The 49624-nt window shown below is 72.7% G+C and carries 38 protein-coding genes; 14 read left to right on the top strand and 24 right to left on the bottom strand.

Features of this window, described 5'->3' with window-relative positions:
* Positions 1-99 precede the first annotated feature (99 nt).
* From ACFXG1_RS13600 to ACFXG1_RS13590, 3 genes are all read right to left on the bottom strand, one after another.
* Positions 100-1854 carry an NAD+ synthase gene (locus ACFXG1_RS13600; RefSeq protein ID WP_384718403.1) on the bottom strand — a complete coding sequence of 585 codons (1755 nt, stop codon included), beginning with the start codon at positions 1852-1854 and terminating at the stop codon, positions 100-102.
* Between the two features lie 136 nt (positions 1855-1990).
* Positions 1991-3619, bottom strand: a complete 1629-nt coding sequence (locus ACFXG1_RS13595; protein WP_384718401.1) for a multicopper oxidase family protein — start codon at positions 3617-3619, stop codon at positions 1991-1993.
* 100 nt (positions 3620-3719) lie between these two features.
* Positions 3720-4169, bottom strand: a complete 450-nt coding sequence (locus tag ACFXG1_RS13590) for a DUF6153 family protein (protein ID WP_384718399.1) — start codon at positions 4167-4169, stop codon at positions 3720-3722.
* An 80-nt stretch (positions 4170-4249) separates the two neighbouring features.
* Here ACFXG1_RS13590 and ACFXG1_RS13585 point away from each other — a divergent pair, with 80 nt between their 5' ends.
* Positions 4250-4981: a DUF998 domain-containing protein gene (locus ACFXG1_RS13585; protein WP_384718397.1), complete on the top strand. Its 732-nt coding sequence runs from the start codon at positions 4250-4252 to the stop codon at positions 4979-4981.
* Positions 4978-5826 (top strand): alpha/beta fold hydrolase, encoded by an 849-nt coding sequence (locus ACFXG1_RS13580; RefSeq protein ID WP_384742433.1) that lies wholly within the window; start codon positions 4978-4980, stop codon positions 5824-5826. The genes ACFXG1_RS13585 and ACFXG1_RS13580 overlap by 4 nt, the downstream gene beginning before the upstream one ends.
* 70 nt (positions 5827-5896) lie before the next feature.
* Here the strand turns inward: ACFXG1_RS13580 and ACFXG1_RS13575 are convergent, their stop codons facing one another.
* The gene (locus ACFXG1_RS13575) at positions 5897-6316 is read right to left on the bottom strand and encodes a CBS domain-containing protein (protein ID WP_384723312.1); all 420 of its coding nucleotides are present in this window, start codon (positions 6314-6316) and stop codon (positions 5897-5899) included.
* 98 nt (positions 6317-6414) lie between these two features.
* On the opposite strand from ACFXG1_RS13575, the gene ACFXG1_RS13570 reads away from it, so the two are divergent.
* Positions 6415-6948, top strand: a complete 534-nt coding sequence (locus ACFXG1_RS13570) for a DUF5990 family protein (RefSeq protein ID WP_384723315.1) — start codon at positions 6415-6417, stop codon at positions 6946-6948.
* A 93-nt stretch (positions 6949-7041) separates the two neighbouring features.
* Here the strand turns inward: ACFXG1_RS13570 and ACFXG1_RS13565 are convergent, their stop codons facing one another.
* The 3 genes from ACFXG1_RS13565 to ACFXG1_RS13555 all read right to left on the bottom strand — a co-directional run bounded on the left by ACFXG1_RS13565 (position 7042) and on the right by ACFXG1_RS13555 (position 8904).
* Positions 7042-7683 (bottom strand): DUF305 domain-containing protein, encoded by a 642-nt coding sequence (locus tag ACFXG1_RS13565; protein ID WP_384742430.1) that lies wholly within the window; start codon positions 7681-7683, stop codon positions 7042-7044.
* A gap of 5 nt (positions 7684-7688) precedes the next feature.
* Entirely contained in the window at positions 7689-8363 is a 675-nt protein-coding gene (locus ACFXG1_RS13560) for a DUF3105 domain-containing protein (RefSeq protein WP_384720789.1), read from the bottom strand.
* A gap of 142 nt (positions 8364-8505) precedes the next feature.
* On the bottom strand, positions 8506-8904 hold the full coding sequence (locus tag ACFXG1_RS13555) for a hypothetical protein (RefSeq protein WP_384720786.1): 399 nt from the start codon (positions 8902-8904) through the stop codon (positions 8506-8508).
* A gap of 336 nt (positions 8905-9240) precedes the next feature.
* Between ACFXG1_RS13555 and glnA the strand changes: the two genes are divergently transcribed.
* Positions 9241-10602, top strand: a complete 1362-nt coding sequence (gene glnA, locus ACFXG1_RS13550) for a type I glutamate--ammonia ligase (protein WP_384720783.1) — start codon at positions 9241-9243, stop codon at positions 10600-10602.
* Positions 10603-10766: 164 nt separating this feature from the next.
* On the top strand, positions 10767-11000 hold the full coding sequence (locus ACFXG1_RS13545) for an antitoxin (RefSeq protein ID WP_384720780.1): 234 nt from the start codon (positions 10767-10769) through the stop codon (positions 10998-11000).
* A gap of 77 nt (positions 11001-11077) precedes the next feature.
* Here the strand turns inward: ACFXG1_RS13545 and ACFXG1_RS13540 are convergent, their stop codons facing one another.
* Positions 11078-11509: a VOC family protein gene (locus ACFXG1_RS13540; protein ID WP_384742427.1), complete on the bottom strand. Its 432-nt coding sequence runs from the start codon at positions 11507-11509 to the stop codon at positions 11078-11080.
* A 46-nt stretch (positions 11510-11555) separates the two neighbouring features.
* The gene (locus tag ACFXG1_RS13535; protein WP_384723743.1) at positions 11556-12077 is read right to left on the bottom strand and encodes a pyridoxamine 5'-phosphate oxidase family protein; all 522 of its coding nucleotides are present in this window, start codon (positions 12075-12077) and stop codon (positions 11556-11558) included.
* A gap of 288 nt (positions 12078-12365) precedes the next feature.
* Here ACFXG1_RS13535 and ACFXG1_RS13530 point away from each other — a divergent pair, with 288 nt between their 5' ends.
* Positions 12366-15362, top strand: coding sequence for a bifunctional [glutamine synthetase] adenylyltransferase/[glutamine synthetase]-adenylyl-L-tyrosine phosphorylase (locus ACFXG1_RS13530; protein WP_384742425.1), 2997 nt, complete (start codon positions 12366-12368; stop codon positions 15360-15362).
* A gap of 68 nt (positions 15363-15430) precedes the next feature.
* Complete coding sequence (locus tag ACFXG1_RS13525; protein ID WP_384714700.1) at positions 15431-16051, top strand: DJ-1/PfpI family protein; 621 nt, start codon at positions 15431-15433, stop codon at positions 16049-16051.
* Positions 16052-16312: 261 nt separating this feature from the next.
* Here the strand turns inward: ACFXG1_RS13525 and ACFXG1_RS13520 are convergent, their stop codons facing one another.
* Both ACFXG1_RS13520 and ACFXG1_RS13515 read right to left on the bottom strand, forming a co-directional pair.
* Complete coding sequence (locus ACFXG1_RS13520) at positions 16313-17389, bottom strand: winged helix DNA-binding domain-containing protein (protein WP_384714697.1); 1077 nt, start codon at positions 17387-17389, stop codon at positions 16313-16315.
* 26 nt (positions 17390-17415) lie between these two features.
* Complete coding sequence (locus tag ACFXG1_RS13515) at positions 17416-18150, bottom strand: alpha/beta fold hydrolase (RefSeq protein WP_384714694.1); 735 nt, start codon at positions 18148-18150, stop codon at positions 17416-17418.
* Between the two features lie 80 nt (positions 18151-18230).
* Here ACFXG1_RS13515 and ACFXG1_RS13510 point away from each other — a divergent pair, with 80 nt between their 5' ends.
* On the top strand, positions 18231-19205 hold the full coding sequence (locus ACFXG1_RS13510) for a helix-turn-helix transcriptional regulator (protein ID WP_384742422.1): 975 nt from the start codon (positions 18231-18233) through the stop codon (positions 19203-19205).
* A gap of 236 nt (positions 19206-19441) precedes the next feature.
* Here the strand turns inward: ACFXG1_RS13510 and ACFXG1_RS13505 are convergent, their stop codons facing one another.
* Positions 19442-20053, bottom strand: coding sequence for a TetR/AcrR family transcriptional regulator (locus tag ACFXG1_RS13505; protein WP_384714688.1), 612 nt, complete (start codon positions 20051-20053; stop codon positions 19442-19444).
* 101 nt (positions 20054-20154) lie between these two features.
* Between ACFXG1_RS13505 and ACFXG1_RS13500 the strand changes: the two genes are divergently transcribed.
* Together ACFXG1_RS13500 and erm are read left to right on the top strand one after the other, a co-directional pair.
* On the top strand, positions 20155-21732 hold the full coding sequence (locus ACFXG1_RS13500; RefSeq protein ID WP_384742420.1) for an amidohydrolase: 1578 nt from the start codon (positions 20155-20157) through the stop codon (positions 21730-21732).
* A gap of 314 nt (positions 21733-22046) precedes the next feature.
* Entirely contained in the window at positions 22047-22820 is a 774-nt protein-coding gene (gene erm / locus ACFXG1_RS13495) for a 23S ribosomal RNA methyltransferase Erm (protein WP_384714706.1), read from the top strand.
* 179 nt (positions 22821-22999) lie between these two features.
* Here erm and ACFXG1_RS13490 read toward each other — a convergent pair whose 3' ends face one another.
* Positions 23000-23524 (bottom strand): beta-class carbonic anhydrase, encoded by a 525-nt coding sequence (locus ACFXG1_RS13490; RefSeq protein ID WP_384714703.1) that lies wholly within the window; start codon positions 23522-23524, stop codon positions 23000-23002.
* A gap of 285 nt (positions 23525-23809) precedes the next feature.
* On the opposite strand from ACFXG1_RS13490, the gene ACFXG1_RS13485 reads away from it, so the two are divergent.
* Entirely contained in the window at positions 23810-24043 is a 234-nt protein-coding gene (locus tag ACFXG1_RS13485) for a hypothetical protein (protein ID WP_384724518.1), read from the top strand.
* A gap of 132 nt (positions 24044-24175) precedes the next feature.
* Here ACFXG1_RS13485 and ACFXG1_RS13480 read toward each other — a convergent pair whose 3' ends face one another.
* Positions 24176-27448: a BTAD domain-containing putative transcriptional regulator gene (locus ACFXG1_RS13480; protein ID WP_384742417.1), complete on the bottom strand. Its 3273-nt coding sequence runs from the start codon at positions 27446-27448 to the stop codon at positions 24176-24178.
* Between the two features lie 203 nt (positions 27449-27651).
* On the opposite strand from ACFXG1_RS13480, the gene ACFXG1_RS13475 reads away from it, so the two are divergent.
* Entirely contained in the window at positions 27652-28230 is a 579-nt protein-coding gene (locus ACFXG1_RS13475; protein ID WP_384708582.1) for an NADPH-dependent FMN reductase, read from the top strand.
* A gap of 44 nt (positions 28231-28274) precedes the next feature.
* A complete protein-coding gene (locus tag ACFXG1_RS13470) occupies positions 28275-29900 on the top strand; it encodes an MFS transporter (RefSeq protein ID WP_384708585.1) in 1626 nt (541 codons plus the stop codon).
* A 124-nt stretch (positions 29901-30024) separates the two neighbouring features.
* Here the strand turns inward: ACFXG1_RS13470 and ACFXG1_RS13465 are convergent, their stop codons facing one another.
* The 6 genes from ACFXG1_RS13465 to ACFXG1_RS13440 all read right to left on the bottom strand — a co-directional run bounded on the left by ACFXG1_RS13465 (position 30025) and on the right by ACFXG1_RS13440 (position 37302).
* Positions 30025-30945 carry a phosphatase PAP2 family protein gene (locus ACFXG1_RS13465; protein ID WP_384711661.1) on the bottom strand — a complete coding sequence of 307 codons (921 nt, stop codon included), beginning with the start codon at positions 30943-30945 and terminating at the stop codon, positions 30025-30027.
* A gap of 119 nt (positions 30946-31064) precedes the next feature.
* Positions 31065-32156 carry a LacI family DNA-binding transcriptional regulator gene (locus ACFXG1_RS13460; protein ID WP_384711658.1) on the bottom strand — a complete coding sequence of 364 codons (1092 nt, stop codon included), beginning with the start codon at positions 32154-32156 and terminating at the stop codon, positions 31065-31067.
* Position 32157: 1 nt separating this feature from the next.
* Complete coding sequence (locus ACFXG1_RS13455; protein ID WP_384711655.1) at positions 32158-33768, bottom strand: glycoside hydrolase family 13 protein; 1611 nt, start codon at positions 33766-33768, stop codon at positions 32158-32160.
* Positions 33769-34070: 302 nt separating this feature from the next.
* Positions 34071-34982 carry a sugar ABC transporter permease gene (locus tag ACFXG1_RS13450; protein ID WP_384711652.1) on the bottom strand — a complete coding sequence of 304 codons (912 nt, stop codon included), beginning with the start codon at positions 34980-34982 and terminating at the stop codon, positions 34071-34073.
* Complete coding sequence (locus ACFXG1_RS13445) at positions 34979-35920, bottom strand: carbohydrate ABC transporter permease (protein WP_384711649.1); 942 nt, start codon at positions 35918-35920, stop codon at positions 34979-34981. The genes ACFXG1_RS13450 and ACFXG1_RS13445 overlap by 4 nt, the downstream gene beginning before the upstream one ends.
* A gap of 80 nt (positions 35921-36000) precedes the next feature.
* Positions 36001-37302, bottom strand: coding sequence for an extracellular solute-binding protein (locus tag ACFXG1_RS13440; RefSeq protein WP_384711664.1), 1302 nt, complete (start codon positions 37300-37302; stop codon positions 36001-36003).
* Between the two features lie 459 nt (positions 37303-37761).
* Between ACFXG1_RS13440 and pulA the strand changes: the two genes are divergently transcribed.
* Entirely contained in the window at positions 37762-43119 is a 5358-nt protein-coding gene (pulA, locus tag ACFXG1_RS13435; RefSeq protein ID WP_384742413.1) for a pullulanase-type alpha-1,6-glucosidase, read from the top strand.
* A gap of 50 nt (positions 43120-43169) precedes the next feature.
* Here pulA and ACFXG1_RS13430 read toward each other — a convergent pair whose 3' ends face one another.
* The 4 genes from ACFXG1_RS13430 to ACFXG1_RS13415 form a co-directional block, all read right to left on the bottom strand.
* On the bottom strand, positions 43170-43892 hold the full coding sequence (locus ACFXG1_RS13430) for a TetR/AcrR family transcriptional regulator (RefSeq protein WP_384724251.1): 723 nt from the start codon (positions 43890-43892) through the stop codon (positions 43170-43172).
* Positions 43893-43929: 37 nt separating this feature from the next.
* A complete protein-coding gene (locus tag ACFXG1_RS13425; RefSeq protein ID WP_384742439.1) occupies positions 43930-44964 on the bottom strand; it encodes a PDR/VanB family oxidoreductase in 1035 nt (344 codons plus the stop codon).
* A gap of 62 nt (positions 44965-45026) precedes the next feature.
* Positions 45027-45944 carry a metal-dependent hydrolase gene (locus tag ACFXG1_RS13420; RefSeq protein ID WP_384742411.1) on the bottom strand — a complete coding sequence of 306 codons (918 nt, stop codon included), beginning with the start codon at positions 45942-45944 and terminating at the stop codon, positions 45027-45029.
* Between the two features lie 77 nt (positions 45945-46021).
* Positions 46022-49111: an alpha-N-acetylglucosaminidase TIM-barrel domain-containing protein gene (locus ACFXG1_RS13415; protein WP_384742409.1), complete on the bottom strand. Its 3090-nt coding sequence runs from the start codon at positions 49109-49111 to the stop codon at positions 46022-46024.
* Positions 49112-49624 lie beyond the last annotated feature (513 nt).

Raw genomic sequence — 49624 nt, 5'->3', positions numbered from 1 at the left:
GGCGGGCGGGCCCGTGGGCCCCTCCGGGTGTGGGCCCCTCCCGCTCCCGTTCGCTTCCGGGCCCCACACGCACCGCGGCACACCGCGGCCGTTCGTGGCTCAGGCGTGTTCGCGCCAGCGGTTGGTGATGGGCAGCCGCCGGTCCTTGCCGAAGCCCTTGGCGGAGATCTTGGTGCCCGGCGGGTACTGCCGCCGCTTGTACTCGGCGGTGTCCACCAGCCGCAGCACCCGGTTCACCAGCTCCTCGTCGAACCCGGCCGCGACGATCTCGTCCCGGCCCCGGTCCCGGTCCACGTACAGCTCCAGCAGCCGGTCGAGGACGTCGTAGTCGGGCAGCGAGTCGGTGTCGACCTGGTCGGGGCGGAGTTCGGCGCTGGGCGGCTTGGTGATCGAGGACTCCGGGATCGGCGGGGTCTCGCCGCGTTCGGCCGCGACCCGGTTGCGCCACAGCGCCAGCCGGAACACCGTCGACTTGTAGACGTCCTTGATGGGCCCGTACGCGCCCACGGAGTCGCCGTAGAGCGTGGAGTACCCCACCGCCAGCTCGGACTTGTTGCCCGGCGCCAGGACGATATGGCCCTCCTCGTTGGAGACCGCCATCAGCAGGGTGCCGCGCAGCCGGGACTGGAGGTTCTCCTCGGCGAGCCCGGTGAGGCCGAGCGCCCCCATATAGGCGTCGAACATCGGCTCGATGGAGACGGTACGGAAGTGGAGGCCGGTGCGGCGCGCGAGGTCGGCGGCGTCGTCCCGGGAGTGCCCCGACGAGTACTTGGACGGCATCGAGATCCCGTACACGTGCTCCGCGCCCAGCGCGTCGCAGGCCAGCGCCGCGACCAGCGCCGAGTCGATCCCGCCGGAGAGCCCGATCACCACCGACCGGAACCCGTTCTTCAGGGTGTAGGCGCGCAGGCCCGTGACGAGGGCCGCGTAGACCTCGGCGTCGTCGTCGAGCCGCTCCGCGCGCGCCTCGGCGGCCGGCTCCGGCGCGTACGGCTCCACCGGCTCGGCGGAGACCGTGACATGGTCGATCCGCAGCCCGTCGTCGACCACGCCGGACGGGACACCGCCGGCCGCCGGGAGGTCGAGGTCCACGATCATCGTGGTCTCGGCGAACTGCGGAGCCCGCGCGATCACCTCGCCCGCCGCGTCCACGACGATGGAGTCCCCGTCGAAGACGAGTTCGTCCTGGCCGCCGACCATGGCGCAGTACGCGACCGGGCACCCGGCCTCCTGGGCGCGCTTGCGCACCAGATCGAGCCGGGTGTCGTCCTTGTCGCGCTCGTACGGCGACGCGTTGATCGACAGCAGCAGCCCGGCCCCGGCGGAGCGGGCGGCGGGCACCCGGCCGCCGTCCTGCCAGAGGTCCTCGCAGATCGCCAGCGCCACGTCCACACCCCGGACCCGGACCACCGGCAGGGTGTCGCCGGGCACGAAGTACCGGAACTCGTCGAAGACGCCGTAGTTCGGCAGATGGTGCTTGGCGAGGACGAGCACCACATCGCCGCCGTGGAGGACGGCCGCCGCGTTGCGGGGCGCGCCCGCGGGCTGGCCGTACCGCGGCTGCGCGGCCTCGGAACGGTCGAGATAGCCGACGACCACCGGCACATCGTCCAGGCCCTCGTCCGCCAGCCGGGCCGCCAGGGCGCGCAGGGCGGCACGGGACGCGGAGACGAAGGACGACCGCAGGGCGAGGTCCTCGACGGGGTAGCCGGTGAGCGTCATCTCCGGGAAGGCCACGAGATGGGCGCCCCGCTCGGCCGCCTGCCGGGTGCGGCGCACGACCGCGTCGGCGTTGCCGCCGAGGTCGCCGACCGTGGAGTCGATCTGATTCAGGGCGAGACGTAGTTGAGGCACGGGCCCAGTGTAATCGTCTTTCTGACGCGATGTCCCGGGCGGGCGGTGTGGGGCGCCCCACGCGGAGCCCGCCGAGGAGCCCCCCGAGGAGCCCGCGAGGGGCTGCCCCACACCATCCCTCGACTGGTCCGCCGGTCTACTTCCGGTAGCCCAGGACCGTCATCATCCCCGCCTCCGCGTGGTAGACGTTATGGCAGTGGATCATCCACAGGCCCGGGTTGTCGGCGTCGAAGTCCGCGGTCAGGGTGCCGTTCGGCAGGATGACCGCGGTGTCCTTGCGGGCCCCGCCCACTGTGTTCGCCACGGCGAAGGTGTGGCCGTGCAGATGCAGCGGGTGCCACATCTCCGTCGGATTGCGGAACACCAGCCGCACCCGCTCGCCCGCGCGGACCTCGTGCCGCTGGTCGGGGGAGTACGGCCGCTTGTCGAACGCCCAGTCGTACATCGCCATCCCGCCGGTCAGCTCGATCCGGATCTCCCGGTCCGGCTTGCGGGCGGGCAGCGCCACCGAGGCGTGCGCGCGCAGCTTGTCCCCGGTGAGCACCCGCCGGGTCAGCTCCGCGGGCCGTACGTTCGCCGCCGGGGCGGCCCCGCCGCCGGTCCGCAGCAGGGCCAGCGCCGTGGTGTTCTTGCCTTCGGCCAGTGCCACCAGGGGGAACACCCCGTCGCCCGCCGTCACCAGGACGTCGTACCGCTCGCCCATGCCCAGCAGCAGCGCGTCCGTCTCCCGCTGGACGACCGGGAAGCCGTCCGAGTGGGTCACCGTCATCCGGTGGCCGCCGAGGGCGATCCGGAAGGCGGTGTCCCCGCCCGCGTTGATGATCCGCAGCCGGATCCGGTCGCCCGGCTTCGCGGTGAACGACGTGGGCGCCTGCGGTGTCCGCCCGTTGATCAGATAGTGGGGGTACGCGACGTCTCCCGCGTCCCCGCCGAGCAGATCGCTCTTGGCGCCCATCATCATCCGCGAAGGGCCGTCGCCGGGGCCCGGCGTCCTCGCCGCCGCCTTCCGGCCGCCCATACCGGTCATGCCGTGGCCCTCGTGCCCGCCGCCGCCCATGCCCTTGCTCAGTTCGGCGAGTACCGCGTCGGGGGTGGAGCCCTCGACCCCGTCGACCCAGTCGTCGAGGACGATCACCCACTCCTGGTCGTACTTCAGCGGCTCCCTCGGGTCCTCCACGATCAGCGGCGCGTACAGCCCCCGGTCCTGCTGGACGCCCGAGTGGGGGTGGAACCAGTAGGTGCCGGGGTGCGGGACGGCGAACCGGTAGTCGAAGGCGGCGCCCGCCTTGACCGGCGCCTGGGTCAGTCCCGGCACGCCGTCCATGTCGTTGCGCAGGGCGAGGCCGTGCCAGTGGAGGGACGTCGTGTCGGGGAGGTTGTTGGCGAGGGTGAGGGCCAGGGTGTCCCCGGCGGTGACCCGCACCTCCTGCCCGGGCAGCCGGTCGCCGTAGGCCCAGGTCCGTACGGACCGGCCGCCGATGTCGATCGTGGCGGCCGTGGCCGTCAGCCGGACCTTGCGCTCGGGGCCCTTGCCCCGCTTAGCCTCGGCCGCCCTGACCTCCGGTCCGCCGGGCTCCACGAACCCGCCGGAGCCGGTGCCCGCGCCCTGCTTCGCCGCGCCGCCGCCCTGGCCGCCGCCGTTGTGCCCGGCGTGGCCGCCGCCCTTGCCGTCCGAGCCGGAGCAGGCCGCCAGCGCGGCCGTACCGGCCACCGCGAGCGACGCGCCCAGCAGGGAACGGCGATTGATGAACGAACTCGTGCTCATGTGAAAACACCTCGTGCTGTCGGGTACTGACCGGGTTCGGCCCGGTCGGGGCCGTACGGATCCGTCACACGGGCCGCCCCTCATGGGCGGCCACGCGCTTCTAGATCCGCAGCACCGACAGCTGTGCGAGACGTATCCGAGGTGGTGGGGTCGGCGGACCGGCCCGGATCGCGGCGGCGACACCCGCGCGCGGTGTCCGGCCGGCCGCGCCGCGCCGCCCGAGCCACGCCCCGGCGGCGACGAGGAGAAGGGCGCAGCCGAAGACCCCCAGCACGGCGAGACAGACCGACGTCGGGTCCATCGTCCCGTGCTCGGGGACGGCGCCCCGGACGACCGGGAGCACCACAGGGCCCCGCGCGGCGGCTTCGGCGGCGTGTACGGCTCCGGCTCCCGCTTCGGCCCGCGCGATGTGCGCGGCTTGCGCGCCCTGCGTCGTACCTCCGCCGTGTCCCGACGAAGGGTGGCCCACGGTGTGCATGGTGACCACGCCGAACAGCAGCGCGAGGAACAGCGTCAGCCGTCCCGCGTGTGTCCCGTGGCCCTTCAGCATGATCCGCATACTACCCCCACCGGGTATACGGTCGCGGTCCGTCGGGCCCGAATCGGTCACCTGTGCGGGATCATGGGCGGATGATCCCCGCACTCATAGCCGTCGGCGCCCTCGTCTACACCGCCTGGCTCCTCGAAGTCGCCCTGGCGACGGGGCTGGACCCGGTGCAGACGTACGTCAGTGAACTGGCCGCCGAGGACCAGCCGTTCGGCGGCCTCTTCCGGGCCACCGACCTGGCCGCCGGCTCCCTGGTGTTCGCGGGCGCCGTCTGGGCCCTCACCCGGGCGGTACGCGGCCCCCGCAGACCCTGGGCCCTGATCGGCTGGGCGGGTGTCACGCTCTTCGGCGCCGCCACCGCCGTCGACTCCCGGCTGCCGCTGAGCTGCGCCCCCACCGACGACCCGGAGTGCGCGGCCCGGGAGACCGCGGGACTGGTGCCCGCCACCCACACCGCGCACGCCGTGAGCAGCTCCCTCGCCATGACCGGCGCCCTCATAGGGATCGTCGGCCTCACCATCGCCGCCCGCCGCTACGGATGGTGGCCCGAGGTGGCCGCGTTCGGCCCGGTCCTCGTGGTGCTCGAACTGGCGGCCACCGGCTGGACCCTGGGCTCCATCGCCGCCTTCGAGGCCGGGAACGGGACCTGGGCCCTCGGCGCCGGGCAGCGGCTCCAGGTGCTCTTCGTGGCAGTCTGGCTGGGCGTGCTCGCGTTGTCGCTCGCCCGGGAGGCGGCGCGCCGACCGGGGACGCCGGAGGACGCGACCCGGGACGGCGACCCGGGCACGGGACGGCCGGAGGCGGTGGCACGGTGACGTTCGTACGGGTCGGAGGCGTACCGCACCATGTGGTGGTGGCGGGCGAAGGGCCGGTCGTCGTCCTCAGCGCCGGGCTCGGGCTCGGCTGGTTCGACTGGGACCCCGTGGTCCCCCTGCTCACCCCGCACCGCACCGTCGTCCGCTTCGACCGGCCGGGCCACGGGCTCAGCGCCCCCGCCACCACCGCGCCCACCGCCGCCGGCGAGGCCGGGCGGATCACCGGGATCCTCGAAGCGCTGGGGCTCGGCGACCGCCCCGCGACCGTCGTGGGGCACTCCGTCGCCGGGTTCCACGCCGAGGCCTTCGCCCGGCTCCACCCCGGCCGGACCACCGGTGTCGTCCTCGTCGACTCCAGCGTCGAGGAACGGGCCGCCGCCCCGGCCGCGCCCGCCGTACGCACCGCCGTCGCCCGGGTGACGGGCGGAACGCTGGGCGCCCTGGGCGTTCCGGCCGCCCTCGGGCCACCCGTACGGCGGATCGCGGTCCGCGTCTCCCGTACCGGCGGCGGCGACCCCGCCCCCGCGTCGCTCGTACGCGCCGTCTACGGCACCACCCGGGTGCTGCGCGGCGCCCTGCTGGAGAACGCCCACTACACGGCCGTCGCCGCCGAACTCCTCGCCCTGCGCGAACGCCGCCCGCTGCCGCCGGGTGCGCCTGTCACCGTCCTCGCCGCGACCTCCGGCGGACGGCGCTGGACGGCCCGGCAGCGGGGCCTCGCCCTGGCGCTGGACGCCAGGTTCCGGGAGATCGGCCCGTCCGGGCATCTGATGATGCTGGACCGCCCGGACGCCGTCGCCCGAGCGGTCCTGGAGACGGGTCCGCCGCCGCGTTCCGCCGCGTAGCTTTCGCCGTACGGCCCCGGGCCGTAACGCGAAGTCCCGCCCGGGCGCTGCCTCGCGGAGGCGACCCGGGTCAGCCCCTGGCGTACACCCGCTCCACCCAGCCCGCCAGCTGCTCCTCCGACAGATGCCGTGCCAGATCCGCCTCACTGATCATTCCGACCAGCCGCTTCTCCTCGATGACCGGCAGCCGCCGGATCTGGTGGGACTCCATCTCCGTCAGCACGTCGTCCACGCCCGCGTCCGCCGCGATCCAGCGGGGTGTGCCCCGGGCCATCTCCCCGGCCGTCACCTTCGCCGGGTCGTGCCCCTGGGCCACACAGCCCACGACGATGTCCCGGTCGGTGAGGATGCCGCAGAGCCGCTCGTCGGCGTCGGCGATCGGCAGCGCGCCCACATCCAGCCGGGCCATCAGCTGGGCCGCCCGGTCGAGGGTCTCGTGGGCCGGGATCCACTGGGCCCCGGGGTGCATGATGTCCTTGGCTGTGGTCATGACGTTCGGGTCTCCTCACGGTCGGCGGGCGGCGCCGTCCCCCGGGTCGGCACGCCGGTACGCCTCCATGGTCGTTCCGCCGTTCGGGTGAGGCGACCGTGCTGAGCCGAATGGGTGACGCCGGGTTTGTCCACACCGGGTTCGTCGACACCGGCGCCGTACGACGGGACGAGGAGAGGGGGCCGAGGCCGATGCCCCGGCTGACACTGCGCATCATCGGGGAGGACCTGCCCGGTACCGACCGCGGCGGCTTCCACCACATCCATGTCGGGACCCAGCGCGGCCGGGAACCCGACCAGGTGGTGCGGGCCGACGTGGCGACGGCGGTCTTCGAGATCCCGGTGGAGACCGTGCCGGGACCCGACGGCGCCACCGACTTCCGGGGGCCGTACGTCCAGGGCCCGCGCGGTGCCCGGTTCGCCTATCTCACCTGGGGCGAACTGCCGCCGGGCGGGGAGTTCGCGATGTTCCGCCGGGCCAAGATCTTCCTGGCCGATCTGCCCGCAGGAGCGGCGGGCGGGGGCGTCGCCGAGACCCGGATCGGCCTCACCGACGAGCAGGGGATGCCCCGGTGCGCGGGCCTGAGGCCGCCGCTGATCACCTGGTCGCTGACCGCGCCGCGGGCGGCCTGACACCGGCGCCGGGCCCGGAGTGGCCCGGCCGGTACCCGGGGCCGTACGCCCTCCGCCGAGGAAGGAGTCGTACGGCTCCGGGTCCCGTACCCGCTAAGGACGCGGCGCGGTGCCCCGTTCCTTCAGGAGATCGGCCATCAGCTCCAGCTCCGACTGCTGACCGGTCACCATGCCGTCGGCGAGCTGCCGCTGGGCCCCGGGGGAGCACAGGTCCACGCAGGCCTCGGCCATGTCGACGCCGCCCTTGTGGTGGGCGGTCATCAGCCGGAGGTACTCGATCTCGGCCGCCTCGCCGTTCAGCTCGCCCAGCTTCTCCAGTTGCGCGGGTGTGGCCATGCCCGGCATCCGGGCGTCGCCCGTGCTCGCGGTGTGCCCGTCGTGGGCGCCGCTGCCGGCCATCCACGCCATCGGCTCCCGGTCCGCCGCGACCGGCGAAAGGCCCCACTGGTCGAGCCAGCCCAGCATCATGCCCCGCTGGTTGGCCTGGGTGTTGATGATGTCGTACGCCAGCCGGCGGATCTCCTCGTTCCGGGTCCGGTCGCGGACGATGAACGACATCTCCACCGCCTGCTGGTGGTGGACGGACATGTCCCGGGCGAACCCGGCGTCCGCCGAGTCCGACGCCGGATTCCCCGGCTGCCCGCCGCCGCCACCCGCCGACGCCACCGTGGCCGCCCCGGCGAAGACGAGCGCCGCGACCACCGCGGTGACCGCCGTCCAGTGCGTCCGCGTCATCCCGGTCACTTCCCGGTCACCCCGCCGGAGCAGGTGGCGCCCTTCTCGGGGGTCTGCTCGCCGAGGACGTACTTCGTGAAGAACTTGTTCACCCGCGGGTCGTCCGCCGACTCCACCGTGAGCTGCTTGCCCCACGCCGTCAGCATGATGGCGCCCGCCTGGTCCTTGTAGGGGCTCATCAGGGAGTAGGCCGTCTTCCCGACCTTCTTCTCCAGCTTGGCGACATCGGCCTTGGACGCCTTGTCCGTGTAGGTGACCCAGACCGCGCCGTGCTCCATCGAGTGGACGGCGTTCTCGTTGGGGATCGGCTCCTGGTAGACCTTGGCGTCGCAGTTCATCCAGTTGGTGTGGTGGTCACCGCCGACCGGGGGCTTCTCCTTGTAGCTGACGGCGCCCTTCACATGGGTGCTGCCGAGCTTCTTCGCGTCCCACACCTTCTCGCCCGAGATGGGCTCCTTGCGGTCCGCGACGGCCTGCTTCTCCTCCTTGTCCTCCTCGTTGATCACATAGAGACCGAAGCCGACGAGCCCGGCGACGACCAGACCGCTGAGACCGATCGTCAGGATCCGGTTGCGCCGCTCGCGGGCGGCCTCCAGCTTCCGCGCCGCCTCTATTCGGGCTCTCCGGTCGTGCGCCGCGTTGTTCTTCGAGTAGCTGGGGGAGTTCTTACGGGAAGCCATGGGTGTGCGTCCTTCGTCAAGGGGGGATCCGCTGCCACAAGAGGCTGCGAGCAACGGGGGGAAGAGGCAAGAGGGCGACCGGAACCGGCGGATCCGACAGGGCGCCGGATTCCGTTCTCGGCCGGATCGGGCCCGTTCCTTCCTAGATCCGCAGCACTTGGAGGACATGGAGGCCGGGCGCGCGCGGCCGGGCGTCGGTACCGGCGGGGCCGACGGGACCGGCCGGGCCCGCGGGGCCCGCGGGAAGCTCCCCGGCGACCGGCGGGGTGTCCGGCGGCGGCGTCGTGAGCACCGCGGCGCCCATGACGGGATGGAGCCCGCACGGGCCGCCGTCGTTAGGGCAGACGAAGGAGGGCAGATCACTCGGCGGCGCCGAGCCGGTGACGGCGACGATGCCGCGGGCCCGGTCCGGGGCCCGGCCGTGGCTGTCGGCGGCCACGCTCAGACAGAGCACGAGCGCGCCGACGAGCGTCGCGGCGGCACTCAGCAGTGCCACGGGACGCGTGGAGCGCTTGAGGCGGCCGAGCCGGAGACCCCTCATAGCCGCAGATCGTATCGACGGCGGCGGCCGGGCACCTCACACGGGGCGGATATCGCGGCCTCCGGGGCGCCCCGGGGCACTTCCGAGGCCGTTCCACGGCGTTCCCGCCGCCCTCTCGGGGCACTCCCGGCCCGGCCCGCGCGTCCGCCACGGGGGCCTCGGGGTCGTCTCGGGCCGGACCCTGACACACAATGGGGTCTCGGCCCGGGTACGCAACCTGCCGGAAACCCGTGGATGCGATGCTCCTCGTGGTGTTCAGGTGCTTCGGGCGCGCTCCCGGGAAGCGCGCCGGGCTCGACCGACCGGCAAAACGATTGGGTGGAAGAGGAAGCCGCAATGGACAAGCAGCAGGAATTTGTGCTCCGGACGCTGGAGGAGCGCGACATCCGCTTCGTACGTCTGTGGTTCACCGATGTGCTGGGCTTCCTGAAGTCCGTCGCCGTCGCCCCCGCCGAACTCGAACAGGCGTTCGACGAAGGGATCGGGTTCGACGGCTCCGCGATCGAGGGGTTCGCCCGGGTCTACGAGTCCGACATGATCGCCAAGCCGGACCCCGCGACCTTCCAGATCCTGCCCTGGCGCGCCGAGGCCCCCGGGACGGCCCGGATGTTCTGCGACATCCTGATGCCGGACGGTTCACCGTCCTTCGCGGACCCCCGCTATGTCCTCAAGCGCATGCTGGCGAAGGCGTCCGACCTCGGGTTCACCTTCTACACCCACCCCGAGATCGAGTTCTTCCTGCTGAAGGACAAGCCGGTCGACGGCAGCCGTCCCGTACCGGCCGACAGCTCCGGCTACTTCGACCACACCCCGCAGAACGTCGGGATGGACTTCCGCCGCCAGGCGATCACCATGCTGGAGTCCATGGGCATCTCGGTCGAGTTCAGCCACCACGAGGGCGCGCCCGGCCAGCAGGAGATCGATCTGCGGTACGCGGACGCCCTCTCCACGGCCGACAACATCATGACCTTCCGGCTGGTGATGAAGCAGGTCGCCCTGGAGCAGGGGGTTCAGGCGACCTTTATGCCGAAACCGTTCAGCGAGTACCCCGGCTCCGGGATGCACACCCATCTCTCCCTCTTCGAAGGCGACCGGAACGCCTTCTACGAGTCCGGCGCCGAGTACCAGCTCTCCAAGGTCGGCCGCTCCTTCATCGCCGGGCTCCTCCGGCACGCCGCCGAGATCTCCGCCGTCACCAACCAGTGGGTGAACTCCTACAAGCGGATCTGGGGCGGCTCGACCCGCAGCGCCGGCGCGGGCGGCGAGGCCCCCTCGTACATCTGCTGGGGCCACAACAACCGCTCGGCGCTGATCCGGGTGCCGATGTACAAGCCGGGCAAGACCGGCTCGTCCCGGGTCGAGGTGCGCTCCATCGACTCCGGCGCCAACCCCTATCTGACCTACGCCGTCCTGCTCGCGGCCGGGCTGCGCGGTATCGAGCAGGGTTACGAGCTGCCGCCGGGCGCCGACGACGACGTCTGGGCGCTCTCCGACGCCGAACGCCGCGCGATGGGCATCGAGCCGCTGCCGCAGAACCTGGGCGAGGCGATCTCCCTGATGGAGCGGAGCGAGCTGGTCGCCGAGACGCTCGGTGAGCACGTCTTCGACTTCTTCCTGCGCAACAAGAAGCAGGAGTGGGAGGAGTACCGCTCCGAGGTCACCGCCTTCGAGCTGCGGAAGAACCTGCCGGTGCTGTGAGGCGTCCGGAGGCGGCGCGGGAGCCCTCCCGGGCCGCCTCGGGGCCGTCTCCGGGCCCGGCTCCGGATGGCCTCCGGGGCGTCTCCGGGCCGTCGACATGCGGAACCGGCCGGGCGCTGTGACCCTGGAACTGCGGGGGAGCAGTGCGGCGAAAGGGTGACCCCATGTCCGTGTTGGACAAGCTCAAGCAGATGCTGAAGGGCCACGAGTCAAAGGCGGACACGGCCGTCGACAAGGCGGGCGACGCCTTCGACGCGAAGACCCAGGGCAAGTACAGCGGTCATGTCGACAAGGCGCAGGACCACCTCAAGGGCCGGTACGGCACGGGGAACCAGGGCGGCGGCACCGGTGGCACCGGCGGTGGGGCCGGGCCGGGCGACCCGCCGCCGCAGAGCTGACGTACACACTTTCCGTACACCGGGCGGGCGGGCGGCCCGGGACCCGTGGGATACGGGATCCCGGGCCGCCCGCGCGCTCAGCGCTCGGAGAGCGGCGACGGGGCCTCCTGGACCGCCCAGCTGTTGCCGTCCGGGTCGGAGAAGAAGAGGAAGGAGTTCCACTCCCCGCCCTTCCCCTCCACCCAGCCGTTCTCCCCCAGATGCGTCACCTCGGAGACCTCCACGCCCCCGGCCAGCAGGGACTCCCGGGCCGCCTCGATGTCCGTGACACAGAGCTGGAGCCCGCCGACGCTCCCGGGCTCGCCCTGCTTCTGGGCCGCATGGGGCGGGAAACCGCTGCTCAAGGCGATCGAACAGCGCGAACCCGGCGGTGTCAGCTGGATCACCCGGATCCCCTGGACGACCTCCTGGTCGAGATCGGCCCGGAAGCCGCACCCCTCGACGTAGAACCGCTTGGCGCGGTCGAGATCGGTCACCGGCAGATTGACGACTTCCAGGGTGAGTTCCACAGGCGGACTCCCTCTTTCCTCGGGTCGGGCTGGTCGGGTCGGTCGGTCAGGGGGCGGTGGGGAAGCGGAAGCGGGTCTGGGCGTACGGATCCCGGGCGAAGCCGAAGACGGTACGCGGCGCCACCCGGAAGACCAGTGCGGGGCTGCCGGCCCCGAGGAGCACGCCGTCGCCCGCCTCGAACGTCCAGTCGGACCCGTACTTCACGAGGTACGCCGCCGCCAGCGCGCGCAGCCGGTCCCCGTCCGTCAACCGCTCGGCCGTACCCTCCACCACCAGATCGCACCCCGAGTCGATACTGCTGTCGCCGGTGGTGAGGACGACCTCGGTGTTCTCCCGGAGATTGCGCGCCTTGCGCTCGTCGGCGCCGGTGCAGAAGTGCAGTGCGCCGTCGAGCCAGATCGCGATCAGCGGGGTGACATGCGGGCGGCCGTCGGGCCTGACGGTGGACAACCAGTAGATCTCGGCGTCGGCGAGCGCGCGCTCCGCCGCCGTCCAGTCGAGTGCGTGGGCGGCCGGGTCGCTGTAACCGGGATGCAGCTCGGTGAGCGGAGTGGATGGTGCGGTCATATCGGATGCGCCTTTCCTGTCGGAACGCTTCGGAACGCCGCGGACGTACTCCGGGAGTCCGCCCTGCTTCGCATGGTGTCGACCGGATCCGCGCCCGCAACTCATCGGCCGACACCCATAAATCACTCAGGTGTTCGATATTGGGGGTCAGTCTGGCACGTCCGCGGGCCGTCCGCGCCCGTTTCCGCACACTCCCGAGGGCCGGATCACAGGGGCGGCGGGTGAGCGCCCGAGCGGTCTTTGGCTAGGCTCGATGCTCTGACCTTGACCGTGACGGGAGCGGGCGGAATGACGACGGTGCCGGTACCGGGGCGCAGAAGCAGTACCTTCACCCGGCTGCTGCGGTACGGGTTCACCGACCCCGGCGCCGCCGAACCGCTGCTCGCCCTCCCCGCGCTCGCGCCCGTCGGCGACGACGCCCTGCTGCTCGACGCCTTCGGTGCCACCGCCGACCCCGATCTCGCCCTCGCCGGACTCGCCCGGCTCGTCGAGGCCCAGCCCGAAGGCGACGACCGGGTCCTCGTCGACACCCTCACCACCGCGAAACCCCTCCGCGACCGGCTCCTCGGCGTCCTCGGCGCCTCCGAGGCGCTCGGCGACCACCTGGCCCGGCACCCCGGCGACTGGCGGGCTCTCGCCACCTACGAGTCGGCCGATCTCCATCCCGGTGTGGCGGAGTTCGAGAGCTGCCTCGCCGACGCCGCCGACCCCGTCGCCCTGCGCGTCGCGTACCGGCGCTGCCTGCTCTCCATCGCCGCCCGCGACGTCTGCGGCACCACCGATGTCGCCGAGGCCGCCGCCGAACTCGCCGACCTCGCCGTCGCCACCCTGCGGGCCGCGCTCGCCATCGCCCGCTCCGCGGCGCCCGAGGACGCCGGCCAGTGCCGCCTCGCCGTCATCGCCCTCGGCAAATGCGGCGGCCGCGAACTCAACTACGTCTCCGACGTCGACGTCGTCTTCGTCGCCGAGCCCGCCGGAGGCGCCGACGAGAGCGCCGGACTGCGGGCCGCCACCCGGCTCGCCTCCCATCTGATGCGGATCTGCTCCGAGACCACCGTCGAGGGCACCATCTGGCCCGTCGACGCCAACCTCCGCCCCGAGGGGCGCAACGGCCCCCTCGTCCGCACCCTCTCCAGCCATCTCGCCTACTACCAGCGCTGGGCCAAGACCTGGGAGTTCCAGGCCCTCCTCAAGGCCCGTGCCGTCGCCGGCGACCCGCTGCTCGGCGAGGAGTACATCGAGGCCGTGTCACCGATGGTGTGGCAGGCCGCCGAGCGGGAGAACTTCGTCGCCGACGTCCAGAAGATGCGCCGCCGCGTCATCGACAACATCCCCGCCGCCGAAGTCGAACGCGAACTGAAACTCGGCCCCGGCGGCCTGCGGGACGTCGAGTTCGCCGTCCAGCTCCTCCAACTCGTCCACGGCCGCAACGACACCACCCTCCACAGCGGCAGCACCCTCGTCGCGCTCCAGGCGCTCGCCGCGGGCGGCTACGTCGGCCGGGTCGACGCCGCCCAGCTGGACGACGCGTACCGCTTCCTGCGCGCCATGGAACACCGGATCCAGCTCTTCCGGCTCCGCCGCACCCATCTCGTCCCCGAGGACCCCGCCGAGCTCCGCCGCCTCGGCCGCTCCCTCGGCTTCCGCGCCGACCCCGTCACCGAACTCCACCGCACCTGGCGGCGCCACGCCTCCGTCGTCCGGCGGCTCCACGAGAAGCTCTTCTACCGGCCCCTCCTCGACGCCGTCGCCCAGCTCGCCCCCGGCGAGTCCCGCCTCAGCACCGAAGCGGCCGGATTGCGCCTCGAAGCACTCGGCTACGCCGACCCCGTCGCCGCCCTGCGGCACATCGAGGCCCTCGCCTCCGGAGTCAGCCGCAAGGCCGCGATCCAGCGCACCCTGCTGCCGGTCCTCCTCGGCTGGTTCGCCGACTCCGCCGACCCCGACGCCGGACTCCTCGGCTTCCGCAAGGTCTCCGACGCCCTCGGCAAGACCCCCTGGTATCTGCGGCTGCTGCGGGACGAGGGCGCGGCGGCGGAGAACCTGGCCCGGGTGCTGTCCGCCGGGCGGTTCGCCCCCGACCTGCTGCTGCGCGCCCCCGAAGCCGTCGCCATCCTCGGCGACCCCGGCGGGCTCGCGCCCCGCGGCCGCCACCACCTCGAACCCGAGATCCTGGCCGCCGTCGGCCGCGCCGCCTCGGCGGAGGCGGCGGTCGCCGCGGCCCGCGGGGTACGGCGCCGTGAACTGTTCCGTACCGCCGCGGCCGATCTCATCTCCTCCTACGGCACCGAGGAGAACCCGGCCGAAGCCGACACCGGCGCCCTCGTCGACCAGGTCGGCGGCGCGCTCACCGACCTGACGGCGGCGACCCTCGCGGGCGCGCTGCGGGCCGCCGTACGGGAGCGCTGGGGCGATGAACTCCCCACCCGCTTCGCCGTCATCGGCATGGGCCGCTTCGGCGGCCACGAACTCTCCTACGGCTCCGACGCCGACGTCCTCTTCGTCCACGAACCCCGCGACGGCGTCGACGACCAGGAGGCGGCGCGCGCCGCCGGGCTCGTCGTCGAGGAGATGCGGCGCCTCCTCCAGCTCCCCACCGCCGATCCGCCGCTCCTCATCGACGCGGACCTGCGCCCCGAGGGCAAGAGCGGCCCCCTCGTCCGCTCCCTCGCCTCCTACGAGGCGTACTACCGCCGCTGGTCCCTGGTCTGGGAGAGCCAGGCCCTGCTCCGCGCCGTCCCCGTGGCCGGCGACCCCGGCCTCGGCGCCCGCTTCATGGCCCTCGCCGACCCCCTCCGCTACCCGGCGGAGGGCCTCGGGGACGACGCCGTACGCGAGATCCGCCGCCTCAAGGCCCGGATGGAGTCCGAGCGCCTGCCGCGCGGCGCCGACCCCACACTCCACACCAAACTCGGCCGCGGCGGACTCAGCGACGTCGAATGGACCGTCCAGCTCCTCCAGATGCGCCACGGCTGGTCCGAACCCGGCCTCCGCACCACCCGCACCCGCGAAGCCCTCGCCGCCGCCCACGCGGCGGACCTGATCGCCGCGGAGGACGCACAGATCCTCGACGAGGCCTGGGTCCTGGCGACCCGCGTCCGCAACGCGGTCATGCTGGTCCGCGGCCGCGCCTCCGACACCTTCCCCTCCGACACCCGCGAACTGGCCGCGGTAGCCCGCTACCTGGGCTTCGCCCCCGGCCACGCGGGCGACATGCTGGACACCTACCGCAGGGTGACCCGCCGCGCGAGGGGAGTGGTGGAGACCCTCTTCTACGACGCGTAGCGGGTAGCGCCGACGATGACGCCGCTCCGAGGACCGAGGCCGCGGCGGGCGTCGTTATGCTGCCGCGTATGGACATCGTGATCCCGCTCTTCGACGATTTCGAGCCGCTCGACGCGATCGGGCCGTACGAGATCCTCGCGTATGTGCCCGGGGCGAATGTGCGGTTCGTCGGGGACGGGCCCGGGACGGTGCGGGACGTGTTGGGGGCCCTGTCGGTGGAGGTGGCGGCCGGGTACTCCGAGGTGGAGCGGTGCGATGTGCTGCTGATACCGGGCGGGGGGAGCTTCCAGGCCATGGTGGGGGATCCCGCGTTTCTGGAGTGGGTGCGCCGGATGCACGGCGGGACGCGGTTCACCACCTCGGTGTGCACCGGGTCGCTGGTGCTCGGGGCGGCCGGGTTGCTGGAGGGGCTGAGCGCCACCACGCACTGGGACGCCGTCGCCGACCTGGAGGCGTACGGGGCCGTGTACACGTCGGAGCGGGTGGTCCGGCAGGGGCGGGTGATCACCTCGGCGGGGGTCTCCTCGGGGATCGACATGGCCGTCGGGCTCGCCGCCCTGCTCTCCGACGAGGTGACCGCCCAGGCGATCCAGCTCTATACGGAGTACGACCCGCAGCCCCCCTTCGACAGCGGCTCGGTGGCCAAGGCCCCGGCCGAGGTCCTCGCGCGCGCCCGCACGCTCGGTTAGGGCCTCTCTTTCGGATCTTGCTGGGGCTCGCGTGCCCTGGCACCGCGCCTCGCCGCGTTGTCGTCAATCACCAATGGCCCCCTGCGCCTAACGGCGCGGGCGGTACCCCCACCGCAGTGGCTCAATCCTCCGCCTTGCGATCCACGGCACCAGACCCCGCTCACTACCCCAGCCTGATCCGAAAGAAAGACCCTAGCCGGGGTGTGACCGGGATACGGCCCTCTACGCAGAGCGAGTACTTCGGGTCGGGATGCGGGTCGGCTATGCGGTGGGCTGCAGAAAGAGGACGACGGCGGCCTTCTCCATGCTGATTTCCCGCTCGATCCGAGGCGGGACGGGTTCGAACGCATCCACCTGGATGGAGCGCGAGCCGGAGCCACGGCTCCAGGTGGCGATGGCCAGGCCGTCGGCGATGACGGTGGGCCGGATGAGACCGCCTCCCGGCCGGACGCGAGCCTCATGGACAGCGGGGACGGACGCCTCGCGGGTGCGGTAGCCGACCAGGTAGTTGTCGTAGGCGGGCAGCATGCGAATGTCCGGGGCGTCGGGTGTACTCGTTTGTTGTTCCACCCGCCCGGCGAGCATGGTCAACGCGCCGTGCGCGGTGATCGCGCCGGATTCCGCCAGCATTTTCCAGGCCCTGCGGGCCCAGGTGACCGGCAGCCCGGACCAGGTGGCGAAGTCCTCCAAGGTGGCGGGGGCGTGCGCGGCCAGGTAGCGGCGGGCCAGCTCGGCGAGGGCGGAGTCTCCTTCCCACTGGGCGCCCCCGGTGGTGGGCAGCCAGTCGTCGAGCCGGACATACGTGGCCTCACCGGCGCGCTGCGGACCGTGACAGAGGACCCCGGTGAGTGCCGCGTGGCGGATCAGGTGGAAAGGCGCCTGCCCGTCCGGCGGAGTACCGAGGGTGGTGAGGTGCTCGGTCAGCTCGGCCCGGGTAAGCGGGCCGTGCGCGGCAAGAACCCGCCGGATGAGATCGTCGGCGCGCCGGCGCAGATCGTCGTCCAGGCCCAGCTGCTGGTAGCGACCGCTCGTTGCGGCAAGAATCCGCGGGGACAGCAACTGCGACACCCAGCGGGCGTCTTCGCCGGGGATGGTGTGCAGGGTGCCGCGCATGTACCAGTTGCGGACGATGCTCCGCTCGTCCTCGTACGCAGTGCGGACGGCCTGCGCGGTGATGTCCCGGCCGCGTACCCGGATACCCAGATCGGCGGCCGTGGCGTCCTGGGACTGGATGGCGAAGACCCGTCGCACGACCGCCTCCGCGGATGTCTCCCGTGCTCCGCCGGCCAGGGCCTGGGCGTGGGCCCGCAGCCTGCGGAGGCTTTCGTGGTCATGCATCGGGCTGTGCCTCTCGTCCAGGGCGGTCAGGAGACGGCCTTGTCGAGGATGCCGGCGAGTTCGGCGGGCGCGGACAGCATCGGCCAGTGCCCGGTCGGCAGGTCGAAGCGACGCCACGGCGGCTGGTTCAGGTAGGCCAGCATCGGCACCCCCGCTTCCAGCAGCCCCGTGAAGTCATGGCAGGCGACCAGGACACGGTCCACACCGGGACCGGGCTCGGCCGGGCCGTCGAGACGCTGGGTGAAGGTGCCGAACGGCTGAGGGGTGGCACGCGAGCGCAGAGCGTCCCGCCGGTCCTCATCGAGCCCGTCGAGGCTGCTGGACAGGCCCAGGACCTCGAACGGCGGCATCGGCAGCCGCCACCCGTCGCCGGAGGCGTCGACCTGCTCGCGCAGCTGGTCCGCTGCTTCCGGCGGCATGAGGTCGAGCATGCACATGCCCGTGGCGAACGGGGCGCTGTCCACATAGACCACGCGCTCCAGCCGGTCGCCGAGACGTTCGGCCGCCCCGGTCACCGGGGCAGCCGCGTAGCTGTGGGCGACCAGCGTGACGTCGCGCAGATCGTTCCGCTCGACGAATCCCGTGATGTCCGCGATGTGCGTGTCCAGGTCCGTCCGGGGTCCGCCCTGGTCTGCGTGTTCGGCCAGGCCGGTCAGTGTCAGCGGCAGCGCCGTGTGGCCGCGCTCTCGCAGAGCGCGGGCGGTGTCGTCCCAGGCCCACGCCCCGAGCCAGGCGCCGGGAACGAGTACGAAGGTGGCCATGTGATCTCCCTGAAGTGAGGTGCTGATCGGAGCGTAGAGTCGATACAGGACAGAATCCGCCCTGAAATGTCGAGTGATCCATGTCGCATCCCCTGACGCGTGTGCTGACCCTGCTGGAACTCCTCCAGTCAAATGCCCGACTCACCGGGGCAGAGCTGGCAGACCGCCTGGATACCGACGTCCGCACGGTGCGCCGGTACACCGCCCACCTGCGGGAACTGGGGATCCCCGTGGAGGCCGAACGTGGCCGCTACGGCGGCTACCGACTGGCCCGCGGCTACCGGATGCCACCCCTGGTCCTCACCAATGACGAGGCTCTCGCCGTCGTCCTGGGCCTGCTCGCTGCGGAACGCCTGGGTATGAGCACGGCCGCACCGGCCAGTGCCGGCGCCCTGGCCAAGATCGAGCGGGTGCTCCCGCACGCCATGCGCGAACCGCTCGCCGCCATGCGGGAGGCACTCTCGTTCACCGCCGACGCCGTCATCGGGCAGGCACCCGGGACCGGCGTCCTGCTGGCCCTTGCCCAGGCATCCCGCGCCCGCACGACCGTCGCCGTCAGCCACCAGTCCTGGCGTCAGGAACACACCGAACGCGATATCGACCCCTACGGCGTGGTCTTCCACACCGGCCGCTGGTACGTCGTCGGCCACGACCACCTCCGCGACGGCCTGCGCACCTTCCGCATCGACCGCATCGCCTCCGTCACCCCCCGAGCCGACAGCTTCACCGCACCCGACGGCTTCGACCCCGTCGCCCACCTGACCTCAAGCCTCGCGCAGGGGCCCTACCGCTGGCGGGTCGAGGTGACGATCCACGGCCCCCTCGACGAGATCGCCCGCCGGCTGCCCCGCTCAGCGGTCACCCTCACCGCCCGGCCCACCGGCGTTCTCATGCACGCACGGGCAGAACGGCTGGCCGGCATGGCACACATACTCGCCTCCCTGGAATGGCCCTTCACCATCCACCAGCCCGACGAACTACGGCAGGCGCTCAAGGATCTGGCCGCCCAACTCGCCGCAGCCGCCCAGCGGGGACCGGAAGAACTACCGCAGTAAATACCGGATTTACTGCGGCAGAGCCCTTACATCGCCGACCGGGAGCTGTCCATCGCCCGCAAGGCGATCGGCTGGTGGCAGCGCCAGGGTCCGCCACGCCTCTGTCCGCTCCCGGGAGCGGTACGTCCGCCCCGGCGTGACGCCGACGCCCGGCGCGTCGCCGCACGTAAAATCCGAGCAGATCAGGGCTTCAAGATCATCCTGTTGCCCCTGTGGCGCCTGTCTCCGTCCCACTCCTAGCCCGCCGAGGACAGCCGCGCCAGGTGGGAGATCGTGCCCGCCAGGGCCAGTTCGAAGGCCGCGTCCGCGCGGCCCTCCGGCTCGCCGTCCGTGAGCGCTCGCGCCAGGCGGGGCGTCGCCGTCTCGTCCGTCAGGACCCACATCGGGTGCGGGGCCGCCAGGTCGAGGGCCGAGCCCAGGATCAGGTTCTCCAGGGCGATGAGCACCTTCATCACATTCCGGGACGGGAAGCCCGCGTCCAGCAGGACGCCCACCGCGTGCTCGTACTGGAGCAGGACCCTCGGGGCCCGGACCGGGGAGGCCATCAGCAGGGGGATCGCCCGGGGGTGCGCCGCGAAGGCCGCCCGGTAGGAGCGGGCCCATGCCGTGAGGGCCGCCTCCCAGCCCGGGGTGTCCAGCGCCGACGCGTCGATCGCCGCGCACACCCGGTCCCGGAGCAGTTCGACGATCCCGTCCCGGCCGTCCACATGGTGGTAGAGGGACCCCGTCTGCACGCCGAGCCGCCGGGCGATCTCGACGACGCTGAAGTCGCCGCCCTCGTCGACGAGTTGGAGAGCCACCGTCGCGATGCGCTCCCGGTCGATCAGCGATGTCCGTGGACGTCCCATTTCTCCCGCTCTCCCCGCGCTCTTCCCGGATCTCTCGCCGGAGGCTACATTGCGGAAAACCGAAAGCCTTTAGGTTTCGACGAGAAGGAAGGCGCTACGCCGTGGCAGCAGCTGACATCGTCCTGACCGGGGCGGCGGTCCGTACCCTCGACCCCGCCCGGCCCGCCGCGGACGCGGTGGCCGTCAAGGACGGGCTGATCGTCGCCGTCGGCGACGCGGCGGACGTCCGCGCCTGGCGCGGTCCCGGTACGGAGACCGTCGACCTCGCGGGGGCGGTCCTCGTCCCCGGGCTGACCGATGCCCACAGCCACCCCGTCTGGGGCCTCGAACTGGCCACCGGCGCCGATCTGTCCGCCGTCACCGACCTCGACGGGCTGCGGGCCGCGCTGCGGTCGGCGGAGCGCCGCGACGGGTGGGTCCTGGCCTGGGGGCTCGACCACAACGCGTTCGGCGGCCGGGAGCCGCACCACCGTCTGATCGAGGACGCGCTCGACGGCGCGCCCGCCTTCATCCGGCTCTACGACGGCCACTCCGCGCTGGTCGGCGCCGCCGCCCTCAAGGCGGCCGGGATCGACGGGCCGCGTACGTTCGTCCAGCGGGCGGACGTGGTGTGCGACCCGGAGGGGCGGCCGACCGGCTATCTGATCGAGCACGCGGCGATGGACCTGGTGGCGCGGGTGCTGCCGCGCGCCCCGTTCGCGGAGCGCGGCACCCGGCTGCTGGAGCTGCTGTCCGGGATGGCGGCGACCGGGATCGCGTCGGCGCATGTGATGGACCTCGGCGGGGACTCCCTCGAACTGCTCGCGTCCGTCGAGGACTCCGCCGATCTGCCGGTACGGCTCCGGCTCGCGCCCTGGTGCATGCCCGGCGCCGGGGAGGACGAGTTGGAGCGGCTCGTCGCCGTCCAGCGGGAGCGCGGGCGCGACTGGCGGGTCGGCGGGGTGAAGTTCTTCATGGACGGCACCGTCGAGGGCGGTACGGCCTGGCTGGAGCACGCCGACTGCCACGGGCGCGGTACCGACTCCTTCTGGCCGGACCCCGCCGCGTACAGCGCCGCCGTCCACCGGCTGCACCGGGCGGGAGTGGGCACCGCGACGCACGCCATCGGCGACGCGGCGGTACGCCATGTGCTGGACACCGTCGAGGCGCTCGGGCCGCGCGGGACGGGGGCACCGGTCCATCGGATCGAGCACATCGAGACCGTCCCCGACGACCAGATCGGCCGGTTCGCCCGGCTCGGTGTGGTGGCGTCGATGCAGCCGCCGCACACCGTGTACACCCGGGCCGACCACTCCGACGAGTGGTCGAAGCGGCTCGGTACGGACCGCGCGGACCGCGCCTGGCGCTGCCGGGATCTGCGCGACGCCGGGGCGGTCCTGGCGCTGGGCTCCGACTGGCCCATCGCCCCCTACGACGCCCGGGGCGTGCTGGCGACGGCGCTCGCGCCCCGGGGCGCGGCCGCCGGCCACGGCCTCACCGGGCTGATGGCACTGGAGGGCTGTACCTCCCACGCGGCGCTGGCCGCGGGCGAGTCCGCGATCGCGGGCCGGATCGCGGTCGGCTACCGCGCCGATCTGACCGCCCTCGGCGTCGACCCGGTGACGGCGACCGCCGACGAGGTCGCGGACGCGCCCGTACCGCTGACGGTGATGTCGGGCCGGATCACCCACCGGGCCTGACCCGCCCTCCGGGAAGGACCGGAGCCGCCCGCGCCCCCGTCGGGCGGCTCCGGTTCTTTCCGGAGGGCCGGTCCTTTCCGGAGGTTCAGCCCTGCCCCGAGAGCTGTGAAAAAACCGGTTGGTCGTCCCGGGGGCGTCGGGTAGCGTCCCCTGCATGTCCGGAATCGAAGGGATCGCCGCGGCGATGACCCGTTTCCGTCGCCTCTAGCGGCGGACTCCTCTCCTGATCGCAGGAATCTCGCCGCTTCAGCGCGTACGCGCCGGGCGGACATCCCGTGCTGCCCGGCTCCCTCGAAGCCGCGGAGACACCTTCCTTGCACGCGCACCACCACCCCGGTCGGCATGAACTGGGGCAGAACTTCCTCGTCGACCGGTCCACGATCGACACCTTCACCCGCCTCGTCGCCGACACCCGCGGGCCCATCCTCGAAATCGGCCCGGGGGACGGCGCCCTGACCCTGCCGCTCCAGCGGCTGGGGCGGGCGCTGACGGCCGTGGAGATCGACGGCCGCCGGGCCGCCCGGCTGCGGGACCGCACCGGACCCGCCACCACCGTCGTTACGGCGGACTTCCTCCGCTATCCCGCACCCGGCAACCCGTATGTCGTTGTCGGCAACCTCCCCTTCCACGCGACCACCGCGATGCTCCGCGGAATCCTGCGGGCCCCGGCATGGACCGATGCCGTGCTGCTGGTGCAGTGGGAGGTCGCCCGGCGCCGGGCCGGGGTCGGCGGGGCGACGCTGATGACCGCGCAGTGGTGGCCCTGGTACGAGTTCCGGCTCGTCGGCCGGGTGCCCGCCAACGCCTTCCGGCCCCGGCCGAACGTCGACGGGGGGCTGCTCACCATGGCCCGCCGCCGGCGACCCCTGGTCGCCGAGCGGGACCGCGCGGCCTATCAGGACATGGTCGCCCGGGTGTTCAACGGCCGGGGGCGCGGTCTGGCCCGGATCGTCGGACACGCCCTGCCCGAACTGCCCCGGCGGACCGTCGACGGCTGGCTCCGCGGCCATCGCGTCCCGGCCGCCGCCCTGCCGAAGAACATCACGGCCGAGCAGTGGGCCGACCTCCACGCGCTGCGCCGGCGCTGATCAGGCGCCGGACCGGCCCGGGGCTCGCGGGCGGTGGGCCGGTGGGATGGTGGGGCGGTGGCGGATGCCGCCCCACCACAGCGGGCCGTTCGGCGCACGGGGAGCGGCTCAAGCCCTTTCCCGTACGTCACTCACGTCCCACTGTTCCCGCAATTCTCTCTATTCCCCTGAGACTCCTTCTACTTCGGGTAGCTCACCTCTTTCAGGCGTCCCGTGTGCACGTCGAAGACGAAGCCCCGGATGGAGTGCTTGTGCGGAACGAAGGGGTCCACCTCGATCCGGCGGATCGACTGGCGGACGTCCTCCTCCAGATCGGTGAACGCCTCCGGTGACCAGGGCGGGCGGATTCCGGTCTCGGCCTGGAGATCCGCTTTGAATTCATCGTCCTTGAAGGTCTGCATACCGCAGTCGGTGTGATGGATCAGCATGATCCGGTTGGTGCCGAGCAGCCGCTGACTGATCGCCACCGACCGGATCGCGTCCTCGGTGACCGCGCCTCCCGCGTTCCGGACGATATGGGCGTCGCCCTCCTTGAGGCCCAGGATCGCGAAGATGTCCAGGCGGGCGTCCATGCAGGCCACGACCGCCAGCCGGCGGGCGGGGGGCAGGGCGAGCGGACCGCCGAACGCGGCCGCGTACGTGACGTTGTTGGCGAGATATTCGTCGACGACGGATCCCTCGGAATCCTCGTATGTATCGGACATCGATTTCTCCCAATCCCGGAAGCCGGGTGCGGGGCCCGGCGCTTGCACATTCCACGTCCCGTGGGGAGAACGTACCCATCCGAAAATCGAACAGGAAAGTTCTTGGCGGATGTGCGCCACCGACGGCCTATACCGGGGGGCCGTTCCCGTACCGGTCGAGAACGGGAAAAGTCTACTGGTGTAGACCTCTTGTGCGGTGTGCGGTGACACGGTTACGTTGCTTCCCGCGCCGCGCCTGTCCCCGGGGAAACGTCACTTCTTCCGTCGAACAGAGGAGTTGTGTCCATGGTGAAACGTCTGGGTCTCGCCCTTGCCGCCGTCGCCGCTTCGGCCGGTCTTGTGCTCAGCACCGCCACCCCGTCGGCCGCGACCTTCGGCTGGCGCGTCCACAACCACTACTCCTCCAAGGCGGAGTGCGACGCCGCGGGCGTCGCGGGCGCCCATATGTGGGGCGTCATCTACCAGTGCAAGCCGTTCGCCTACAAGCCCGGCGTGTGGGAGCTCTGGGTCCGCATCTGACCCCGCGCGACCCCCGCGCGGCTACCCGTACGCACGCTCGGCCGTCCTCCGCGCCCCCCTGCGGAGGGCGATCGACGGGGACGGCGCCGGTGCGCTCCGGACTCCCCAGGGCCGGGCGCCCGGCGCCGCCGGTCAGCCCGCGTCGGCGGTCACCCGCACAACGGCTCCCGCCGGCAGCGCCGTTCCACCGGCGGCCTCCGGCGCCGCCGCACGGCCCCGCGCGAACTCCTCCGCGTAGCCCCGATCCCCCAGTACCGCCCGCGCCCCCGCCTCGACCCGGTCCACATCGCCCCGTTCGCCCGAGGGCAGCGGTACGCCCACCGACTCCCTGGTCGCGGCGGCCTCGCCCAGCAGGGCGGCGGCCCCGGCGGCGGCGCCCGACAGCAGCCGGGCCGCCGCGAGCCCCTCCAGCGCCAGGGCCACGGACCGCGGATCACCCCCGGCGCGCGCCACCGCCAGGCCCTCCGACTGGAGCCGCAGCGCGTCCCCGGCCAGGCCCCGCGCCTCGGCGACGAAGCCCAGTTCGGCGAGGACCAGCGGCGGCACCTCCGGCTCGTACCCCATCTCGCCGTGCAGCCGCACCACGGTCCGCAGCCGCTCCTCCGCCTCGGACAGCCGCCCCTCGCGGCGCGCGCCCAGCGCGAGCCCGGTCTCCGCGTACTGCTCGCCGAAGACGTCGGCCTGCTCCACGGCGAGCCGCCGCGCCCGCTCGTGCAGCTCCCGGGCCCGGTCCAAGTCCCCGGTCAGCAGGGCGATCCGGCCGAGTCCGGAGAGCTGGAACGACACATCGGGCCAGAGTCCCAGGTCCTCCGCCATCCGCAGCCCGTCCCGGTGCAGCCGCCCGGCGCGCTCGTACTCGCCCAGCGCCTCGGCCCTGGTCTGGAGCGCCACCAGCGCCTGCAACTGCCCCCACTGGTCGCCCAGCTCCCGGAAGAGCGCGAGGCTCCGCTCGCCGTGGCCCAGCACCACCGCGAAGTCGCCCCGCAGCTTCGCCTGGAACGCCAGACTCGCCAGCGCCGCCGCCGTACCCCAGGTGTCACCGAGGGCGCGGAACCCGGCCAGCGCCGCCTCCGCCAGTTTACGGCCGGGCGCCGGGTCCCCGATCCCGTAGAGATGGGAGCCCAGATACCAGCGGGCCCAGGCCAGCCCGGCGGGATCGGCCGTGCCCTCGTACGCCGACAGCGCCGCGCGGTACTCCGTCACCGGATCCGCCGTACCGCCCAGCGCCAGCCGCATCCCGCCGAGCCGCGCCGTGGCCGCCGCGACCTCTCGCCGCGCCCGGGGCCCGGCGGCCGGACTCCCGTACCCCGCCGCCGCCGCGACCGCCAGGGCCCGGTCCAGCCGGCGCGCCGCCTCCGCGTACCGGCCGCGCAGCCGCCAGTACCAGGTCAGGGCGTTGACCAGCCGCAGCGCCCGGTCCGCGTCCCCGTCCCGTTCGGCGCCGTCCAGCGCCGTCCGGAGATTGCCCTGCTCGGCGTCGAGCAGCCGCAGCCACTGCCGCTGGCCGTGCCCCCGCAGATGCGGCTCGGCCCGCTCGGCGAAGTCCGTGTAGTAGTCCCGGTGCCGGACCCGCAGTTCGTCCAGCTCGCCGTGGTCCCGCAGCCGTTCGGCGCAGTACGCGGACACCGACTCCAGCAGCCGGTACCGCGGCCCCTCCGCCGTGTCCACCACCACGACCAGCGACGCCTCCACCAGCCGGGCCAGCAGCTCCAGTACGTCGGCGGGAGCGACGTCCCCGGTCGGGCAGACCGCCTCGGCGGCGGCCAGTCCCCAGCCGTCGGCGTGCACGGCGAGCCGCCGCAGGACCACCCGCTCCCGCTCCCCGAGCAGCTCCCAGCTCCAGTCGATCACCGCCCGCAGGGTGCGCTGCCGGGCGGGCGCGCCCCGTACCCCCGACGCCAGGACGTGGAAGCGGTCGTCGAGCCGGGCCGCCAGCTCGGCCGGGCCCAGCAGCCGTACCCGTGTCGCGGCCATCTCCAGCGCCAGCGGCAGACCGTCGAGGCGCCGGCAGATCGCCGCCACCGCTTCGGCGTCGGCGGGGCCGATCGTCAGACGCGGGGCGGCCGCGGCGGCCCGCTCCGTGAAGAGGGCCACCGCGTCGGCCCCGGCCAGCGGCGCCACCTCGCGCAGCCACTCGCCCCGCACCCGCAGCGGCACCTGGCCCGTGGCCAGGACCGTCAGCCGGGGCGCCGCCGTGAGCAAGGCCTCCACCAGGGCCGCGACCGGCTCCACCACATGCTCGCAGTTGTCGAGGACCAGCAGCGCCGGACGGTCGCCGAGCGCGGTCACGATCCGGTCCACCGCCGACGGCGGACCCGGGTCGCCGCCCGTTCCGGCCACGATGTCGTCCCGTACCCCCAGCACCGCAGCGACCAGATCGGCCGGACCGGTGTCCCCGGGATCGGTGGCGGGGGCGAGCGCCGCCAGCTCCACCAGCCGTACCCCGCCCGGGAACGCGGGCCCGGGCCCGGCCGCGACCGCCAGCGCCAGCCGGGTCTTGCCGACCCCGCCGGGCCCTGTCAGGGTCACCAGCCGGTGCCGGTCCAGTGCCGCCCGCAGTTCGGCGATGTCCCCGTCGCGGCCGATCAGCCCGGTCAGCGCGCGGGGCACGTTCGACGGCGGCCGGGCCGAGGTCGTCGGCGGTGCCGGTACGGCGGTGAGCGCCGGGTCCTGGGCGAGTACCGCCCGGTGCAGGGCCGCCAGTTCCGGGCCCGGGTCCACTCCCAGCTCATCGGCCAGCCGCTCCCGCAGCTCGGCGTAGCTGCTCAGCGCCGCGCCCTGCCGCCCGGCCAGATAGAGGGCGCGTACATGGGCCGTGCGCAGCCGCTCCCGGAGCGGGTGGAGGGTCACCAGATCGCCCAGTTCATCGGCGACAAGGGCGTGTTCGCCCAGCTCCAGACGGGTCTCCGCCTGCTCTTCGAGGACGGTGAGCCGCTGCTCGGCGAGCCGGGCGGCGTCGGCCCCGGGGAACTCCTCGTCGGCGAAGTCGGCGAAGGCGGGCCCCCGCCAGAGCGCCAGCGCGTCGGCGAACAGCGCGGCACGGCCGTGCGGATCGGCCGCCGCCCTGGCCCGCGCGGTCAGCTCCGCGAACCGGTCCGCGTCCACGGCACCGCCGTCCGCCCGCAGTTCGTAGCCGGGGGCGCGGGAGACGACGAGGTCCCGGCCGCCGGGCTCGGCGGCCTCCAGCGCCCGGCGGAGCTGCCACACCTTGTTCTGGAGCGCGGCGGCCGGGTTGCCCGGGGGCCGGTCGCCCCAGACATCGGCCACCAGACGGTCCGCGGACACCGGCCGCCCCCGGTGGACCAGCAGGACCGCGAGCAGGGCCCGCACCTTCAACTCGGGAACCCGTACCGCCCGTCCGTCGGACGTCCAGACGGTCAGGGGGCCGAGCACTCCGAAACGCATGCGGTCACGCTAACCGGCGGCGGGCGCGGGGCGCATCGGACCTTCGACCTGGTCACCGAGTCGTAGACCCGGGCGCCCGGGTTCCGTGGGGAGGCCCCCGCGCCCCTGCCCGGGTCCGGCGGGCGAGAGCGGACCGGGAGGGAACCGAGAGGGGCGGCGCGCACGCTGTGGCTCCGTCGCGGTCCGCAACGAGAGGAACCACCGTGCCCACCCCACCGAACGCCCCCGTGCCCCCGATCCGCGTCGCCGTCCTCGTCGGCTGCGCCGCCGAAGGGCGGCCCGGCTCCGCCGCCCGGTGGATCGCCGGACTCGCCGCCGAACGCGACGACCTCGACGTCGATGTGCTCGACCTGGCCGAGGCCCGGCTCCCGGACTACCCGGCCGAAGGGCCGCCCGGGCCCGGTCCCCTGCCCCGCGCGGTGCTCGACCTCGCGCCCTGGCTGGCCGCCGCCGACGCCTTCGTCGTCGTGAACGACGCGGAGGACGCGGACGTCAGTGGCGACACCGGCGGTGACACCGGCGGCGACAAACCCCCGGCGGTCCTGGGGAACGCCCTCGACTGGTACGCCGACGAGTGGCGGGCCAAACCCGTCGCCTTCGTCGGTCCGCCCGAATCCGCCGGTCTGCGCGCCGCCTTCACCGGGCTGCACGCCATGACCCTCCGGGAATCCGTCGCCTTCCCCGGCGCGGAACACTCCGACGCGCTCCCGATGCTCGACCGGCTCGCCTGGTGGGGCCGCGCCCTGCGGGACGCCCGCGCCGCGGACCCGTACCCCGGCTGACCCGCGCCCTCCTCCTCGTACGACACCCCACCGGAAGGAAACCCATGTCCTCGAACCCGCCGCCCGACCCGGCCCCGGGCACGCCGCCCCCGAAGGCCGGAGCCAGGGAGTGGGCCGGGCTCGCCGTCCTCGCCCTGCCCACCCTGCTGCTCGCCCTCGACCAGAGCGTGCTCTTCCTGGCACTGCCGCATCTCGCGGAATCGCTCGCCCCGACCGGCACCCAAACCCTGTGGATCATGGACATCTACGGGTTCATGATGGCGGGCTTCCTGGTCACCATGGGCACCCTCGGCGACCGGATCGGCCGCCGGAAGCTGCTGATGTTCGGTGCCGTCGCGGTCGGCGCCGCGTCCCTGCTGGCCGCCTCGTCGACCAGTGCCGAGATGCTGATCGCCACCCGCGCCCTGCTCGGGATCGCCGGCGCGACCCTGATGCCGTCCACCCTGGCGCTGATCGGCAATATGTTCCACGACCCGCTCCAGCGGGGCCGGGCCATCGCCGTCTGGGCCAGCTGCTTCATGGGCGGTACGGCGCTGGGGCCCGTCGTCGGCGGGGTGCTGCTGGAGTACTTCTGGTGGGGCTCCGTCTTCGTCCTCGGTGTCCCGGTGATGCTGGTCCTGCTGGTCACCGCCCCGCTCGTGCTGCCCGAGTACAAGGCCCCGGACGGCGGCCGGATGGACCCGGCGAGCGTGCTGCTCTCCCTCGGCGCGATCCTGCCGGTGATCTACGGACTCAAGGAGATCGCGCGGGCCGGCTGGGACCCGGGCGCCCTGCTCGCGATCGTCGCCGGGCTCGCCGTCGGCGCGCTCTTCGTCGCCCGCCAGCGCAGGCTCACCCATCCGCTGCTCGACCTGGACCTCTTCCGGCACGCCGCCTTCGCGTCCTGGCTGCTGATCCTGCTGCTCGCCATGGCCGGGATGAGCGGTATGTATCTCTTCATCACCGGCTATCTCCAGATGGTGGAGGGCCTCTCGCCGTTCGAGGCCGGGGTGTGGATGGTGCCGTCGGTGCTGGCGTCCATCGTGGCCGCGACCCTCGCGCCCACCCTGACCAGGCGGCTGCCGGTAGGTCTCGTCGTCGGCTGCGGACTCGGTATCGCCGCCGCCGGCTATCTGCTGATCGCCTTCGTCGACCCGGTCGGCGGGCTGCCGCTGCTGATCACCGGCTTTGTCGTCAGCTTCTTCGGCACCGGTCCGATCGGCGCGCTGGGGACCAATCTGGTGGTCAGCTCGGCCCCGCCGGAGAAGAGCGGATCGGCGGCGTCGCTCTCGGAGACCAGCGGCGAGTTCGGGGTCTCCTTCGGCCTCGCGGCCTTCGGCAGTCTCGGCGGCGCGCTCTACACCGCCGGTGTCGAGGTGCCGGACGGGCTCACGGGGGAGCAGGCGGAGAGCGTACGCGGGGGGATCGAGGGCGCGCTCGCGGTGGCGGGGCAGCTGCCCGGCGACCTCGGTGACCAGGTCCTGGCGGCGGCCCGGGAGGCGTATACCGGCGGTCTGAACACGGTGGCCATGGTCTGCGCCGGGCTGACGGTCGTCGCCGCGGTGGCCGCCGCGACCGCGTTGCGCAAGGTGGGCGCGGCGGGCTCGACGGGCGCGGCCGACCCGGAGACCCCGGCACAGGAGGCGGCCCAGGCCCCGGACCAGCAGCCCACCGGCGTCCCGCGCGGCTGAGCGCGCCGTCCCGTACCACCGCGTGCGGTGACGACGCCCCCGGTACGCCCCCGCTACGCCGACGACGACGGCGGGGCCCGACCCTTCCCGGATCGGGCCCCGCCGTCGACGCGTACGAGAGGATTCAGGCGCGTACGAGCCGCTTCGTCCGCTGCCGCCGCTCCGGTTCGCGTACCGGCAGCTTGGGCAGCTGGTGCGGCAGCGACCGGTACCAGGCGTACGAGAGCAGGAAGCCGGCCCCGAGGCAGATCACACCGCCCACCGCGTCCAGCCAGAAGTGGTTGGCGGTCGCCACGATCACGACCAGCGTCGCGGCCGGGTAGAGCAGCCCGAGGATCTTCGCCCAGGGCGCCTTGGCCACCGCGAAGACGATCAGCCCGCACCAGAGCGACCAGCCGATGTGCATCGACGGCATCGCCGCGTACTGGTTGGACATGTTCTTCAGATCGCCCGAGGCCATCGAACCCCAGGTCTCGTGGACCAGGACGGTGTCGATATAGCCCTGCCCCGGCATCAGCCGAGGGGGAGCGAGCGGATACAGGTAGTAGCCGACCAGGGCGACGGCCGTAGTGGCGAAGAGCACCAGCCGACCCGCCGCGTACCGCCCGGGATGCCAGCGGTAGAGCCACACCAGCACACCGATCGTCACGATGAAGTGGAGGGTGGCGTAGTAATAGTTCATCGTCACGATGAGCCATGTCACGGAGTTCACCGCATGATTGACCGCGTGCTCGAAGTCGAGCCCCAGGGCCTTCTCCGCGGAAAGGATCCAGTCCGCGTTCTCCAGAGCCTTCGCCTTCTGCTCCGGGACGGCGTTGCGGATCAGTGAGTACGTCCAGTAACTCACCGCGATCAGCAGGATCTCGAACCATATCCGCGGGCGGCGGGGCGAACGCAGCTCCTTGAACCGCGCGAGTCGCGAGAACCGCGCGGACCGCGAGCGGGACGGCTCGGTCGCCGTGGCCTCGTCGGTCGCGGCCTCGCCGGTCGCCATGGGTGCGTCGGCCGTCCGGCCTTCCAGTGTCTTCACGGTCGTTTCACCCATGGGACGAGAGTCTGCCAGATACACGCCCACCGACCGATCATCCCTCGGTCCCGTTCGGGGCGCACGCCCTCCACCCTGCGGACGAGGTCCCGAGGCGGATCCCCGGGGGGATCCCCCGGTCAGGGACGTCCGCCGGCTCCGGGACCGGAGGCCGTCGAGCCGCGTACGACCAGCTCGGGCATGAAGACGAACTCACTGTACGCGGCCGAGCCGGATCCGTGCGGCCCCGGGGGCAGGTTCCCGGAGATCTCCTCCAGCAGGGTCCGTACCGCGGCCTGCCCCATCGCCGGGACCGGCTTGCGGACCGTGGTCAGCGGTGGATCGGTGAAGGCGATCAGCGGGGAGTCGTCGAAACCGACGACCGACACGTCGTCCGGGACCTCCAGGCCCCGCTGCCGGGCGGCCCTGACCGCCCCGAGCGCCATCATGTCGCTGGCGCAGACGATCGCCGTACAGCCCCGGTCCAGCAGCGCCGAGGCGGCGGCCTGGCCGCCCTCCAGCGTGTACAGGGAGTGCTGGATCAGCTCGGACGTGATCGTCTTCTCGTCGAGGGAGAGCTGCTCCCGCATCGCCCGGACGAAGCCCTCGATCTTCCGCAGGACGGGGACGAACCGCACCGGCCCCAGGGCGAGACCGATCCGGCTGTGCCCCAGGGACACCAGATGCGTCACCGCCAGCCGGGTCGCCGCCCGGTCGTCCGGCGAGATGAAAGGCGCGGTGACCTTCGGCGAGTACCCGTCGACCAGGACGAAGGGCACCCCCTGGGCCCGCAATTGCTCATAGCGCTGCATGTCCGCCGTGGTGTCCGCGTGCAGACCCGAGACGAAGATGATCCCGGCGACCCCCCGGTCCACCAGCATCTCCGTCAGCTCGTCCTCGGTGGAGCCGCCGGGTGTCTGGGTCGCCAGGACCGGGGTGTACCCCTGGCGGGTCAGCGCCTGCCCGATCACCTGCGCCAGCGCCGGGAAGATCGGGTTCTCCAGCTCCGGGGTGATCAGTCCGACCAGTCCGGCGCTGCGCTGCCGCAGCCGTACCGGACGCTCGTAGCCGAGGACGTCGAGTGCGGCGAGTACGGACTGGCGGGTGGTCGCGGCGACTCCGGGTTTCCCGTTGAGAACCCGGCTCACCGTCGCTTCGCTGACCCCCGCCTGGGCCGCTATGTCGGCCAGGCGTGCGGGTGCGGTCACGGGATGGGACTGTACCGGGCGCATCTCAGACTGCCCACCACACGCAGGTCTCGCCCGGGATGCGCACCGAACCGCCGCCGAACTCCAGGGCCGTCGACGACAGCAGCGGACGGCCCGGGACCGGCAGCGAGACCTCGGTGCCGAGGGTGTTCAGGGTGCAGACCACGCCCGGCCGGCCGAAGGCCAGCACCCCGTCCGGGGCGGCCAGCCACTCCATCCCGCCGTCGCCTAGGCCCGGCAGCTCCTTGCGCAGCTCCAGCGCCGAGCGGTACAGCTCCAGCGTCGAGCGGGGGTCCCCGGTCTGGGCCGCCACCGAGAGGCCCGCCCAGGCCGCGGGCTGCGGCAGCCAGCTGCCGCCGGGCCCGAAGCCGTACGGGGCGCTCGTCCCCGACCAGGGGATCGGCACCCGGCAGCCGTCGCGCAGCCCGTCCTGGCCGTCGCCCCGGAAGAACGCCGGGTCCTGCCGGACGGCGTCCGGCAGCTCGGTGACCTCCGGCAGGCCCAGCTCCTCGCCCTGGTAGACATAGGCGGAGCCGGGCAGCGCCAGGGTGAGCAGCGCGGCGGCCCTGGCTCGGCGCAGGCCCCGCTCACCGCCGCCGTAGCGGGTGGTGTGCCGGACCACGTCGTGGTTGGAGAGCACCCAGGTCGTGGGGGCGCCGACCGAGGCGGTGGCCGCCAGGGAGTCGTCGATGACCTGCCGCATCGCCGTCGCGTCCCAGTCGCAGGTGAGGAACTGGAAGTTGAACGCCTGGTGCAGCTCGTCGGGCCGGACGTAGAGCGCGAGCCGTTCGGCGGTGGGCGCCCAGGCCTCGGCGACACCGATGCGCTGCCCGTCGTAGCCGTCGAGCAGCCGCCGCCAGGAGCGGTGGATCTCGTGCACACCGTCCTGGTCGAAGAAGGGCAGCACCTGGGCGCCGATCAGCTTCGCCTGCTCCCGCAGCCCGATGTCCGGCAGCCCCTCGGCCTTGACCATGCCGTGGGCGACGTCGATCCGGAAGCCGTCGACACCGAGGTCGAGCCAGAACCGGAGGATCGAGTCGAACTCCTCGCGGACCCGCGGGTGCTCCCAGTTCAGGTCGGGCTGCTCGGGCGCGAAGAGATGGAGGTACCAGGAGCCGTCCGCGGTCCTGGTCCACGCCGGGCCGCCGAAGACCGACTCCCAGTCGTTGGGCGGTGCGTCGCCGCCCTCGCCGCGGCCCGGCCGGAAGTGGTACAGGTCCCGCTCGGGGGCGTCCGGGCCGCCGTCGAGCGCCGCCCGGAACCAGGCATGGTGGTCGGAGGTGTGGTTGGGCACGATGTCGACGATGATCCGCAGCCCCAGCCGGTGGGCCTCGCGGACCAGGTCGTCGGCGTCGGCGAGCGCTCCGAAGAGGGGGTCGACGGCGCGGTAGTCCGCCACGTCGTAGCCGCCGTCGGCCTGCGGGGAGGCGTAGAAGGGGGTGAGCCAGACGGCGTCGACGCCGAGATCCGCGAGATGGGGGAGCCGGTCGCGGACGCCCCGCAGATCGCCGATGCCGTCACCGTCGCTGTCCGCGAACGAACGCACGTACACCTGGTAGATGACGGCGTCCCGCCACCAGCCGGCCGGGGTGGGGGCGGAGTGGTCGCTACGGGTGGGAGCAAGCTCCTGGGTCATGTACGTTCCCTCTGAAATCTCTGGAAACAGTCACTAACAGTGTCATCTGTTATCTGTAGTGATCTGTGGTGATGTCGGCCGATGTGCGGCATGTATAGGGGAGGTTCTGCCCCGTACGCCGATGGTCAACGCGCATCGTCCGGGCGCGGATACGGCCGGGATCCGCCGGGATCCGTCCGGATCGTGTGAATCCGCCCGAACCCGCCCGGACCGCCCGAACCTGTTCGAAACCGACCGGAGCCGTGCCCGGAGCCGTGCCCGGAGCCGTGCCCGGAGCCGTGCCCGGAGTCGCGCCCGCGCGCTCAGCCCTTGGTGCCGCCCGCCGTCAGACCGGCCACCAGATGCCGCTGGGCGAAGAAGAACAGCAGCCCGGCCGGAACCATGATCAGTACCGAGGCCGCGGTCATCAGGCCCCATTCGGCCCGGTGCGGGCCGACGAAGGTCTGGAGTCCGACCGCCAGCGTGTACTTCTCCTCACTGCTGAGGAACGACGTCGCGAACGCCACCTCGCTCCACGCCGTGAGGAAGGTGTAGAACATCGTCACCGCCAGACCCGGCCTGGCCAGCGGGATGATCAGCCGCCAGAACGTCCCGAACGGGCTGAGCCCGTCCACCCGGCCCGACTCGTCGATCTCCACCGGGATGGTGTCGAAGTACCCCTTCAGCATCCAGGCGCAGAAGGGCACGGACACCGAGCAGTAGGTGATGATCAGTCCGCCGTAGCTGTCCAGCAGGCCCAGTTCGCCCAGGATGTTGTAGAGGGGCACGATCAGCACCGCCACCGGGAACATCTGGCAGATCAGGAATGTCCACATCAGCGGTCTGTGGCCGGGGAACCGCATCCGGGAGACCGCATATCCGGCGCTCGCCGCGATCAGCACCCCCACCAGCATCGTGCCGCCCGCGATCACCACCGAGTTCACGAACCAGGTGGTGAACTCGGTCTTCCCCAGCAGATGGGTGTAGTTGTCGAGGGTGAACCCCGTCAGCTCCGTCGGGTGCGTCCAGCCGTTCTCCCCGCGTATCGACACCAGCGCGATGAAGACGATCGGGAAGAGGGCCACGAGGGACGCGCAGACCAGGGTCGTGTGCAGGGCCGCCGAAGCGCCGCGCGAGCGTTCGTCCCGGCCGCGCACCGCCCGCCGCTCCCGTTCCTTCCCCGGCGCCCGTTCGGTACGCGCCCCGTCGGCGCGGGTCACGGTGGTGCTGCTCACTTCGCGGCCTCCTGACGGTTGAGCATGCCGCGGTAGACCACGGAGAACACCAGGAGCAGCGAGAGGATGACGATGCCGTACGCGGCGGAGCCCGCGTAGTCCCGCACTCCCTGGAAGGCCAGCCGGTAGGCGTAGGTCACCAGGATCTCGCTCTCGGTGCCGCCGGCCTGTCCGATCACCAGATAGATGATCGGGAACATATTGAAGGTCCAGATGGTGCCCAGCAGCACGATGGTCGTGCTGACCGGCCGCAGTCCCGGCAGGGTGATGTGGACGAACCGCTGCCAGGGTGTGGCGCCGTCCATCTCCGCCGCCTCGTGCAGTTCACGGGGGATGGACTGGAGCCCGCCGAGGATGGCGACCATCATGAACGGCACACCCAGCCAGGTGTTGACCGCGATCACCGAGAGTTTCTGGACGAACGGGTCGCCCAGCCAGTCCACCGGGGCGACGCCGACCTTCCCCAGCAGCGCGTTGAGCACACCGTTGTCGGAGTTGTACATCAGCTTCCACCCGAAGGCGGCGACGAACGCCGGCACGGCCCACGGCAGTACCAGCAGTACCCGGTAGAGCGACCGGCCGCGCATCCGCCGGTTGAGCAGCATCGCGAGACCGAGCCCGATGCCGTAGTGGAGCACCACACAGCTCAGGGTCCACAGGACCGTCCAGGTCAGCCGGGGATAGAACGACCCCTCCTTGCCGGAGAGGATGTTCCAGTAGTTCTCCAGACCGACGAAGGTGTACGTCGAAGGGACGGAGAAGTCGCCGATGGTCCGGCCGATATTGGCCTCGTCGGCGTCCGTGAAGGAGAGGTAGACCCCCCGCCCCAGCGGATAGCCCACGAGCACACCGAGGACGACGACCACGGGCAGGACCATGGCCCAGGCGTACCAGTGGGTGCTGAAGGACCGTCTGGTCCTGAGTATGAGGCTGCTCATCTTTCTCCGTACGTCGTCCCTGCGGGCCCGGGAGGCGCCGGGGCCCCCGCGGTCGGTCGGGCGGGGGCCCCGGCCCTCGGTCAGCCGGTGCCGTAGTCCTTGAGGAGCTTGGAGTTCCACTCCTTCGCGAGGGCGTCGAGGCCCTCCTTCGGCGAGGCGTCGCCGCGCAGGACCTTCACATAGTGCTGGTCGAAGGCGACGAAGAGGTCACCGACGCCCGGGATCACCGGACGGGACCTCGCCACGGTCAGCGCCTGCTGGAACGCCTTCTTCGCCGGGTCCGCGGTGACCGCCGGGGTGTAGGCGGACTTCCGGGTCGGCAGCGTGTTGATCTCCTTCGCGGTCAGCTCCTGGCTCGTGGCCGATGCCATGAACTTCACGAAGAGGTAGGAGGCGTCCTTGTTCTTCGAGCCGCGGTAGACCGCGTAGTTGTGGCCGCCGATCGGGGCCCCGGCCCTGCCGGACGGGCCGGCGGGGATGTTGGCGATCCCCAGGTTGTCCTTGTTCTTGAACGCCTTGCCGCCGTAGTTGTCGGAGACCGACCACGGGCCGTTGATCACCATGGCGATCCGGCCGTCCTTGAAGGACGTCTGGGCGGCGACATAGCCGTCGGTGGTCACGGGCTTGAGCGCCACGTCCGGCGCGGCCAGCTTCAGCGCCGTCTCCATGCCCTTGACGGCCGCCGCGGAGTTCACGGTGATCTTTTTGCCGTCGACGTCGAGCATGTCGGCGCCCTCGCCGTAGAGGAACGGCAGGGAGAAGTAGCCCTCGGGGTTGAGCTGGGTGCCGGTGACCCCGGTCTTCGCCTTGACGGTCTTCGCGGTGGCGATGAACTCGTCCCAGGTGGCCGGCGGCTTGGTGATCCCCGCCTTCGCGAAGACCTCCTTGTTGTAGAGGAGCGCGAGGGTGTCGGTGACCTGCGGCACCCCGACGGTCTCGCCCTTCCACTTCGCCGTCGACAGCGGCCCGGGGAGGAAGTCCGCGGCGTTGTCCAGGGCGGGGGTGCCGTCCAGCGGCTGGAGATAGCCCAGGTTGGCGAATCCGGCGGACCAGCCGACGTCGGTACGGATCACGTCCGGCGCGCCCTTGCCGTTCTGGGCGGCGGTCTTGAACTTCTGCTCCGCCTGGTCGAAGGAGACCGAGGTGCGCTTGACCTCGATCTTCGGGTACTCCTTCTCGAAGGCTGCGACCAGCTTGTCGTACGTCGGCCCCTCGGCCTCGTTCGACGTGTCCCACCAGGTGATCGAGCCGGAGACGCTCTGCGGGTCCTCCGCCGCCTTGCGGCCGCTGCTGTCGCCCGATCCGCCGCCGTCGCCGCCGCACGCGGTCGCCGTCAGCGCCAGTACGCCCGCTATGGCGGCGCCCGTCATGCCCTTGCGCATCATGAACTCCTCGTCGAGGTCAAGGCCCCGCCAGTCCTCGACGGGCCGGGCTGCTGCGGCGTGAAGCTAACAGTCCTGCAAGAGCTTGCGAAAGACCTTGCAGAAAGAAATCAGCCGGATTTCCAGGTTGTGACCTCCTCGTGTCCTACGGATTTCGTTGCGGTGTCCGGCTTCAACCCCGCGGGGGTTGACCGGGGTTCCGGCCATCTTCTAGCGTCGGCCGCCGTGTGAACGGGAGTTGTTGCAAGAATCCGCAAAAACTTGCGAAGGCGCGGTGATGCCGTGGCACGGCGCCGAGGTGTGCCCGCGAGCCCCCGGCGGAACCGGCCGCCGACGGCCCCTGCCACCGAGCCCCGACGCCTGCCCATTCCTCCCGTCCCACCCGTTCCTCCCGTCGCACCCGACGAACCTCCCGATCCCCCGAAGCCCCCGAAGCCACCTTCGACCGAGGAGAGTTACGTGCTCCGCAGCAGACGGCCGCGCCCCCGCGCCGGCGGACGGAGAAGGGGCGCCGTCGCGGCCCTCGTCACCGCCGTGTTGTGCGCCGGACAGAGCCCGGCCATCGCCGCCCCGGCGGGTCCGCCCCGCCCCCCGAAGCCCCCGTCCGACGCGGCGCTCGCCGCCCAGCCCACCCGGCACGACGCCACCCGTGAGCAGTTCTACTTCGTGCTGCCCGACCGGTTCGCCAACGGCGACCGGGCCAACGACCGCGGCGGACTGACCGGATCCCGGCTCGACCACGGCCACGACCCCGCCGACAAGGGCTTCTACCACGGCGGCGACCTCAAGGGCCTGACCGGGAAGCTCGACTACATCAAGGGCCTGGGCACCACCGCGATCTGGCTCGCCCCGATCTTCAAGAACAAGCCCGTCCAGGGGACCGGCAAGGACGCCTCCGCCGGATACCACGGCTACTGGATCACCGACTTCACCCAGGTCGACCCCCACTTCGGCACCAACGCCGATCTCACCCGGCTGATCGACAAGGCCCATGCCAAGGGCATGAAGGTCTACTTCGACGTCATCACCAACCACACCGCCGACACCGTCGACCACGCCGAGAAGGAGTACGGCTACCGGCCCAAGGGCGCCCATCCGTACCTCGACCCCACCGGCCGCCCCTTCGACGACCGGGCCGGGATCCCCGAGGGCGCGGGACCGGACGGCACCCCGTACACCCCCGTTCCGCGCGCCCGCGACAAGGTCCCGGCCTGGCTCAACGACCCCGCGATGTACCACAACCGCGGCGACTCCACCTTCGCCGGTGAGAGCGCCGAGTACGGCGACTTCGCCGGGCTCGACGACCTGTGGACCGAACGCCCCGAGGTCCGCCGCGGCATGGAGCGGATCTACCAGAAGTGGGTCGACGACTTCGGTATCGACGGCTTCCGCATCGACACCGTCAAACACGTCGACATGGAGTTCTGGACCCAGTGGGCCACGGCCCTCGACGCCCACGCGGCGAAGCGCGGCAGGCCCGACTTCTTCATGTTCGGCGAGGTCTACTCGTCCGACCCGGCCGCCACCGCGCCCTATGTGACCCGCGGCAGGCTCGACTCCACCCTCGACTTCCCGTTCCAGGACGCGGCCCGCGCCTTCGCCTCCCAGGGCGCGCCCGCCTCCCGGCTCGCCGCCGTCTTCGCCGAAGACCACCGCTACACCACCGACAAGGCCAACGCCTACGGCCAGGTCACCTTCCTCGGCAACCACGACATGGGCCGGATCGGCACCTTTCTGCGCCAGGACAGGCCCGGCGCGTCCGACGCCGAACTCGTGAACCGCGCCCGGCTCGCCAACGAGCTGATGTTCCTGGTCCGCGGCAACCCCGTGGTCTACTCCGGCGACGAACAGGGCTTCACGGGCAACGGCGGCGACAAGGACGCCCGCCAGCCCCTCTTCGCCACCACCACCCCCGACTACCTCGACGACGACCAGCTGGGCACCGACCGGGGCCACGGCACCGACGCGTACGACACCGGCCATCCCCTCTACCGCTCGATCGCCGGCCTGTCGAAACTGACCCGGGAGCATCCGGCGCTGCGCGACGGCGTCCAGCGCCCGCGGTACGCGGAGGGATCCGTCTACGCGTTCTCCCGCACCGACCCGAAGAAGCCGAACGAGTACCTGGTCGCCCTCAACAACGGCACCGCGCCCACGACCGTACGGCTGGGCACCGACTCCCCGGACACCCTGTTCCGGACCGTCCACGGCGGCGGGCCCGCCGCCGGGGTCCGTACCGCCGCCGACGGCACCGCCGAGCTCACCGTCCCCGCCCTGTCGGCAGTCGTCCTCCGCGCCGACCGGCCGGTACCCGCCCCCACGGACCGGCCCGTGATCAGCCTGAAGGTGCCCGCCGCCGGAGCCACCGGCACCGTCGAGATCTCCGCCGACGCGGACGGCGGCCCCCTCGGCCGGGTCGTCTTCGCCGCCCAGACCGGCAACGGCCCCTGGAAGGTCCTCGGCACCGCCGACCGGCCCCCCTACAAGGTCACCCAGTACCTCGACCCGGCCACCCGCGCCGGAACCCCCCTGCGCTACAAGGCCGTCGTCGTCGACGCCCGCGGCAGGACCGCGAGCGCCCTCGGCTCCACCACCGCCGGAGCCGTACCCCCGCCGGGCAAGCCGGTGGCCGTCGAGCGGTCGTACGCCGTCGTCCACTACCAGCGCCCCGACCGGGACTACGACGGCTGGGAACTCGTCGCGGGCGGCGTCCGCGCCCCCTTCACCGGCCGTGACGCCTACGGCGCCTTCGCCTGGGTGCGGCTCCCCGAAGGCGCGTCCACCCTGCCGTACACCGTGGAACGGAACGGCACCCCCGACGGGCCGCGCCGCACCGTCGACCTCGCCCGCACCGGACAGGTGTGGATCGCCCAGGGCCGCGAAGGCCAGACCGAGACCCCGCCGAACGGCGTCTACCCGCCGCAGGACAAGGGCAAGGCGATCCTCCACTACCACCGGCCCGACGGCGACTACGACGGCTGGGGACTCCACACCTGGAGCGGCGCCGCGAACCCCACCGACTGGGCGAAGCCGCTGACACCGGTCCGTAAGGACGCGTACGGCGTCACCTTCGAGGTACCGCTTGCCCCCGGGGCGACATCGCTGAGCTACATCGTCCACAAGGGCGACGAGAAGGACCTCCCGAACGACCAGTCCCTCGACCTCGCCACTTATGGCCACGAGGTACGGCTCCTGGCCGGACGGCCCGGATATCTGCTCCCGCAGCCCGGCGCCGCCCCCGCCCTCGACCTCGGCAAGGCCGAAGCGCAGTGGATCGACCGCGAGACCGTCGTCTGGAAGGTGAAGGCCACCGCCGCCACCAGCCAGCAACTGGTGTACGCGGCCGGAAAGCCCATCGCCGTCGAGAACGGGGCACTCACCGACGAGGGCCGCTGGCTACGGCTCCGCCCCGGCACCCTCACCGACGCCCAGCGCGCGAAGTTCCCCCATCTGAAGGACTATCCGGCCTTCACCGTCGACCCGCGCGATCTGCGCCGCGTCCCCGCGTCCCTGCGCGGCCAGCTCCTCGCCACCCAACGCAACGCCGCGGGAGCCCTGCTCGCCGCGACCGGCGTCCAGACCGCGGGCGTCCTCGACGACCTGTACGCGGCGAAGGCGACCCGCGCCGCGCTCGGCCCCGTCTTCGGGAAGAAGGGCGTCACCCTCTCCGTCTGGGCGCCCACCGCCGAGACCGTCGCCCTCGACCTCGACGGCAGGACCGTCCCCATGCGGCGCGACGACACCTCCGGCGTCTGGTCGGCCACCGGACCGCGCGCCTGGGCCGGAAAGCCGTACCGCTACCGGGTCACCGTCTGGGCGCCGAGCGTCCGGAAGACCGTCGTCAACCAGGTCACCGACCCCTACTCCACCGCCCTCACCACCGACTCCGCCCGCAGCCTCGCCGTCGACCTCACAGACCCGGCACTGGCCCCCAAGGGCTGGGCGACCCTGAAGAAACCCGCCGCCGTCCCTCTCAAAGACGCCCAGATCCAGGAACTCCACATCCGCGACTTCTCCGTCGCCGACCGCACCGCGAAACACCCCGGCACCTACCGCGCCTTCACCGACCGGGACTCCGCCGGAATGCGCCATCTGACGAAGCTGGCCGACGCCGGCACCTCGTACGCCCATCTCCTGCCCGCCTTCGACATCGGCACGATCCCCGAACGGAAACGGGACCAGCAGAGCCCCGGCTGCGACCTCGGCGCCGGCGCCCCCGACTCCGAGCGGCAGCAGGAGTGCGTGGCGAAGACCGCCGCGAAGGACGCGTACAACTGGGGATACGACCCCCTGCACTACACCGTCCCCGAAGGCTCCTACGCCACCGACCCCGAGGGCACCCGGCGGACCGTCGAGTTCCGGGAGATGGTCGCCGGCCTCAACGGCGCCGGACTGCGGACCGTCATGGACGTCGTCTACAACCACACCGTCGCCGCCGGACAGTCCGAGAAGTCGGTACTCGACCGGATCGTGCCCGGCTACTACCAGCGGCTCCTCGCCGACGGCTCCGTCGCCACCTCCACCTGCTGCGCCAACACCGCGCCCGAGAACGCGATGATGGGCAAGCTGGTGGTGGACTCCGTGGTCACCTGGGCCAGGGAGTACAAGGTCGACGGCTTCCGCTTCGACCTCATGGGCCACCACCCCAAGGCCAATATGCTCGCCGTCCGCGCGGCGCTCGACGCGCTCACCGTCGAACGCGACGGTGTCGACGGACGGAAGATCCTGCTCTACGGCGAGGGCTGGAACTTCGGCGAGATCGCCGACGACGCCCGGTTCGTCCAGGCCACCCAGAAGCACATGGCGGGCACCGGAATCGCCACCTTTTCCGACCGGGCCAGGGACGCGATCCGCGGCGGCGGCCCGTTCGACGAGGACCCCGGCGTCCAGGGCTTCGCCTCCGGCCTCTTCACCGACCCCAACCCGGCCGCCGACAACGGCACCCCCGAACAGCAGCGCGCCCGGCTGCTGCACTACCAGGACCTGATCAAGGTCGGTCTCACCGGCCATCTCGCGGGCTACACCTTCACCGACAGCCGCGGCCGGACCGTCAAGGGCTCCGACGTGGACTACAACGGCGCCCCCGCCGGATACGCCGCGGCCCCCGGCGACGCGCTGGCCTACTCCGACGCCCACGACAACGAGACCCTGTACGACGCCCTCGCCTTCAAGCTGCCCCGGGACACCGCACCCGCCGACCGGGCCCGCGCGCAGGTCCTGGCGATGGCCGCTTCCGTGCTCTCCCAGGGCCCCGCGCTCTCCCAGACCGGCACCGACCTGCTGCGTTCCAAGTCGCTCGACCGCAACTCGTACGACAGCGGCGACTGGTTCAACGCCATCCGCTGGGACTGCCGGGACGGCAACGGCTTCGGCCGGGGCCTGCCGCCCGCCGCCGACAACCGCGACAAGTGGGGCTTCGCCCGGCCGCTGCTCGGCACCCCGTCGCTGGTCGCGGGCTGCCCGGAGACCGGTGCGGCATCGGCCGCGTACCGCGATCTGCTGCGGATCCGCAGCACCGAGAAGGCCCTCGGCCTCGACACCGCGCGCCAGGTGCAGGAGACGGTGTCGTTCCCGCTGTCGGGACCGGCCGAGACCCCCGGGGTCATCACCATGAAGGCCGGTGACCTGGTGATCGTCTTCAACGCCTCCCCGCGACGGCAGGACCAGCGGGTGGGCTCCCTGGCCGGGACGGGCTACGCCCTGCACCCGGTCCAGGCGGCGGGCGCCGACCGCACGGTGACCACGTCGTCGTACGACCGCGCCACCGGGACGTTCGGCGTCCCGGCCCGTACGGTCGCCGTCTTCACCAGCCGCTGACGCGCGTGACGGCCGGGGCACCCGCCCCGGCCGTCACCCCGCTCCGAGCGTTATCGTGGCGGGGGTACGGCCGCAGGGGCGGCGGCCGGCACCAGGTTCAGCAGCCGGGTCAGCAACTGCCCGAACGGCCCGTCCGCCGGCTCGTCCGTGAGCACCCCGCCCACGATGGCCGCCATCTCGTCGTCGAGGGCGGCGCTCACCGCGCACAGCGCCGCGAAGTCGTGCACGAGCTGCACCTCCAGCTCGCCGCGCGGGATCCGCCGCCCGTCCAGCCACTGCAACGCCGTCGACTCGGCCAGCGACACCCAGGAGCGGATCACCAGCGCCAGCCGGACCGGCGGTTCGGTGACCCCCAGATGCGACAGGATCTGCTCGTACGCGGACTGCCGCACCTCGTCGATCATCACCTTGGTGGTGGTCGAACCCACCGCGGGGCCACCGCGCAGCAGCGCCGAGAAGCCGGGCCCGTGTTCGTCGACGAAGTCGAAGTAGCGCCGCATGACCCGCAGCAGACGGGTGCCCAGCGGCCCCTCGTGCGGCTCCCTGAACCGGTACGCCAGATCGTCGGCGGCCCGGCGCAGAGCGGCCTCGTACAGGCTCTGTTTGCCCGGGAAGTAGTGGTAGACCAGCGGCCGGGAGATACCGGCGGCCGCGGCGATCTCGTCGATGGAGACCTCGTCGGGGGAGCGCGCGCTGAACAGCTCCAGCGCCACGCCGATCAACTGCTGCCTGCGCTCCTCGACGCCCATCCTGCGGCGTACCCCGGTCGTCATGGCCACCAGCGTACCCATGGGGGTGCGTTCAAGTGTTCTAGAGGTCGAGTACCAGTTTTCCGTCCAGGCCGCGGGAGACGCAGATGAGGAGGGAGTCCTCCCGTTCGGCGTCGGTGAGGAGATCGTCGCGGTGGTCGACCGTGCCGGACAGGACGCGTTGCCGGCAGGTGCCGCAGAAGCCCTGACGGCAGGAGTACGCCACATCCGGCAGGACCTCCCGGACGGCGGCCAGCACGCTCCGGCCCGGCGCCACCCGTACCGTACGGCCCGATCGGCGGAGTTCCACGTCGAAGGCGGTACCGCCGGGCGCGGGCACCCCGGCCGTGAACCGCTCCCGGCGCGGGGGCCGGTCCGCGGGCAGCAGGGCGGTGACCGCGGCCATGAGCCCGTCGGGGCCGCAGCAGTAGACGGCGGTCTCCGGGCCGAGTCCGGTGAGGAAGCCGAGGTCCGGCCGGCCGGACTCGTCCCCGGCGGAGACCGTCACCCGGCCCGTGCCCCCTGGGGCGCCCAGCCGTTCGACCTCGTCGGCGAAGGGCATCGAGGCCCGGCTCCGGCCCCGGTACAGCAGCCGCCAGCGGGCCCCGGCCGCGTCGGCGGCCCGCAGCATCGGCAGGACCGGGGTGATGCCGATCCCGCCCGCGACGAAGACGTACGACGCCGACGGCACCAGCGGGAACCGGTTCCGGGGCCCGCGCACTTCGATCTCCGTACCCTCGGCGAGCCGTTGGTGCACCTCGCGCGAGCCGCCCGCGCCGGTCGCGGCCAGCCGGACCGCGACCGTGTACGTCCGGGTGTCGGCGGGGTCGCCGCAGAGCGAGTACTGCCGCACAGGACCGGAGGGGAGGACCAGGTCGATATGGGCCCCGGGCTCCCACGGCGGCAGCGGTGGCGCCCCGGCGGCGGCTTCGAGGCGCAGCCGTACGACACCGTCGGCGACCGTGGCCCGTTCGGCGACGACGACCCGGCGGGTTTCCGGGGTGGTCCTGCGGGTTTCCGGGGCGGTCCGGCCGGAGACGGGTTCGGCGAGCGCGGGCAGCGGCCACAGCGGGGAGCGCCGGATCCGGCGGAGCATCGCCCGCCGGGCGACGACGGCCGCCCCGGCGGCCAGGGCGATGGGCAAGGCGCGCCGGGCAGTCACGCGGGGCGGCCCCCGTTCGCGCCGGGGGAGGTAGCGAGATAGGCGAGGGCCTGGGCCGTACTCCCCTCCCGGGACGGGTGGTACGAGGGGCTCAGATAGCGGGGGGCCGCTTTGAGCATGTCCCCGGTCGCGGGCAGGGTGCCCGCCCGCCCCGCGCGATGGAACCGGGCGAACGACGCCCGGCCGCCCACCGGCGACGGATCGTTCTCCACGAAGAACCGGACACCCCGCTGCCAGAGGAAGACCAGGGTGGCGAAGGCCGTCGCCCAGGTGCGCGCCCGCCGCCGGTACGAGCCGTCGACGTGCCGAAAAACATCAAAAGCGACCGAGCGGTGCTCCACCTCCTCGGCGCCGTGCCAGCGCAGCAGATCGAGCATCACCGGGTCGGCGCCCCGCCGGTCCAGCTCGTCGGCGTTGAGGACCCAGTCCCCGAGGAAGGCGGTGTAGTGCTCGATCGCGGCGATCAGCGCCACCCGTTCCAGCAGCCACCACCGGCGGGCCCGGCCCGGCGGCAGATTCCGGTCGCCCAGCAGCCTCTCGAACATCCAGTCCACCTGCGCGGTGTACGGGGTCGGGTCGAGACCCAGGGCCTTGAGGCGGGGGAGGACGTCGTCGTGCGCCCTGGAGTGGACGGCCTCCTGCCCGATGAAACCGAGGACGTCGGCGCGGAGCCGCTCGTCCCGGATCATCGGCAGCACTTGCTTGTGGACATGGACGAACCAGCGCTCCCCGGCGGGGAGCAGCAGATGCAGCACATTGATGGTGTGCGAGGCGAAGGGGTCGCCGGGAACCCAGTGCAGAGGGGTGCCCGCCCAGTCGAACGCCACCTTGCGGGGGGCGAGTTCGATCCGCTCGGGCTCCGCCCTGTCCACGGGGTCCACCGGGTCCACGGGCCCCGGCCGCGTATCAGACATCCTGTCAATGTACTGACGGGTAGCGGGTGGTGGCCAGAGTCGTGCGCCGCCTTTCCCGCAGCCCCCGGCAGCGGGTGCTACCGCACCGACCAGCCGCTGAACCGTACCGTCCCGCGCGCCCCGCTCCCACCGTTCATGGCCGTCATGAAGAAGCCCACGTCCTGCGCGAAGGCCGCCTCCGGGGCGATCACCGTGGCGACCGTCCGCCAGGTCGCGCCCTCGTCGTCCGAGAGCTCCCCGGTGTACGCGCCGCCCGCGCCGCGCGTCAGCCGCAGCAGGACCGGCGCCTTGACGCCCGTGATCCGGCGGTAGGTGTCGAGGGTGCCGTCGCCGTTGGAGTCGTACGACAGCGCCACGCCCTGGCCCGGGGTGACGGCCAGGTTGACGAAGCCGGGCGCGCCCGGCCGGTCGAGGCCGTTGCGGGCGATGATCCCCGCCCGGGCCCAGCCCGCCGTGTTCGCCTGCGCGTCGACCCGGACCACCGCGACCGAACCGGCCCGGAACACCCCCGGCCGGTACGCCGTCCCGAAGTGCGCGGTACCCCGCCACAGGTCGTTCCCCGCGCCGTTGACCGCGTAGCGGTCGCCGAGCTGGCCGAAGACGGCCGCGTTGTTGCTGTACGTACGCCAGCCCGCGGCGAGCGGGGCCGCCACATGCGCCTCGCCCTTCTGCGTCACCGGCACGGCGTCCCGGCCCTTCGGCCCGTACCGCACGGTCAGCCGGTACGGCAGCGCCCGCAGCGGCTCCGTCAGAGCCTCGGCCGGGGCGGTCACCGGCCAGGACACCGAGCCCGTCGCGCCCTCGGCGACCCCGGGCAGGGAGCGGGTCGCGGGCGCGCCCGGCGACAGCCGCGCGCCGGTCAGGGTGAGGTCGACCCGGCCGGTGGCCGCCAGACCGCTGAGGTTGCGGAACGTGGCGGTGAGCGACCCCGAGCCGCCGGGCCGGAACGTCGCCGGGTCCGTCGTCACCGTCGTCACGCCCTGGTAGGGCGCGGCGGCCAGCGCGTCCCTGACCTTGATCGCGGTGCGGTACGCGTCCCCGGTCGGGGCGGACGGATAGACCCGCCGGTCCCGCGTCCACTTCTCCTCGGCCGGATACCAGTCGAAGGACTTCGGCGCCCGCCCGGCCGCCAGCGCGTCCCCGGCCTCGGTCAGAAACGCCTCCCACTGCGGGATGTGCACATCGGCGATCAGCCCGTTCCAGTCGCGGTTGGCGTAGTTGGAGAGCGCGTCGGCCGCCGGACGGTCCGCCCAGGTGGTGATCAGCGCCCGCGCCGTCCGCTCCAGCACGACCGCCTCGGCCGGGCTGGTCGCCAGCCGTTTGGCGTCCGCCAGCCACGGCCCGAGGAGGAACGAACGATGGCAGCCCGCCATGGTGTCGGCGAGCCGCATCAGCCGCAGCCAGAGCGCCGCTACGCCCCGGAAGGCGGCCGTGTCCCGGCTGGCGTAGGCGGCCCGCAGGGCGAACTGGAGGGTGCGCGAACGATTCGCCAGCGCCTGCCGGGCCAGCTCCGTCAGATCGTGGCGGTACGTGTCCGTACCGCGCAGCTTCTCGGCGGTCCCCAGCAGCTCCGCGAAGGCCCGGTCGAAGCCCGCCGGGTCGAACGCCGTTCCGATGGCGGCGGTCAGGCTCGGCCGCCGCAGGAAGTGCGAGTCGTGCGGTCTGCCGTCCGTACTGGTCAGCCGGTACGCGGTGGCCGCCAGCGCCCCGAACGCCGCCTCGGCCGCCGGGTCCGCGGCGCCGTATCGGATCCGGGCGTACTCCCGGAACCAGGCGTCCCGGTCGATCCGCTCCCGCCGCCACGCCAACTCGGAGAAGAGCTCCAGCGCCGCCGGGTCGCGCTCGGCCGACTCCGGCATATAGGCGGTGCCGACCAGGGCGCTCCCCGGCTTGTCCCGCCACTCGGTGAACCGGGCCGTCCAGCGGTCGGTGTTGGCGCCGATCGTGGTCCGCCCGCCGAAGTTGGGGATGGTGCCGAAGGCGTACGGCGCCCCGCCCCACTCGGTTTCCCGGTCGGTGGTGGTGTCGAGGTCGGAGAGCCCGTCGACGATGAGCATCCGGCGGGTGTCGACCGCGTCGAGGAGGGCGCGCCGGGGGTTGGCCTGCCAGCCCAGGATCACCCAGGTCGCGTCGGGCCGGGCGGCGCGCAGCGCCTTCTCCACGGCGCGCGCCGCGTCCGGCACCGGGACGTCACCTGGCCTGCCGCCCTCGTGCAGCAGATCCATCTTGAACATGTCGCAGGCGCCGAAGAGCTGGTGCTGGTGGCGGTAGAACGCGGCGGCGACCTTCGGGAAGACCGTGGTCCTGGGATCGAGCCAGTCGGGGCGGGGCAGCCCGTTCCAGACGCCCTGGGGGACGACACGGGCGCCGGGGTTGCGGGCCGCGAAGCCGTCGGGGACCGTACCGAAGTAGCCGGGCAGGACCGGCCGCATGCCGAGTTCGCGCAGCCGGTCGGTGATCCGGCGGCCGAGCCGGACCCGGGCCGCGAGCAGCTCGGCCGAGACCGGGCCGCCGTAGTCGCTCATGTTCTGGAGCAGCCACCACGCCTGGTGGGAGGGGGCGGGGAGCCAGCCGCGGGCCTCGGCGTCGGAGTAGCCGAAGTCCTTCAGCACCCGGTGGTAGACGGCCTCCTGGCCCGGAGTGACCAGCACCTCGTTGCAGCCGTGCAGGGCGAGGACGTCGATCAGCCGCTCCCAACGCGCCCAGTCGGCGTAGGGGGCGGTATAGCCGTCGTGGGTGTCGTTGTACGCGAACCGGTGCGGCACGGTCGCCGACCGCTCCAGCGCCCCGCCCGGCGCCGGCAGTTTCTCCGGCAGCCCGACCCGGCTGCCGGACCAGGAGATATGCGCCCGGCACACGTACTTGAGATACCAGTGGACCCCCGTCAGCAGCACCGCGGGCGAGGTGCCCGCGACCGCGATCCGGCCGGTCTCGCCGGTCACCGAGAAACGTTCGGGACCATCGGTGAGGGTCAGCCGGAACTGGTCGGCGTGGCGGGGCAGCAGCCGCCGCAGCGCGGCCTGCGCGGCGGCGACGGTGGGCGCGGCGGCGGGACGGGCGGCGGGTGTCGTGCGGGGGACCGCCGCGGCGGCGGTCCCGCCGGCCGCGGCGCTCGCGCCGATCGCTCCCGCGGTGCCCAGAACCGCACGCCTCGACAGCTCGAACATCAGGCTCCTTCGCGCGAAACGATGTAACCCATGTCACAGCGGTTTCGTTCGTGGCGCAGGCTACCGGGCGCTCGCCCTCCGCACGGGGCGCCGCGCGGGAGGGCGGCGGGACACGGACGGGCCGGAGGGCGGGCGCGGGGGCGACGGCCCTGTCGGCGCCGGTAGTTGTGGCGCCGGGCGGGCCGTGGCCAGGTGATCCGGGCGGTGACGGTGACGGGCGTGGCGGCCGGGTGGGCGTCCCGGTGACGGGTGCCGGTCACAGCGGCCGCGGGCCCCGACTCCGTACCGAAGAAAGCCGGGTCCGGCCCCGTGGGGGGTGGGCCGGACCCGGCGGTCCGTGGCGGCCGGGCCCGTTGGACTCACCCGGGGCGGTACGGCCTTGGGCGCGGCCCTCGTTCGCACGGCGGGTCGTGGCGGGGCGCGGCGGGGCGGCCGCCCGGGGGGGGTACCCCCGCCCCCAGACCAAGGTAGGGGTAAAAGGTGCGGGGGGGGGGGGCGGCCGCGGGGGCCCGC

The sequence above is a fragment of the Streptomyces sp. NPDC059248 genome (assembly GCF_042753905.1).
Classification (GTDB): domain Bacteria; phylum Actinomycetota; class Actinomycetes; order Streptomycetales; family Streptomycetaceae; genus Streptomyces.
The sequence above is the reverse complement of the archived record's forward strand: the minus strand, read 5'-3'. Positions and strand labels throughout refer to the sequence as shown.

Bases quoted from the DNA above. Each gene is read 5' to 3' on its own strand.
- ACFXG1_RS13595 (WP_384718401.1), bottom strand. From the start codon at position 3,619: ATGAGCACGAGTTCGTTCATCAATCGCCGTTCCCTGCTGGGCGCGTCG.
- ACFXG1_RS13590 (WP_384718399.1), bottom strand. From the start codon at position 4,169: ATGCTGAAGGGCCACGGGACACACGCGGGACGGCTGACGCTGTTCCTC.
- ACFXG1_RS13585 (WP_384718397.1), top strand. From the start codon at position 4,250: ATGATCCCCGCACTCATAGCCGTCGGCGCCCTCGTCTACACCGCCTGG.
- ACFXG1_RS13575 (WP_384723312.1), bottom strand. From the start codon at position 6,316: ATGACCACAGCCAAGGACATCATGCACCCCGGGGCCCAGTGGATCCCG.
- ACFXG1_RS13565 (WP_384742430.1), bottom strand. From the start codon at position 7,683: ATGACGCGGACGCACTGGACGGCGGTCACCGCGGTGGTCGCGGCGCTC.
- ACFXG1_RS13560 (WP_384720789.1), bottom strand. From the start codon at position 8,363: ATGGCTTCCCGTAAGAACTCCCCCAGCTACTCGAAGAACAACGCGGCG.
- ACFXG1_RS13555 (WP_384720786.1), bottom strand. From the start codon at position 8,904: ATGAGGGGTCTCCGGCTCGGCCGCCTCAAGCGCTCCACGCGTCCCGTG.
- glnA (WP_384720783.1), top strand. From the start codon at position 9,241: ATGGACAAGCAGCAGGAATTTGTGCTCCGGACGCTGGAGGAGCGCGAC.
- ACFXG1_RS13545 (WP_384720780.1), top strand. From the start codon at position 10,767: ATGTCCGTGTTGGACAAGCTCAAGCAGATGCTGAAGGGCCACGAGTCA.
- ACFXG1_RS13535 (WP_384723743.1), bottom strand. From the start codon at position 12,077: ATGACCGCACCATCCACTCCGCTCACCGAGCTGCATCCCGGTTACAGC.
- ACFXG1_RS13530 (WP_384742425.1), top strand. From the start codon at position 12,366: ATGACGACGGTGCCGGTACCGGGGCGCAGAAGCAGTACCTTCACCCGG.
- ACFXG1_RS13525 (WP_384714700.1), top strand. From the start codon at position 15,431: ATGGACATCGTGATCCCGCTCTTCGACGATTTCGAGCCGCTCGACGCG.
- ACFXG1_RS13520 (WP_384714697.1), bottom strand. From the start codon at position 17,389: ATGCATGACCACGAAAGCCTCCGCAGGCTGCGGGCCCACGCCCAGGCC.
- ACFXG1_RS13515 (WP_384714694.1), bottom strand. From the start codon at position 18,150: ATGGCCACCTTCGTACTCGTTCCCGGCGCCTGGCTCGGGGCGTGGGCC.
- ACFXG1_RS13510 (WP_384742422.1), top strand. From the start codon at position 18,231: ATGTCGCATCCCCTGACGCGTGTGCTGACCCTGCTGGAACTCCTCCAG.
- ACFXG1_RS13505 (WP_384714688.1), bottom strand. From the start codon at position 20,053: ATGGGACGTCCACGGACATCGCTGATCGACCGGGAGCGCATCGCGACG.
- ACFXG1_RS13490 (WP_384714703.1), bottom strand. From the start codon at position 23,524: ATGTCCGATACATACGAGGATTCCGAGGGATCCGTCGTCGACGAATAT.
- ACFXG1_RS13485 (WP_384724518.1), top strand. From the start codon at position 23,810: ATGGTGAAACGTCTGGGTCTCGCCCTTGCCGCCGTCGCCGCTTCGGCC.
- ACFXG1_RS13480 (WP_384742417.1), bottom strand. From the start codon at position 27,448: ATGCGTTTCGGAGTGCTCGGCCCCCTGACCGTCTGGACGTCCGACGGA.
- ACFXG1_RS13470 (WP_384708585.1), top strand. From the start codon at position 28,275: ATGTCCTCGAACCCGCCGCCCGACCCGGCCCCGGGCACGCCGCCCCCG.
- ACFXG1_RS13465 (WP_384711661.1), bottom strand. From the start codon at position 30,945: ATGGGTGAAACGACCGTGAAGACACTGGAAGGCCGGACGGCCGACGCA.
- ACFXG1_RS13460 (WP_384711658.1), bottom strand. From the start codon at position 32,156: ATGCGCCCGGTACAGTCCCATCCCGTGACCGCACCCGCACGCCTGGCC.
- ACFXG1_RS13455 (WP_384711655.1), bottom strand. From the start codon at position 33,768: ATGACCCAGGAGCTTGCTCCCACCCGTAGCGACCACTCCGCCCCCACC.
- ACFXG1_RS13445 (WP_384711649.1), bottom strand. From the start codon at position 35,920: ATGAGCAGCCTCATACTCAGGACCAGACGGTCCTTCAGCACCCACTGG.
- ACFXG1_RS13440 (WP_384711664.1), bottom strand. From the start codon at position 37,302: ATGCGCAAGGGCATGACGGGCGCCGCCATAGCGGGCGTACTGGCGCTG.
- ACFXG1_RS13430 (WP_384724251.1), bottom strand. From the start codon at position 43,892: ATGACGACCGGGGTACGCCGCAGGATGGGCGTCGAGGAGCGCAGGCAG.
- ACFXG1_RS13425 (WP_384742439.1), bottom strand. From the start codon at position 44,964: ATGCTCCGCCGGATCCGGCGCTCCCCGCTGTGGCCGCTGCCCGCGCTC.
- ACFXG1_RS13420 (WP_384742411.1), bottom strand. From the start codon at position 45,944: ATGTCTGATACGCGGCCGGGGCCCGTGGACCCGGTGGACCCCGTGGAC.
- ACFXG1_RS13415 (WP_384742409.1), bottom strand. From the start codon at position 49,111: ATGTTCGAGCTGTCGAGGCGTGCGGTTCTGGGCACCGCGGGAGCGATC.